This is a genomic window from Bacillus sp. T33-2 (assembly GCF_002860205.1).
Classification (GTDB): domain Bacteria; phylum Bacillota; class Bacilli; order Bacillales; family Cytobacillaceae; genus T33-2.
The window spans coordinates 115,343-173,013 of record NZ_PGVB01000010.1; the positions used below are offsets into that span (position 1 = coordinate 115,343).

The window sequence follows — 57,671 nt, forward strand, 5'->3', positions numbered from 1 at the left end:
TCAGTCTGCGTGATTTCGAATGTCTGGTCTGGCACATTTATGTTCCTGTTCATGTCCTGAATATAAATCTGGACTGTCTGGGGCAGGCCATTCTTCGTTGCGTCATATGGAATGCCAATATCCCTTGTGACTGTTTTTGGGTTGGCCTGCTTACCCTTAGATAACACTACGGAAACTGTACTGTTCTTTGCTACTTTTGTGCCAGGCTGAGGATCCTGGGTGAGTACATGTTCCTTGTCAATCGTATCATGGAATTTTTCCCCGACAACTTTAAGTTTAAGCCCGTTTGCTTTTACATATCCCTCTGCACTGATGTAATTAAAGCCGGTCAGGTTCTCCAACTCTACCATTTCCGGACCTTTGCTGACCGTGAATTCCATATCTGTCTCCCCGGGAACCACTTCTTCCCCGGCCTCTGGATCCTGTTCCAGAATTGTTCCTGCCTCGCTGTCATCAAACACTTCGTTGGCTGTAACGCTGTTAAAACCCTGCTCTTTCAGACGGCGCTCAACATCCTCAAAATTCCCGTCAACATAATTGGAGAGCGTTACCCTTTCTTTGCCGCTGCTGATATAAAGCTTGATTTCACTGCCTTCGTTGGCCATCCTGCCAGCGTTGGGACTGGTCCTGATGACATCGCCTTCCGGAATTTCTTCATGGCTTATTCTTTCTTTTTCCCCTATTTGAAAACCTGCAAGCGTCAGCTGCTCAACGGCGTCAGCGAGCTCTTCGCCGGCGACATCTGGAACCTTGATTTCCTTTGGACCCAACAGATCGGGACCAATAGTGACAAGGAGGGTCCCGAGTATAGCCATGAGCGCAAATACAAATACTAAAATAAATGGCCATTTTTTACGTTTCTTTTTCTTGTCCGGCTTTTTGTCATAGGGCTTGCCTGATGTCTGGCCGTTGTCTCTTCCGTGGATAAGTGTCTGGTCCAGGTTTTTGCTTGTCCTGTCGTCAGTGATGACCGGGATCGCCTTTGTCGCATCGTCATCTACAGGAATTGCAAACTTCGGTTCATCCAGCCTGTCGGGATCAAGGGCTGACCGTAAATCCTCCTCCATTTGATACACATCATCATATCTGTGGAATGGATCTTTTGCAGTTGCCTTAAGCACAATATTTTCGACGCTTTGCGGAATGTTTGGATTCCATCTTTTTATTGAAGGTGTTTCTGTCTGCAGATGCTTCAGCGCAATCGAAACTGCTGATTCCCCGGAAAACGGCAGCCTTCCTGTCAGCAGCTCGAACATCACGATCCCAAGTGAATAAATGTCAGATTTTTTGTTGGCCATGCCGCCCCTTGCCTGCTCAGGGGACAAATAGTGTACAGAGCCAAGGACTGAATTGGTCTGGGTAATGCTCGTTGCGCTCAACGCCATCGCGATGCCGAAATCTGTCACTTTGACAATTCCATTTCCATCAATCAAAATATTGTGCGGCTTGATGTCCCGATGGACAATATGGTTATGGTGTGCATGCGAAATCGCGGAGGTCAACTGATTCATTATGTCTATTGTCTCCTCGACGGACAGAGGAGCATTTTGGTGTATGTACTGTTTTAAAGTCTGGCCATCTACATATTCCATCACAATGTAATAGAGGCCATCTTCTTCACCAACATCATAAATGCTTACGATATTCGGATGGGTCAGGCTCGTCGCGGATTGCGCTTCCCTGTGGAACCTCCTGATGAATTCCTCGTCGTTCGCAAAGTCCAGGCGGAGCATTTTGACGGCCACATCCCGGTCAAGAATCATATCATGGGCCAGGTAAACATTGGCCATCCCGCCTCCGCCGATCATGTCGAGAATTTTGTAGCGGCCGCTGATTCTTTTTCCAATGATCATGTTTTTCACCTGCCCTCGCTGTCTAAATATCCGACGATGGCCAGGGTAATATTATCCTCGCCGCCGTATTCATTTGCCTGGTTGACTAGTTCGAATGCTTTTTCTTCCAGCTCTGAATTCCGGTTCAGGATTTCCTCCATCTCTGCGGGATTAACTTTATTGGATAAGCCGTCTGAGCACAATAAAAGCAAATCGCCCTCTTCAAATGTGATTGTTTTGATATCCATTTCAACCATTTCTTCTGTTCCAAGGGCCCTGAGCAGCACATTTTTGCGCGGATGGTGCTCTGCGTCCTCCCTTGAGATCTGGCCGGACCGGACAAGTTCGTTCACAAGCGAATGGTCCTCTGTCATCTGCTTAAACCCAGTTTCATTCAAAATATAGCAGCGGCTGTCCCCAATGTTGGCAACGGTTGCAAACAGCCTTGTACAAATGGCCGCCACAATCGTGGTACCCATCCCGTCACATTCCAAATTTTTCCTTGAATGCTCAAGGAGAAGCTTGTTCACTGTTAAAATTGAATTATTAAGCCATGCTGCTGCTGCTTCTGCTGTATGGATCTGTGATGACTCTTCCCAGAAACCCTTTAAATGACTGACCGTCATCTCGCTGGCTACATCACCGGCACGGTGGCCGCCCATGCCATCAGCTACGATGGCAAGGCGCAAACCGTCCTGGTTGATGAAAATTCCGCCATTGTCTTCATTATGCAGGCGGATTTTCCCCCTGTCTGTCATGAACACAGCATTCATTCATTTTCACCTCGTCTCTTCTTTCCTCTCCTTGGCCCGAAGCTGTCCACATGCTGCATCGATGTCATGACCTTGTTCGCGGCGGATCGTTACGTTCACCCCGCGGTTTTTTAATGCCTTTTCAAATTTGAAGATTTGTTCCCTTGGTGTCCTTACATAATCCCGCTCAGGCACATAATTGACAGGTATGAGGTTAATATGGCATTTTAAGCCTTTCACCAAATCCGCAAGTTCTTCAGCGTGTTCGACCTGGTCATTGACCCCGCCGAACAATCCGTATTCGAAGCTGATGCGCCTGCCTGTTTTGTTGACATAGTACTTGACAGCCTCCATCAAGTCGGGAAGCTTGTATGCACGGTTGATTGGCATGAGCCTGCTTCTTAGCTCCGAATTTGGGGCATGCAATGAAATCGCAAAATTGATCTGCATGTTTTCATCAGCGAATTTGTATATTTTCGGGATGATGCCGCTTGTCGATACGGTAATATGGCGCGCACCGATGTTCAAGCCTTTGTCATGGTTGACAATTTTTAAAAACTTCAGCATTTCGTCGTAATTGTCGAATGGTTCGCCAATACCCATTATGACGATGGAATTGACCCGCTCATCCGTTTCATCGAGGGCCTGTTGTACTTTTACGACCTGGGCCACGATTTCCCCTGCTTCCAGATTTCTTTTTAGCCCGCCGAGTGTCGATGCGCAGAACGTACAGCCGATCCGGCACCCTACCTGGGTCGTCACACAGACAGAATTTCCATATTCATGCCTCATCAGCACGGTCTCAATCGTCACGCCATCGTTCAGCTCAAACAAAAATTTGATTGTCCCGTCCGCTGAAGTCTGCTGTACGGCGGTGTTGAGCGTTGTCAGCGTAAAGCTTTCTTCAAGCCGGTCCCGAAATGACTTCGACAGGTTAGACATTTCCTCAAACGACGTAACCCTCTTACTATAAAGCCAGTCAAAAATCTGCTCGGCGCGAAAAGCTTTTTCGCCGTTTTCCTTCAGCCATTCCTTCATTTCATTGAGCTGAAGCGAATAAATCGAAGGCTTCCTGGTTTCTGCAGTTGTTTTCGTCTTCAAATTTGGTTGTACCAAGCTGTTACACCTTCTTTCTTAAACATGCAATGTAGAACCCGTCGGACCCAATGTCCTGGGGCAAAAGCTGAAAATCATATCCACGGATCAGGGAACGGACTGCCTCGGGCATCCTTGCCGCAAGGCCTTCATCCCCTTCAAAGCCTGGATTTTCTTGTAAAAACCGTTCAACCACTTCCTGGTTTTCCGAGCGGTCCACAGTACACGTACTATAGACAAGTGTTCCTCCCTTTTTCAGCAGGGGGGAAACAGATTCGATCAGGGTGAGCTGTATCGCCTGCAATTGCGATAAGTCTGATTCTTTTTTAGTATACTTCATGTCGGGCTTCCGCCGCATCACCCCGAGGCCTGAACATGGCGCGTCAAGCAGGATCCGGTCAAAAGTTTCTTTTTCAAAGTGTTCCGGTGCCTTCCTGCTGTCCATTTTCGTTGCTTCTATGTTGGAAAGGCCAAGGCGTTCCGCATTGTCGGCAATCAGCCTCACCTTATGCTCATGCAGGTCAAGCGAAATGACTTGTCCAGTACCCTCTAGCCGCTCTGCAATATGGGAAGACTTCCCGCCAGGGGCAGCGCAGGCATCCAGGATCCTTTCCTCGTTCTGCACATCAAGAGCATAGGCTGCCAGCATTGAGCTCTCATCCTGAATGGTGATCAATCCTCTTCTGAAGGCATCCGAGGAAGCAAGATTCCCCCGCAGGCATTTGATTGCTTCAGGGATAATTGGGCTAGCCTCAACCGAAAAGCCCTCTTCCTCAAGCAATGCCAGGCATTCGTCCCTCGTTGTTTTAGTTAAGTTGACACGCGCAGTCTGGAGAGGTGCTGTCAGATTGATTTCACACATCTCTTTCGTCCTGTCAAAACCAAACTGCTCCACCCAGCGTTTAACGATCCAAAGTGGATGGCTCGTTTCTGCCGCAATCCTTTCAGCCGGGTCTTTCAATGAATCAAATGAAGGGAGCCCTTCCCTTTGGATGCTGCGCAGGACGCCATTCACAACACTGGCAATTCCTTTGTGTCCGCGACGCTTCGCTATCTCGACTGCTTCAAAAATGGCAGCCCTGTCGGGGATCCTATCCAGGTAAACCATCTGATAGACGGTCAGCCTGAGCAGCTGCATAACCCACTTCTCAAGCTTCCTGTTGTTTTTGATGAACGGATCCAGATAGAAGTCGAGTGTCATCCTGCGCTGGAGGGTTCCATACGTCAGCTCGGTGAGCAGGCCGATGTCCTTCTTGCTGATCTCATTTTTTTCAATCGTGCTGTTCAGGAGCAAATTGCTGTACGCCTGGTTTTTTTCTACTGCTTCCAGCAGCTCCAGTGCAGCTTCCCTCACATTCTTTTTACCCTTCATGCTGCTCTCCTAACTTAATGCCGATTAATGCGGATGAATCTGTTCCACTGAGGAAATCGCGGGCCGCCATCCGTTTCTTTCCGGCAGGCTGCAATTCCGTTATTTTAAGGGCTGTGCCATTCCCGCTTGATACGATAAAACCATCAGTATGGATGCGAACGATTTTTCCTGGTTCAGCATTTTCACTGTGCTGCACTTTTTCAGCTGCCCATATTTTCATCACATCGCCATTAAACGTCGTATAAGCTATAGGCCATGGGTTCATACCGCGTACATGGTTGTAAATTTCCTCACCTGTCCTGGACCAGTCGATCCTTTCCTGCTCCCGTTTGATATTCCTGGCAAACGTTGCCTCGTCATCGTTTTGCTGGACAGGCACAATCTCGTCTTTTAAAAGGCGCGGGATTGTCTCGGAGAGGAGCTGTGCCCCGGCAGCGCTCAATTTCTCAAACATGGTGCCGACATTGTCGTTTTCAGAAATCGGCACCTCTGTCTGGGTCAAAATATCGCCGGCATCCAGTTTCTCAGCCATATACATGATCGTAATCCCTGTTTTCTCTTTCCCTTCCATGATCGCATAATGGACAGGGGCTCCGCCGCGCAGTTCCGGAAGCAGTGAGGCGTGCACGTTAATACAGCCGTATTTAGGCGCGTCCAGCAGCTCCTTGGGCAAAATCTGGCCAAATGCTGCCGTGACGATTAAATCGGGTGCAAGAGCCAGGATTTTGTCCAGTTCTTCCTTTTGGCGGATTTTTTCCGGCTGGTAAACCGGAATTCCCTGTTTTTCAGCTTCGACCTTCACTGGAGGAGGCGTCATTACCCGTTTTCGGCCGACCGGCCTGTCCGGCTGTGTGACAGCCGCAATTACATCGTAGCCGTCTTCTATAAGCTTTCTCAGGACAGGTACAGAAAAGTCGGGTGTACCCATAAACACTATTTTGATCATTCGCTGTACAGCTCCTCCAATTCTTCTTCTTCAATATACTTTGTCACTTTAGAAGTGAACAGGATGCCGTTCAGATGGTCGATTTCGTGCTGGACGGCCCGGGCGAGGAATTCCTCGGCTTCCAATTCAAATGTTTTCCCCTTCCGGTTTTTCGCCCTTATTTTCACCGAATACGGACGTGTCACCTCTCCATATAATCCCGGGAAGCTGAGGCATCCTTCTGCACCTGTCTGTTCTCCCGAGGATCCAATGATTTCAGGGTTTATCATTTCTATGGTCCCCTCTTCACCATCAATATCGACAACGGCAATCTGTTTATTTATCCCTATTTGCGGTGCTGCAAGACCAACTCCGTCATTTTCAACCATGGTGTCATACATATCATCCAGGAGCTTTCCCAGCTTTTTATCAAAAACAGTGACTGGTTCACATTTCTGCTCCAGGACATCTGCCGGATACATTACGATTTTACGAACTGCCAAATGCTATTTCCTCCATTTATGTCTATATAGTTGATTTTCCACCAAATAAAACACTCTCATACGTTTACATCAAAATATAAGGATTGACATCAACCGAGATTTGCAGGCGCCCTGACGCAGTCTCTTGCTGGTACCTGTCAAGCATGGTTTTGAGTGCAACGTCCAGCTCGGGTTCCCTCTTGTATTTTATCAGACATTGGTAACGATATCTATCGTTGATCCGAGGTATCGGCGAGGCCACCGGACCGAGGACGACCGCTTCAGCGGACAGGCGCGACGCAATGAACCTGGTGATTTTTTCAGTCACCGAGACTGCCTTCATGAGGTCTTCATGGCTGACTGTTATTAATGTGAGGTAATAAAATGGCGGATACTTATGGATTTTCCTTACCATCATTTCTTTTTGATAAAAACTGTCAAAATCCTGGGTGCCCGCCAGTTCGATGCTGTAATGTTCCGGTGTGTATGTCTGGATGGTGACCTCGCCGGGCAGATGATGCCTCCCCGCCCTTCCGCTGACCTGAGTTAACAGCTGGAATGTTTTTTCGGACGAACGGAAATCCGGAAGATGGAGCATCGTGTCAGCAGACAGGACACCGACCAGGGTGACATTCGGGAAATCAAGGCCCTTCGCTATCATCTGCGTACCAAGCAAAATATCTGCCTGCCCTTCCTGGAACGCTGTCAGCATCTTTTCATGGGCCCCCTTGCGTCCGGTCGTATCTACATCCATGCGGATCACCCGGGCATGCGGAAGAATTTTTGCGAGCTCTTCCTCAACCTTTTGCGTTCCCGTTCCAAAATAGCGGATATGCTCACTTGAACATTCCGGGCAATGACCGGGTACGAGCGCCTCATACCCGCAGTAATGGCATTTCATCCGTTCATTTGAACGGTGATACGTAAGGGTGATATCACAATGAGGGCAATTGACGACATAACCGCAATCGCGGCACATGACAAAAGAGGAATGTCCGCGTTTATTTAAAAACAGCACCGTCTGTTCCTTCTTTTCCAGGCGGTCTTCAAGCATCTGGAACAGCTTCCTGGAAAACATCGACCTGTTCCCGGCCCTCAGCTCCTCGCGCATATCGATGATTTCTACCGCAGGCAGCGGCTGGTCATTCATTCTTTTTGGCAAAGTGAGCAGAGTGTAGCGCCCTTTATGAGCCCTTGCGAACGATTCAAGTGAAGGGGTAGCACTGCCCAGGACAACAGGGCAATTATGAAAAATTCCCCTTTCAATGGCGATATCCCTGGCATGGTACCTTGGATTATCCTCCTGCTTATAACTCGTCTCATGCTCTTCATCAATAATGATAATTCCGAGATTTTCAAATGGGGCAAAAACAGCAGACCTTGCGCCAACGACGACTTTGACTTCCCTGCGCTGTATTTTGCGCCATTCGTCATATTTCTCCCCTGCTGACAGCCCGCTGTGCATGACGGCCACCAAATCCCCAAACCGTTCCTTAAACCTTTTCACCATCTGGGGTGTCAGCGAAATCTCGGGAACGAGCACAATCGCCTCCTGCCCCTTATCCAGCACCTGTTGAATGGATTGCAGATACACCTCGGTCTTGCCGCTGCCAGTCACGCCATAGAGCAAAAAAACTTCATGGCGGTTATCTTCCACGGCTGAAATGACAGGGCCAATCGCCTGTTCCTGCTCATACGTCAGCGTTAGTGGCGCAGTTTTTTCAAATTCCCGTGATAAAAATGGATCCCGGTAAACCTCCGTGTGTTTTTCCTTCAAAATGCCTTTATGGACCAATGCTTTCACAGATGCAGCGGAAATTCCCGGCTGGGAGTTGATGAACCTTAATTCTACCGGTTCAGGGTGAGCAATGAAAAAATCAAGTACGGCTCTCTGCCCCTTTGCCTGGGCCGTCAGCTTTTCCTTTTGCTCATTGAGCATTGCGGCTTCAACTGCGGGGTAAATATGTTTCAGGAGTTTTTTTCTGACCCGCTCCCTCACCTCATAAACAACTTCTATCATGCCTTTGACTGCTTCCTTTTGCAGCAGAGGCACAAGCCCTTTCTCTGCCGCAGCATCCCAGTTTACACTTTCACTGTTCTGAAAAAGCTCCTGGACCTGTTCCGGGAGTTCTGACACAATGGTGTTTTGAGAGAGTACTATTTTCTTTTCGTATTTTGCCTTTAAAGCAGCCGGAAGCATGGCCTGATACGCAGAAATCCGGTAGCAGAGGATTTTGGAAGACATCCAGTCCCCAAGTGCAAGGAGCTCATCCGTCAACACCGGAGTCAGATCCATTACATCTTTAATTTCCCTCAACTTATCGTAGGTGGATTCATTTTTTACTTCAGTGACGAAGCCCTGGATATTCCGGGGGCCGAACGGGACGATTACCCTGACACCCGGCCTGATGATTTCTTCCAGGTGCTCAGGGATTGTATAGTCGAATGTTTTATCTGTCTGTTTCGCGGGCACGTCTACGATCACACAAGCTATGCTCATTCACGGTCACCCTTTTGCAATAAAATCGCAATTTCAGAGAGCAGCCTTTTCGCCACCTCATGCTTTGGCATCAGCGGCAGATTGAGCGGCTCCCTGCCACGTGTAAATATCGATACAATATTGGTATCTGTGCCGAATCCTGCACCGGCTTTTTTGACATTATTCGCTACGATCATATCAGCATTTTTCCTGATCAGCTTTCCGCGGGCGTACTCTTCGACATTGTTCGTCTCGGCGGCAAAGCCGACCAGTACCTGGTTTGTTTTTATCTTGCCGAGCTCAAATAAAATATCCTTTGTCCGCTCCAATTGAAGCGACTGTTCCCCGTCCTGCTTCTTCACCTTTTCAGCGGAAACTGTTTTTGGCCGATAATCGGCAACAGCAGCCGTCTTGATGACAGCGTCTGCTTCATTGAAGCTGTCCATTACCGCTTCATACATTTCTTCCGCACTTTCAATATACTTGACTTCGATACCTGCCGGGGCTTCCAGGCTGACCGGACCGGAAATTAAAATGACTCTGGCGCCCTGCTTTGTTGCTTCTTCTGCGATGGCATATCCCATTTTTCCAGTTGAATGGTTGGAAATGAAACGGACCGGATCAATTTTTTCCCTTGTCGGGCCCGCTGTAACCACGATTGTTTTCCCGTCCAGCAGCCTTTGTCCCCCGGCAAAAAACTGTCCAATCAATTCAACAATTGTTTCTGGTTCCTCCATCCGTCCTTTTCCTACATATCCACAGGCGAGGTATCCTTCTCCCGGTTCGACAAATTGATACCCGAAGCTTTTTAAGGCCTCCATATTCTTGGTTACCGCTGGATGGGTGTACATGTGCACATTCATCGCCGGGGCAATCCACACTGGTGCTGTAGCGGCAAGTATGGTGGTGGTTATCATGTTATCGGCTATCCCGCTGGCAAGTTTTCCAATCGTGTTGGCAGTGGCCGGTGCCACGAGGATCAGGTCGGCCCAGTCGGCAATATCGATATGGGCGATCACTTCGGGATGATTTTCATCGAAAGTGTCTGTATAAACTTCACTGCGGGATAGGGCCTGAAACGTGAGTGGAGCAACGAATTTTGCGGCAGATTCAGTCAAGATGACTTTTACGGCAGCCCCTGCCTGCGTCAGCTTGCTCGTAATGGCTGCTGCTTTATAAACTGCGATCCCGCCAGACACGCACAATAAGATTTTTTTACCTTGCATCATATTTGAACCCCCAATTCCGCTCATTCAACATTCTTCTTCCATTATGCAAGAACTGTCGTTTTTTTTCATCTATTTGACACAGTAACAAAAAATAACAACCCATGTGCTGGGTTGTTATCGTGAATTACCTGACTGCGTTCAATTGATCCTGGTTCGCGGCCGTTTTAAAATGAAGCTTGTCAGCGTGAATTTCTTCAAGTGCTTTCCCAACATATTTATGGGAAACATATTTACCAAGCCTTGGATCAAAATTTATCTGCATGCTGCGGGCACGCTTGGCGGCCACAGATACGAGCGAGTATTTCGAGTCTATCTTTGTCAATAAGGAATCAATAGAAGGATCAAGCATGTTTAATCTACCTCCAGCATTTTTTTATAGCGGTGTTGGACTCTTTCCCTGCGGCAATGCTCAGCGACCACAATCGCCTTGATTCTTTCACAGGCGATCTCAACACGGTCATTTTCAACGACATAATCATACAGGTCCATCATTTCAATTTCTTCCCGCGCCGTCTTCATGCGATTATAAATGAGGTCCTCGGTTTCCGTCCCCCTGGTGACAATCCTGTTTTTTAATTCAGACAGGCTTGGCGGCGCAAGGAAAATAAACAGCCCTTCGGGAAATTTCTTACGGACCTGGATTGCACCCTGGACTTCGATCTCCAGGAATACATCCTTCCCGGCATCCAAGGTTTCTCTCACATAATCAACCGGAGTTCCGTAATAATTGCCGACATACTCAGCGTATTCGAGCAATTTGTCCTGCTGGATTAATTCTTCGAAATCAGCGCGGCTTTTAAAAAAGTAATCCACCCCTTGCACTTCGCCTTCCCTTGGCGGCCGTGTCGTTGCAGAAACGGAATATTCGAATTTCGTATCCGGATGTGAAAATATTTCTTTCCGGACCGTTCCTTTCCCAACTCCGGATGGACCGGATAGAACAATCAACAACCCTTTTTCCTGCATATTTAATGAATCCTACCCTTCATCGATAATTTCATCCCGGTCATTTAAGCGGTGGGCCACTGTCTCCGGCTGTACCGCGGACAAAATCACGTGGTCGCTGTCCATCATGATGACCGCCCTTGTCCTTCTGCCGTATGTAGCGTCTATTAATGAACCCCTCTCACGGGCCTCCTGAATCATCCTCTTTATCGGTGCCGATTCCGGACTTACAATCGAGATAATACGGTTGGCGGAAACAATATTTCCGTACCCGATATTAATCAGCTTTATAGACATGAGGCTCCCCCAATCATCAGTTATTTATTTTGGCCGTGCAGGGTCGTTTCTAAACAGCTATTCTATATTTTGAACCTGCTCCTTCACTTTTTCAAGGAGGCTTTTCATTTCAACTACCGCCCTCGCAATTTCAGCATCATTTGCTTTTGAACCGATCGTATTCACTTCACGGTTCATTTCCTGGACGAGAAAATCAAGCTTCCTGCCAACAGGATCTGTAAGGGTGAGTATTTTAAAGAACTGTGCGATATGGCTGTCTAGCCTTGTCAGTTCCTCGTTAATGTCAGCTTTGTCGGCAAAAACAGCTGCCTCTGTCAGGACTCTGGCCTCATCTACTATGCCGCCAACAAATTCATGAAGCTTTTTTGACAGCCTTTCACGATACTGTTCGATAACAGCGGGGGCATATTGCTTTATATGTAATACATGATCCCTTAGCAGGCCAATGTTGGCTGTGACATCTTTTTCAAGGGCGCTTCCTTCCTGCAGGCGCATTTGCATCAGCTCTTGTGCTGCCTCGTCTGCGGCCATTAATACAAGATGTTCAAGTTCATCATTGCCTGCCGCCTTTTCTTCAAAGACAATCAATTCTTCCCGGCTTACGAGATCCTGGATGGTAACTTCACCGGAAACCTTGTATTTTTCCTTTATGTCTGCTATATGTCGAACATATTCGTCCATGAGTTTCCAGTCGATATGTACACTGCGGTTTACTGTACCTTCGCCTTCAAGCATCACAAAGACTTCGACCCTTCCCCGATCGATGCGGCTGCCAAGGTTTTTCTTCAGCTTGTCCTCGATAGCGAGAAGCTGGCGGGGCATCCGGATATGGAACTCACAAAAGCGATGGTTGACTGTTTTGATTTCAACCGTTGCATTGAATTGACCTGATTCTTTTGTGCTCCGGCCGAACCCGGTCATACTGACGACCATTTAACACACATCCAATCGTTTGAGAAGTACGGTGTTATCTGCATAAGGTGCACTAATATAACCTCAGGCAAAAAGAAAGGCAATAGAGCCTTCTCTATTACCTTTTGGATTATATCATATTCTTCTTTGTTTTACTTGCGAAAAATGTTCCGGCCAGCAAAAAAGTAGGGACAGCTGATAAACCGGCAATCAAAAGCCAATCTGAAGGCAATATTGAAACAGTGTGGAAAATTGGCTGGAGTGAAGGAAGGTAAATCACTCCGATCACGAGAAGCAGTGATGAAATGACGGCCCAGACGAGATACTTATTGCCAAACGGGTTACGGGCCAGCACAGACCTTTCGCTCCTGCAATCAAATACATGGATCAGCTGTGCCATGACAAGCGTCGCAAAGGCTGTTGTCTGTGCATATGCAAGCTCATCAGGATTCCGGTAATAAACGGTCATGAAAGCAACAAGTGTGACAAGGCCGATCAAAAATCCCCTTGAAACGACTTTCCATCCGAGCCCCCTAGCGAACACTCCTTCTTTTGGGTTGCGTGGCGCCCGTTTCATTACATTGTCCTCCGGCTGATCGAGGCCGAGAGCCATTGCCGGCAATCCGTCTGTAACAAGATTCACCCACAGAATTTGGATCGGGACCAGCGGCAGTGGAAGCGCAAGTATCATCGCAAACAGCATAACCAGGATTTCGCCTACATTCGACGCAAGCAAATACCTGATAAACTTCCTGATGTTCTCATATATGTTTCTCCCCTCTTTAATGGCTGCCTTTATCGTGGCAAAATTATCGTCCAGTAAAACGAGTGACGAAGCTTCCTTCGCAACATCCGTCCCGGTAATTCCCATCGCCACCCCGATGTCCGCTGCTTTTATCGCGGGAGCATCATTAACGCCGTCGCCGGTCATGGCAACGACATGTCCCTTATTTTGCAAGGCTTTCACGATTTTCAGCTTATGCTCCGGGGAAACTCTGGCAAACACTGACACGTGATCTGCCACTTCCTCCAATTCTTCAACCGACATTTTTGATAAGGCGTTGCCGTCCATCACCTTGCTGTTTTTGGAGAGAATACCAAGCTGTGCGGCGATTGCCTTTGCGGTTGCGACATGATCCCCTGTTATCATCACGGTTTTTATGCCAGCGTCCCGGCACTCTTTCACCGCCTCTTTCACCTCGGGGCGCGGCGGGTCAATCATGCCCTGCAGGCCGATGAAAACAAGATCCTTTTCTGCTTCTTTTTCATCGAGGATGACGGTGCTGGCTTTCAACGGTTTAAAGGCGACCGCAATATTCCTGAGGGCATTGCCGGCCAGGCTGTCTATCGCATGCTGTACTTTCGCTTTCAATTCTTTTGACAGGGCCTGCTGTTTTTCATCCCAGAGGATGGAATTGCTCAGGCCAATCAAAATGTCAGGGGCGCCTTTTGTAACGACAAACTGTCGTCCGGACTGGTCTTTGATGATGATGCTCATCATTTTCCGCTGTGAATCAAAAGGAAATTCGTTCACGATTTCGAACTGCTGCAGGAGGGTTGAACGGTCGTAGCCTGCTTTCATTGCTGACACAAGCAAAGCGCCTTCTGTCGGGTCACCGTCAATCAGGAATTCCTTGTCCTTTTCAATGATGTTTGCATGGTTGCACATTAACCCAAACGACAGGAGCTGCTGCAGTGATTTTTCAGACGCCGGATCGACGCGGCGGCCTTCCCGGAAAAACTCGCCTTTAGGTGCATAGCCAACCCCGTCCAACGTCCACATTTTCCCGCCGCTCCAAAGATGGGTCACTGTCATTTTATTCTGGGTCATCGTGCCTGTTTTATCAGAGCAAATAACAGAAGCACAGCCAAGGGTTTCAACAGCAGGAAGCTTGCGGACGATCGCATTCTTTTTTATCATCCGCTGTACGCCAAGTGAAAGGGCAACGGTAACAATTGCAGGCAGCCCTTCGGGGATCGCCGCAACTGCCAGTGACACGCCGGCAAGAAACATCGTGTAGAGATCCTGTCCTTGCAGAACCCCGATGCCAACGACTAAAACGGTAAGCAGCAAAGCTGCTGTAATGAGTATTTTTCCAAGCTGTTCAAGCCTGCGCTGCAGCGGTGTCTCCATCGTTTCGGCCTTCTGCAGCAAATCTGCAATCTGGCCCATGGCCGTATTCATGCCGGTGGCTACGGCAACGCCTATGCCGCTCCCCCTCGTTACCATCGTCCCCATAAAAGCCATATTTTCCATATCGCCGATGCCGGGATTTGGAATGCGCAACGGATCCGTGAATTTCGGCACGGGAACGGATTCACCTGTCAAGGCAGATTCCTCGATTTCCAGGCTTTTGCTTTCTATTAATCTTACATCAGCCCCAATCCTGTCCCCACTTCCAAATTTGATTACATCACCGGGCACCACATCTTTTGATGGCACTTTTACCCAGATTCCTTCCCTTAGCAGCACGACCTGTGGTGCGGACAGCTCTTTTAAGGCATCCAGTGATTTTTCTGCTTTTCTTTCCTGGAAAAAACCTAGAAATCCGTTTACAATTACAATTGAAATGATGGCCACAGCATCGATCATTTCGCCAAGAAGACCGGAGATTAATGTGGCCGCCAGCAAAACGAGGACCATAAAATCTTTAAATTGACTAAAAAATAAGAGCAAAGCCGATTGCTTTTCTCCTTCATCAAGAGCATTATAGCCATATTGCTTTATCCTGGCTGCCGCTTCCTTCTGCGATAAACCGTCAGAGAAGTCAGCCCTCAAGGCACTGGCTATTTCAGTTTCGTTCATCTCATGGAACTTCATCCGGCCATCTCACTTCCTCCTTTAGTATGAACAAGAGTTGTCCTCACTCTAAAGAAAGCATATTCAGCCCTGTCCCAAAAAATGCTTTAATATTTACAAAGCCGGGGCCCACACTCATAATGGAACATACTGCGGCATAATGGCCATTTATATAGAAGACAGATAGGAAAAGGGTGTCACTACTATGTCATTCGACGGACTATTTACAAGAGCGATCACAGCTGAATTGTCCCGCGAACTTGCGGGCGGGCGCATAAATAAAATACACCAGCCATTCAAAAACGAAATTCTCATGGTCGTCAGGGCCAACGGAACAAACCACAGGGTGCTTCTTTCAGCGCACCCCAGCTACGGGCGGGTTCAAATTACTGAAGAGCAGTTCGAAAACCCATCCGAGCCGCCGATGTTTTGCATGCTTCTCAGGAAGCATCTTGAAGGCTTTATAATAGAAAAAATTCAGCAATCAGGCCTTGATAGAATGATTATTTTTGATGTTAAAGGCAGAAACGAAATCGGTGATGTTTCCTATAAACAGCTGATTGTGGAGATCATGGGGCGGCACAGCAACATCATCCTTGTTGATAAGGAACGGAATTTGATTTTGGACAGCATCAAGCATGTGTCATTTGCGGTGAACACCCACCGGGCCATCCTGCCGGGGCAAGAATACATCCTCCCTCCCCGCCAGGAAAAAAAGGACCCGTTCGAGGCAGATGAACAGGAAATTTTGAAAAGGCTTGATTTTAATGCAGGAAACCTTGACAGGCAGCTTGTAGAGCAGTTTGCCGGCCTTTCGCCCCTCGCAGCGAAAGAGATTGTGTTCAGGGCAGGGCTAGCCAACAGGGTCACTTTGCCGAAAGCCTTTTTGGAAGTCATAGGGAGTCTGAAGGCCCACATTTACAACCCTTCGATTACTTCCGCTAACGGAAAGGATAATTTTTACCTATTTCCGCTTGAACATATCAAAGGGGATTCGAAACCTTTTGCCAGGCTCAGCCAAATGCTTGACCGCTTCTATTTCGGAAAAGCAGAACGCGACCGGGTAAAGCAGCAGGCCAATGACCTTGAAAGGTTCATTTCAAATGAAAAAGAAAAAAATGAGAAAAAGATCAAAAAACTTCAATCGACTCTAAAGGAAGCGAAAAATGCCGAACAGTTCCAGCTGTATGGGGAATTGCTGACGGCAAATTTATATGCTGCCCAAAAAGGGATGAAAGAGATTGAAGTGCTGAATTATTACGATGAGGATGAAGGGACCATCACAATCCCGCTCGATCCGATGAAATCACCATCTGAAAATGCCCAGAAATATTTCACGAAATATCAAAAAGCAAAGAACGCGTTAACGATAGTACAGGAACAAATCGAGAATGCACAAGAGGAATCAGCATATTTTGAGGCGCTTGCACAGCAGGTAGAAGCTGCATCACCAAAAGACATTGAAGAGATCAGGGAAGAATTGATTGAAGGCGGTTATATAAGGCAGAGGCAGAAACGGCAGAATAAAAAGGCTGCGAATTCCAAACCTGCTCTTGACCGGTTTGTATCCTCCGACGGCACCGAAATATATGTAGGCAAGAACAATAAGCAAAACGATTATTTAACAAATAAATTCGCTGCACGGGATGAAATCTGGCTGCATACGAAAGACATCCCCGGCTCACACGTTGTCATCAGAAGCAAGGAACCACAGGAACAGACGATCCTTGAAGCCGCCCAGTTGGCAGCCTACTTCAGCAAGGCCCGAAACTCAAGCTCAGTGCCAGTTGATTTTACAAAAGTGCGCAATGTAAAAAAACCAAGCGGGGCAAAGCCGGGTTTTGTTATATACGAGCAGCAGCAAACAGTCTATGTGACTCCGGATGAAGAAAAAATCCTTCAGTTAAAACAAAGTTAAAAGGGAAGCAGCCGACTGCTGCTTCCTTTTTTGTGTTGCAGGATGAGAAAATCCCGGCCGAATTTTGGTTTTCGCGAGATTTTTTTTTTTTGCGAGATTGTAAAGTGTTTGCGCGAAATTTTGATGGATTTTCGCGAGAATGTAGCTAGCTTCCGCGAGAATCCCTTTGTTTTTCCGGAGATGCACCAGATGGGCCGAGGCAGCTTCTCGTTACGGTCGCCTATCACGCTCAATCGGCTACTCTCCATTTTCAGGCTTTACCCCATGACTCTGGATCTTTCCTCCATGATGAGAGCTTTTCTAAATCGGTGTCCCGGATGGATCCTTCCTCTTTTGCGACTTCGGTCAATGTCGAAAAATCGGTCAGGGAGAATAGAGCCAGTCCCGCTTCTGCGAGGAGCTGTGTTCCTTTTTCAAGCTCATATGTAAAAATCGAAACGGCCCCCAGCACCTCACAGCCAGCCTCTTTCAGGGCAGCGGCTGCATTGATCACACTGCCTCCAGTAGAAATCAGATCCTCAACAATGACTGTTTTTTGCCCGGGTTTCGCAAGCCCTTCGATTTGGTTCCCCTTCCCATGCCCTTTCGCTTTTGAACGGACATAACACATCGGCATGCCAAGAAGCTCGCTTACCCAAGCCGCGTGGGGAATGCCTGCGGTGGCCGTTCCTGCTATAAGTTCACACTCGGAAAAATGGGTGGTGATCAACTCCTTCAGCCCTTCCGCTATTTCCCTGCGGATGGCTGGATATGAAAGGGTAAGGCGATTATCACAATAAATTGGCGAAAGGATCCCTGAAGACCATGTGAATGGGTCATCAGGCCTTAAAAACACCGCTTCAATTTCCAGAAGTCTTGCAGCTATCTGTTTTTTCATTGTTGAACACCTGCCCATTCCTGCTTGATTTTTTCATAGCTTTCAAGTGGATTTTCTGCTGAGGTAATCGGCCTGCCAACGACAATGGCGGATACACCATGGCTTCTTGCGCCTTTAGGTGTCGCCACTCGTTTTTGGTCATGCATATCATCATTAGCCAGCCTGATTCCGGGTGTTACAGTTAAAAAGGCTCCACCCAGTTCAGCGCGCACCAGCTTCGCCTCATGCACAGCACAGACAACGCCATCCAGGCCGGACATGTGCGCCAGCTTCGAATAATGGAGCACAGACTCCGACAAAGGTACATGAACAAGCTGCTCATTTTTCATCTGCTGCTCAGATGTACTTGTAAGCTGGGTGACAGCTATGCAAAGGGGGCGTGTCCTCCCGCTTTGTGTCCCCGCATCGAGCCCTTCAACCGCTGCTTCCATCATATCCATGCCCCCTGCGGCATGCACATTGACAAGGTCGCAGCCGAGCCCGGCGAGGCTCTTCATCGCATTCCTTACAGTATTTGGGATGTCATGAAGCTTTAAATCAAGGAAGATATTATGATTCATTTCTTTTAACCTATGAATAATGGCGGGGCCTTCCCAATAAAACAATTCCATACCGACCTTCAAAAAAAGCCGTTCATTTTCAAACCGTTCAAGAAAGTCCAATACCTGTTTTTGTTCGGGAAAATCAAGGGCGATAATTACTGAGTTGTCCATGCTGTTTCCAGCTCCTCCCCGTGCATTCTGAAATATGGTCAAACCCGAGCCGGTCCAACAATCCTGGCAGTTCTTCGATAATTTTTGGACATGCGAACGGGTCGACAAAGTTCTGTGTTCCCACTGCCACCGCACTCGCCCCGGCATAGAAAAATTCGATGACATCTTCTGCTGACTGGATTCCGCCCATCCCGATAATCGGAACGGACACATGCTGGCTCACCTCATATATCATCCTGATTGCAACCGGCTTAATGCCTGGGCCGGAAAGGCCGCCCGTTTTATTTGCAAGGATGGGTTTGGCGGTTTTTATATCAAGCCGCATACCAAGCAGGGTATTGATCATCGTCAGCCCGTCTGCACCGCCGTCAACGACTGCTCTGGCAATCTCGACGATATTGGTGACATTCGGCGACAGCTTGACATACACCGGTACATATGAAACACTCTTTACTTTTTTCGTCAATTCCTTCGCCATGTCGGGAACAGTGCCAAACGCAATCCCCCCTGTTTTGACATTCGGGCAGGAAATATTCAGTTCAAGGGCGTGGACGTTCGGTGCGGTCGATATTTCCCCTGCAACTTTCACATAATCTTCTTCCCTAGAACCCGCGACATTCGCGATGATTGGAACGTCGAACTGTTCAAGCCATGGCAGCTCTTCGGCCATGACTTTCTCAAGCCCGGGATTTTGCAGGCCGATTGCATTAAGCATGCCGCCCGGTGTCTCCGCTACTCTTGGCGTCGGGTTCCCAAACCGCGGTTCGGGTGTGGTCGCTTTAACCATGATTGCTCCAAGGCTGTTTAAGTCATAGAGCCGGCCGTATTCTTTGCCGAACCCGAAGCAGCCCGAAGCGGGCATCACCGGGTTCCTCAGCTTCAAACCAGGCAATTCGGTGTACAAGGAACTCATATGACCACCTCCCCTGCTTTGAAGACCGGACCGTCACTGCATACTTTTTTGTAGGAATGTCCGCCAGGATCTTCTTTTGTATGGCACACACAGGCAAAGCATGCCCCTATGCCGCAGCCCATCCGCTGCTCAAGTGAGAAATAGCTTTTATCACACAGGCAGGCTGCTTCAAGTGCCTTCAGCATAGGAGTGGGCCCGCAGGCGTACAGGATATCAGGTTTGGCAACGGTGTTTTCGAGAAGCGTTGTCACATAACCTTTTGTTCCATATGTTCCATCGGCAGTTGCAATATACGTATCTCCTAAATTGGCAAACTGCTCTTCATAAAAAACTGCTTCCTTCGTCTGAAAACCGAGCAGACTTTTGACTGTCACGCCATTTGCTTTAAGCTGCCTGGCAAGCTCGTATAAAGGCGGAACCCCGATGCCGCCTCCAATCAGAAGCGCAGTTTCTCCACTTTTGGCTTCGTCCACAGGAAACCCGTTGCCGAGCGGCCCAAGCACATCGACCGTTTCACCTGTCCTTTTTTCGGACAGCAGTGTGGTGCCTCTCCCTTCCTTTCTGTAAATCATCGTGAATTGCTGTTTTTCTTTATCGATGCTGGAAATGCTGATTGGCCTTCTTAACAATGGGTCCAATCCGTTTGACACCTTTAAATGCACGAATTGGCCGGGAGCATGCATTTCAAGGGAAATCCTGCCTTCCAGTATAAGCTCGTAAATCGAAGCAGCGATACGGTTATGAGTGATCACACTACAAAGCTCATTTTTAATCAAGAAAGGATCCGCTCCTTTCTGGCGGTCGGCTTACCAAGAGGCTCTGCTGAAAAAGTCGTAGACTCTAACACTCTTAAAATTGCTTCTGCGGTATCGAGAGACGTCAGGCATGGAATTCCGTTTTCGACAGATTCACGTCTAATCCTGAACCCATCTCTTTCAGGCTGCTTTCCTTTTGTTAGCGTATTGATTACAACCTGGGCTTCTCCGTTGCGGATGACATCGATTATATTCGGGCCATCTGAACCAATCTTTCCGACTACTTTTACCCTGATTCCCTCTGATTGCAAAAACCGTGCTGTGCCGCTCGTTGCCATCAGTTGGTACCCTATTGCGGCAAACCTTTTTGCAATGGCCAGTCCTTCTTGCTTGTCTTTATCCGATATTGTAAGCAGCACTGTCCCAAATTCCCTGATTTTCATCCCGGCTGCAATCAAGCCTTTATAAAGGGCTTTTTCAAGTGTTGCGTCCTTGCCCATCACTTCACCCGTAGATTTCATCTCAGGCCCAAGCGTGATATCGACGCGCCGGAGCTTTTCAAACGAAAACACCGGCACTTTTACGAACACGCCTTCTTTTTCTCGTACAAGGCCTGATACATAACCTTGTTCACGAAGCGATTGGCCGAGAATCACTTTAGTTGCGACCTTTGCCATCGGTACACCGGTAATCTTGCTTAAGAACGGAACAGTCCGGCTTGAACGGGGATTTACTTCCAGCACAAACACTTTACCTTTTGAGATGACATACTGGATATTCAGCAGTCCAATGATATTCAAGCCCATGGCCAGCTCCTGTGTATACTGGACCAGCTTTTCCTTTACGGTTGGGCTCAAGGATTGCGGGGGATATACGGCAATCGAATCCCCGGAATGGACGCCGGCCCTTTCTATATGCTCCATGATGCCGGGAATCACAACCGTTTCACCGTCTGAAATGGCGTCAACCTCGATTTCCTTTCCCGTTAAATAACGGTCAATCAACACAGGATGCTCGGGACTGACTTTCACGGCATTCTCCATGTAGTGGAGCAGCTCCTGCTCCTGGTAGACGATTTCCATTGCCCTTCCGCCAAGGACGTACGATGGGCGGACAAGGACAGGATAGCCGATTTTAGCGGCAATTTCTGCTGCCTCATCCGGTGCCATTGCAGTGCTTCCTTTCGGCTGCGGGATGTCCAGCTCCATCAGGGCTCGCTCGAATTTGTCCCGGTTTTCGGCGCGGTCCATGTCGGCAAGTGAAGTGCCCAGAATGCGCACACCCCGTTCAGCAAGCCCGGAAGCCAGGTTGATTGCTGTCTGCCCGCCAAATTGGACAACCGCCCCGATTGGTGTCTCATGGTCAATGATGCTCATGACATCTTCAATTGTCAGTGGCTCAAAATACAGCTTATCGGAAATGCTGAAATCGGTGGAGACGGTCTCCGGGTTGTTATTGATGATGATCGCTTCATACCCGGCCTCTTTTATCGCCTTGACACAATGGACTGTCGCATAGTCAAACTCGATCCCCTGCCCGATCCGGATCGGTCCTGAACCGAGCACGAGCACGCTTTGCCTGTCCGATATATGCGATTCATTTTCTTCCTCATACGTACCATAGAAATATGGCGTTTCCGATTCAAACTCGGCTGCACATGTGTCGACCATTTTATAAACAGGGATTAGGCCGGTCCGGACTCGCCAGTCATATACGTCCTTTTCGGTCGAGCTCCAGAGACGGGCAATGACCTTGTCAGCGAACCCTTTTTGTTTTGCTTTTCGCCCGATTTCTTCGTTAAACGGGTTATTACTCAGCTCAGCTTCAAACAAGATGATTTTTTCAAGTTTATGCAGGAAAAATAAATCGATATTGCTCCAGTCATGGATGTCGGAGATACTGATTCCCCTCCTGATCGCTTCGCCAATATAAAAGAGCCTTTCGTCCCCGGCCTTTTTAATCCTTTTTTCCAACAGGGATCCATCAATGTCCACGCCGCCAGCCAACTCCAGATGGCAGACATTTGCTTCAAGTGAGCGGACAGCTTTTAACAGGGATTCTTCGAAATTGCGGCCGATCGCCATAACTTCGCCGGTTGCTTTCATCTGTGTTCCCAGCGTCCGGTTTGCTGATTCAAACTTGTCAAATGGCCAGCGCGGAATCTTTGTGACTACATAATCAAGGGCAGGCTCAAAGCAGGCATATGTTTTCCCAGTGACAGGATTCATCATTTCATCCAGCGTGAGGCCGACGGCGATTTTCGCGGCCAGCTTGGCAATCGGGTAGCCGGTTGCCTTTGAGGCAAGCGCAGATGAGCGGCTAACCCTTGGATTCACTTCAATGACAAAATAATTGAAGCTGCCCGGGTCAAGAGCCAGCTGGACATTGCAGCCCCCTTCAATTTGAAGTGCCCTGATGATTTTCAGTGAAGCGTTGCGGAGCAGCTGATACTCACAGTCGCTCAGTGTCTGGCTTGGTGCGACAACAATCGAATCGCCGGTATGTATGCCGACAGGATCAAAATTTTCCATGTTGCATACGACGATGGCATTGTCATTGGCATCACGCATCACCTCATATTCTATTTCCTTGAAACCTGCGATGCTTTTCTCAAGCAGGCATTGTGTTACAGGGCTGTGTTTCAGGCCGCTTGACACAATATCCTCAAGCTCTTTCTCATCATGGCAAATCCCGCCGCCAGTGCCGCCAAGTGTGTAGGCCGGACGCACTATGACTGGGTAGCCGGCGAGAGATGCGAAACGTTTTGCCTCGCCGAGATCATGGACAATCTCACTGTCAGGCACCGGCTGGCCGAGTTCATTCATCAGGCTCCTGAATAACTCCCTGTCCTCTGCCCGTTCAATCGCTTCAAGCTTTGTCCCGAGTATTTCTACGTTGCATTCTTTCAAAACACCGGAGCGGGAAAGCTCCACGGCCAGATTGAGGCCTGTCTGTCCCCCTAGCGTTGGAAGAATTGCGTCCGGACGTTCCTTGCGAATAATCCGGCTGACAAATTCCAGTGTCAGCGGTTCTATGTACACTGCATCGGCGATTTCGGTATCGGTCATGATCGTAGCCGGATTGGAGTTCACCAGGATAACCTTGTAGCCCTCTTCGCGAAGTGCGATACAGGCCTGGGTGCCCGCGTAGTCAAATTCTGCTGCCTGCCCGATTACAATCGGTCCAGAGCCAATCACTAATATGCTTTTTACATCGGTCCGTTTTGGCATGCTACTGTAACCTCCCGTTTCTGTGATTCAACCATTCGCAAAAACTGCTCAAACAAGTTATTGGCGTCTTCTGGCCCGGGAGATGCTTCCGGGTGATACTGCACTGTGAAGGCCGGCAGATGTTTATGCCTTAATCCCTCGATTGTGCCATCATTCAGGGCAACATGGGTCACCTCGAGGTGAGTGTCGATAATCGAGCGTTCCTCAACTGTGAATCCGTGGTTTTGTGAAGTCAGTGCAATTTTTCCCGTTCCCAGGTCTTTTACAGGGTGGTTTGAACCACGGTGCCCGTATTTCATTTTCACTGTGTTTGCACCACATGCAAGGGCAAACAGTTGATGCCCCAGGCAAATTCCAAACATTGGGATCCTGCCAAGAATGCCTTCAATCATTTTGATCGCCTCCGGAACATCCTTTGGGTCGCCTGGTCCGTTCGACAGCATCACACCGTCCGGGTTCAGAGCCAAAACCTCGTTCGCGGTCGTATTGTAAGGTACGACAATGACATCACAATCCCGCTTGTTGAGCTCTCTTAAAATTCCATGTTTCATGCCAAAGTCAACGAGAATGATCCTGCTCCCTCTCCCGGGGCTTGGGTAAGGACTCTTAGTTGAAACTTGTTTCACCTGGTCTTTCATCAGGTCTTGGCCCCTCAGTTTCTCAATCACTTCTGCCTCATTTTCATTGATGCCGCAAATGGTTCCCTTCAACGTTCCATAGCGGCGGATGATTTTTGTCAGTTTCCTTGTGTCAATTCCGGATATACCTGGGATGTTTTTCATTTTAAAATACTCATGAATGGACATTACGCTCCGCCAATTTGAAGGCAGGTCCGCTGCTTCTTTTACAATAAAACCATGGATTGCAGGCAATATCGATTCGAAGTCATCCCGGTTGATTCCATAGTTTCCGATAAGGGGATAAGTCAAGGCCACAATCTGGCCGCAATAGGATGGGTCGGAAAGGATTTCCTGATACCCAGTCATTCCTGTGTTAAATACGACTTCCCCGGCAGTATCAGCCAGGCTTCCAAAGCCTTCGCCGATAAAAACAGTGCCATCTTCAAGTATCAGCTTCCTTTTCATGATGTTACACTTCCTTTGCTCCAGACTATTTTTCCGCTGACAATTGTCATTGCCGGCCAGCCCTTGCACTTCCAGCCTGCAAACGGGGTATTTTTTCCTTTCGACACGAAGCTTGATGGGTCAATTGTTTGCTCGTGTTCTAGATCCAGCAGTACAATGTCTGCCACAGCACCAGGTTCAAGCTTTCCAAAGGGAAGGCCGAACGCTTCGGCAGGCTTTTTTGTCAAAAAATCGATCAGTTGGGACAAGGTAATGACTCCTTTTTGGACTAGGTGGGTGTACAGCAGCGCAAACGCGGTTTCGAGCCCGACAATCCCAAAAGGCGCCAGCAGGAGCCCTTCACTCTTTTCCTCAATTGTGTGCGGCGCATGGTCGGTCGCAATGAAATCGATCGTTCCGTCGAGCAGCCCCTCGATCAGTGCCTCCTGGTCAGCCTTTCCCCTTAATGGGGGATTCATTTTATAGTTTGCGTCAGGTCCCGGTATGTCCCCTTCATTTAACAACAGATGATGGGGCGTTACTTCAGCGGTCACATTAATTCCGTACCGTTTTGCGTCCCGTACGGCCCTTACTGATTCCTTTGTGCTGATATGGCAGACGTGGTAGTGGCAGCCAGCCGCTTCTGCAAGCAGGATGTCACGGGCAATATGCACCGCTTCACATACTGAAGGAATCCCGCTTATTCCGAGTTCCTGTGAAAATTTCCCTTCATGGACAGAACCTTTATTGATAAGCGAGTTGTCCTCACAGTGTGCGACGACCGCCATTCCCAATGCCGCTGCCTGTTTCATCGCTTCCAGCATCATGCCTGCCGACTGGATGCCCACTCCGTCATCAGTAAAAGCAAATGCACCGGCTTGTTTTAATGCGCTGAAATCTGTCAATTCCTTTCCGAGCTCCCTCACTGTGATTGAAGCATATGGAAGCACCCTTACTGCGGCGGATTCACCGATCCTTTGATTCAGCCATTCCAGCTGCTCGAATGTATCAGGAACAGGCCGTGTATTCGGCATGGCGGCTATAGTTGTAAAACCGCCCTTTGCGGCTGCCAGCGTCCCTGTAGCGATGGTTTCCTTTTTCTCTCCCCCCGGCTCCCGCAAATGTACATGGAGGTCAATTAAGCCAGGCGCAATCAACATTCCTTCCGCATCAACTATCGCGGCAGCCTCCCTGGAAATTCCCGTTCCGATTTCGGCAATCAATCCGTTTTTGATTAAAACATCAGTCTCCTTTAATTTTCCGTCCTCAGTAAGCAAGCGGCCATTTTTTATCAGCAATGACATATCCGTTTCCTCCCCGCACCTGTTCTAGTGATCTTTTTAATATCGCCATCCGGACGTAAACACCATTTTCCATCTGTTTAAATATTCTTGACCGCCCGCATTCAACCAGTTCATCAGCAATTTCCACGCCGCGGTTGACGGGGGCCGGATGCATGATAATGCTTCGCGGCTTCATGCGCTTCTCCCTTTCCACTGTCAATCCAAAATGCTTATGGTACGCGTAAGCAGCTTGTTCCGTTTTGCCGTGGCGTTCATGCTGGATCCTGAGAAGCATGACTACATCTGCGCTTTCAACAGCCTCATCTATGTCCACGAATCTGCACCCTTGCGGAACAGCGTTGTTGTCAAACCATTCTTCGGGTCCTGAAAACATGACCTCTCCCCCGAGGCGTACAAGCGCGTCCGCATTTGACCGGGCTACCCTGCTATGGCGGATATCTCCAATAATCGCCGTCCTTAATCCACGGAAGCGGCGAAACTCCTGCTGGATCGTAAGTAAATCCAATAGTGACTGGGTCGGATGATGTCCGCAGCCATCACCGGCATTGATGATTGGAATCGATACTTTGTCAACCAGGCTTTCGAAATAATTATTCTCACTGTGCCTGATGACAACGGCGTCCACTCCTACAGCTTCCAGTGTCCGGACAGTATCATACAAGGACTCCCCCTTGGTCACGCTTGAGGTCCCGGCCTCAAAAGGAATGACTTCCAATCCCATTTTCCGTTGGGCCACTTCAAAGCTGCATTTCGTCCTTGTGCTCGGTTCGAAAAACAGATTCGCAACAAATGTCCGGCCGGCCGGATTCCACATGGTTCCCTCGGCAAATAAGGTTGCGTCATCAAGTATTTCCTGGATGTCACGGTCTGTTAATTCGGAAGTAGTCAGCAGATGCTTCATTATTAGCCCTCCATCAAAATAAAATTGGCCATCCCCAGTAAAAAAGCACCCCGGCCGAAGTCAGGGTGCTGAAAAATGAGCCTGGCAGGCAGCAGGATGCTCTCCTGCTGATGCCGGCTGGCTCTTACACCCTTTCAAGCCTCACGGGGCAAATTTAAAAGGCGGTCTATGCTATTTCTTCGTTTTTTTCGTTTTCCACTGCAAGACTGTTTTCTGCAAAATCCTCCCGTCCAGGCAGGATGAGATTTAAAACAATGCCAATGATGGCAGCAAGCGCCATGCCCTGAAGCTGGAATTGATCGGATACCTTGATGAACGCACCCCCGATGCCGATTACGAGGATTACCGATGATATCACAAGGTTGCGTTTGTCTCCAAAATCGATTTTGCTGTCAACTAGCATTCTCAGCCCCGATGAAGCGATGATTCCAAACAACAGGATGGAAACTCCGCCCATCACAGGAGTAGGTATGGAGCTGATCAGCGCGGTGATTTTACCGATGAAACCGAACACGATTGCAATCACTGCAGCTCCGAAAAGGACGTAAACACTGTAAACCCGGGTGATTGCAAGCACCCCGATGTTTTCACCGTAAGTCGTTTTTGGCGGGCCGCCAATCAGCGCGGAAATCATCGTCGCTGCACCGTCACCAAGGATGGACCTGTGCAAGCCCGGTTGTTTAATCAAGTCTTGGCCAACAACTTTGCTAAGGACTAGCTGGTGCCCGATATGCTCAGAAAGCGTAACTACCGCAACCGGGACCATGAGCAGGATGATATCCAGTGTGAGTTTCACTTCATAATTGACGAACGGAATGATGAATTCAGGAAACTCGAACCAACCGGCTTTTTTCACCGGGGCGAAGTCGACTACGCCAACCGCCAGTGCGTACAAATATCCAATCACGATCCCTGCAAGGATCGGAATCAGACTGAGCGTACCTTTTGCGTAAATGGAGAAAATGATTGTTGCTGCCAATGTCACGAGTGCTACAGAAAAGTGGATCAGGCTGTACTCTCCGTCAGGATTGTTCATTGCCATATTGACAGCGGTACCCGCCAGTGCAAGGCCGATGACGATAATGACGGGCCCGACCACGATTGGCGGGAGCAGTTGCATGATCCAGCGGTAACCGGCTTTTTTGATGACCAGGGCAACGATGCCGTAAACAAGCCCGGCCAAAAAGCTGCCGATCATGGCTGCTGCAGGCCCGCCGCTTGTTTTGGCCGCAATGACCGGCGCGATAAACGCAAAGGATGAACCGAGGTATGCCGGTACCTGCCACTTGGTTATGATCAGGAACGCAATTGTCCCGAGGCCGCTGGAAATCAGAGCGATGGCCGGGCTCAGGCCGACCAGGTACGGCACAAGGATTGTTGCGCCAAACATGGCGAATAAGTGCTGAAGGCTTAGTGTGAACCATTGCAATGGTGATGGTACGTCTTTTACGTCTAATACTGGTTTGCTCATAGTGGTTTTCCCCTCCATAATTTTTCAAAAAAAACCCTCTTTGTGAAAGGCACAAAGAGGGTTTTTGGCATGCAAAACAATATCGCTTTGCTTTTCCCCGCTTTTTCAGCCTCTCTGGACTATTTTAAAAGGGTTTTATTTTATTTTTCGTAAATGCTGACCCGGTCTTCCCCATCCACTTCGGCCAGTTCAACCACAATCTTTTCGGTGCTTGAGGTAGGGATGTTTTTGCCGACGTAGTCAGACCGGATTGGCAGCTCCCTGTGGCCCCTGTCTACGAGCACGGCAAGCTGGATCGCACCGGGACGGCCAATATCAACAAGGGCATCCATCGCTGCCCGGACGGTCCGGCCGGTATAAAGCACATCGTCGACCAGGATCACTTTTTTATTCGTGATCTCAACCGGGATGTCGGAACCTCTCACTTCCGGTTCCTGGTCAGCTGTTTTTTTGGTCAGATCGTCACGGTAGAGGGTGATGTCAAGATCCCCTACATCAACCGCTGTTCCCTCAATCTGCTGGATTTTTTCTGCAAGCCGTTTGGCTAGAAAAATTCCCCGTGTACGGATCCCTACCAGGACACAGCCTTCAATTCCCTTATTTTTTTCGATAATCTCGTGGGCTATTCTTGTCAGAGCCCTGCGGATTGCCTGTTCATCAAGGACCATTGCTTTCTCGCCCATCATGATCTCTCCTAACTATATAAAGCGGAAGTGCCTGAGTTGAGGCTAAGCGCGGGCACGTCCTCCTAAAAGCTCCGCTTTCAGTCGTGCGATGTTTCGCTGCTGAAGCTTTCCTTGTCCTGTGCCCAACGCCTCAACCCTTTACGTCCTGTAAGACCCCGACAGGCATAAGACGGCTCCTGCAGGGAATCGTGATTACAAAAAACCCTCTCGCCGTTATGGTGAGAGGGTGCACGAATCCTGATTGGCACAGGCACTGCCTTAATAAGGCAATCTGTGCGCGTTCCGTTTCCTTCTCAGCCTCCCGGGACTGTATTAAAGGGTCATATTCAACTATTGCAATCTTAAGCGATGTGTAGAAATTTGTCAACGGTTATGTCTTAAGTTTGCCAAGAGTTCTTGAAATTCTGGCGGCAATGGCGCCTCGAACTCAAGGTACTCTCCAGACCTGGGATGTATAAATCCCAGTATCCCTGCATGAAGGGCCTGACCGTCTATATCAAGCGTTTTTTTCGGGCCATACTTTGGATCACCAGCAAGCGGGTAACCGATATACTTCATATGCACACGTATCTGATGTGTTCGTCCTGTTTCAAGCTGGCATTCTACGTACGTAAAGTCATCGAATCTTTCAAGCACATTAAAATGGGTGACGGCATGCTTTCCCTTATCGACAACTGCCATGCTCTGGCGGTCCTTTGGATCGCGTGCAAGCGGCGCATCGACGGTGCCAAAATCATGGGGAATCACGCCATGGACAATCGCCTTATATTTTCTTGTAACCGATTTTTCCACCAGCTGGTTGACGAGGCTTTCATGGGCCAGGTCATTTTTGGCAACCATCAAAAGCCCGGATGTATCCTTGTCAATTCTGTGCACAATTCCCGGGCGCAGCACCCCATTGATGCCTGACAAATCTTTGCAGTGGGCCATCAGGCCATTCACAAGGGTGCCTGACATATGTCCTGGTGCTGGGTGGACCACCATCCCTTTAGGTTTATTGACCACCAGCACATCGGCATCCTCATAATAAATGTCCAGATTCATTTCTTCCGGGATGACATCAAGCGCTTCCGGTTCAGGAATGCTTATTTCCACAAAGTCGTTCAGGCTGCATTTATAATTTGTTTTTACAGGCTTGTCGTTCACGATGACGTTTCCATCTTTTATCCACTGCTGGACCTGGCTTCGTGACCAATCTCCGTGCAATGCCGCCACCACTTTATCGATCCTGTCTCCAGCCTGTTCTTCAAGAATGATGTGTTCCATTTTCTCCATAGGATTTCTTTTTTGCCTCTCTCTCTTCTCGCAGCATTTGCAGCATCATTAACGCGACACCAACCACTAAAGCTGAATCAGCGATATTGAAAATCGGAAAATCATAGCCAAAAATATAGGTGTTAATAAAATCGACCACTTCCTTCCTAAAAACGCGGTCGATAAAGTTCCCAATGGCCCCGCCAAGCATGAGGCCTAAGGATACGCCGAGCAGCATTTTCCCTTTAGCTGCTTTTTGGATGTAATAAACAATTCCGACGACCACGATAATCGTGATGATATAGAAAAACCACATTTGTCCTTGAAGTATTCCCCATGCGGCCCCGCGGTTCCGGTGCGAGGTGATATAGAGAAAATCTTCTATCACCTTTATGCTTTCGCCAAGCTCGAGATTTTTAACGATCATCCATTTTGTTAGCTGGTCAAGCAAGATGACACACAACGCGATTATGTAATAAAACACAAAGGTAACCTCCATATCAACAGTCAATGATTACCTTTGCATTTTAGCATAAACGATTGAAAAACGACAGCTATTCTGCCGGCTGTCCACGGCGGGAGTCAAGAATACAGCGGTTTCCGATAAAATTTTTGCAACTTTTCGAGGTCTCTGTTCGACTTTACTGTAGGAAGAATAAAAAGAAATTCTGCTGGAAGCAGCTCACCTGAAATTTCACACTTACCGAATTCACCTTTTTCGATCTTGCTCAATGTGGACTCAATATCAACCAGTTCTTCCTTGATGAAAGTTAAAATCGGACTCGATTGCTGGCAGGTCATCAATTTTTCGAGCAGTTCTTCATGTGATTTACGGAGTTGATCTTGGATTTGTTCCAGGTATTCCTTCAAATGCTTCCCTCCGATCCTGTTTACAACTATTCTTTCCATTCCCGGAGGACTGACTCAGTTAAACTTTTTACAAGCTGTACAACAATTGTCGCAACAGGAAAATTTTAAAATCTGTCTCGACAGGACGGCTGAAGGTTTCGCTTAAATCCGTTTGGTTTTCGCTTAATTCTTTGATTTTTCGCTTAATATATGCTGTATTCGCCTAAATAAGCCAATATTTCGCTTAAATCACTGGATTTTCCGCTTAATTTAAAAATCCCCGGAACAGCTTCCGGGGATTTTATCAATTTCAGTATGAACACGCTTGGCCCAGCCGATTATTCGACATAATTTTCTTTCACCACGGTCGCGCATCTAGGGCATAGGGTCGGATATTCTTCGACTTTGCCAACCTCAGGGGTCACAACCCAGCAACGCTCGCATGTTTCACCTTCAGCTTTTGATACAACAATGGCTGCATGCTCAAGCTTTACAGCATTTTCGGGAGCCTCATCATATGAACCGGCAACCTCGAAGCCGGAAACAATGAAAAGCTGTCCAAGGTTTTCGCTGATGGAGGCAAGAAGGTCTCGCGTCCTGTCATTGACATAAAGTGAAACCTTGGCCGTCAACGATTTACCGATCAATTTTTCATTACGCGCTTCTTCAAGTGCTTTTAGGACATCATCCCTAAGCTTCATGAACGAGTTCCATTTGGATTCGAGTTCTTTCGCATTAGCGAATTCTTTATACTCAGGCATTAATGTCAGCTGCACGCTTTCCTCTTTCACGGAAGGGATGAACGACCATACTTCATCGGCTGTGTGGGACAGAATCGGAGCAGTAAGCTTCACAAGCGTCATGAGGCTCTCATGAAGTACTGTCTGGATTGCCCTCCGTTCCACATTGTCTGCTGCCTCAATGTAAAGCACGTCCTTGGCAAAATCCAAATAAAACGCACTCAGGTCGAGCGTACAGAAATTATTGACTGCATGGTAAACGCCTGCAAACTCGTAAGAGTCGTATGCTTCACGCACTTGCTTGACAAGTTTGTTCAGCTTCACAAGCATAAATTGGTCAACCTCACGCAATTCATCAAACGCAACCGCATCCGTTTCCGGGTTGAAATCGGCAAGATTGCCGAGAAGGAAGCGGAAAGTATTACGGATCTTCCGGTAAACCTCAGCCACCTGTTTCAGGATTGCGTCCGAAACGCGCACATCTGACTGGTAGTCCACAGAAGCTACCCACAGGCGCAAAATGTCTGCTCCAAGCTGGTTCATGACTTTCGATGGAACAACTACGTTCCCGATCGACTTGCTCATCTTCCTGCCTTCACCGTCAAGGGCAAATCCATGGCTTAGTACGCCTTTGTAAGGTGCTTTTCCTGTCACTGCGACGGCAGTGGACAAAGAAGAGTTAAACCAGCCACGGTATTGGTCCGAACCTTCAAGATAAAGATCAGCCGGACGCTGAAGGTCGGCTCTTTCTTCAAGCACTGCCTGGTGGGACGAACCGGAGTCAAACCAGACGTCCATGATGTCAGTTTCCTTCGTGAACTTCCCATTCGGGCTTCCTGGATGGGTGAAACCTTCTGGCAGCAAATCTTTTGCTTCTCGTTCAAACCAGACATTTGAACCGTGCTCCCGGAATAAGCCTGAAACATGATCGATCGTTTCATCTGTAATCACAGGTTCGCCATTTTCAGCATAGAAAACAGGGATTGGCACTCCCCAGGCACGCTGGCGGGAAATGCACCAGTCGCCACGGTCGCGAACCATGTTATAGAGCCTTGTTTCACCCCAGGCCGGTACCCATTTCGTTTCCTCCACTGCCTGAAGAAGGTCATTGCGGAAATCTTTAATGGAAGCAAACCACTGCGCTGTTGCCCGGAAAATGACAGGCTTTTTCGTTCTCCAGTCATGCGGGTAGGAGTGAGTGATGAATGACAGCTTCAGCAGTGCTCCTGCTTCATCCAGCTTTTCGGTAATCGGCTTGTTCGCTTCATCATAAAACAGTCCCTCAAAGCCAGGGGCTTCCGCTGTCATAACACCTTTGTCATCAACAGGGTTAAGGACACCAATTCCGTACTTCTGGCCAACATAGAAGTCGTCTTCCCCGTGGCCTGGCGCAGTGTGTACGCATCCTGTTCCTGCATCGGTCGTAACATGTTCACCGAGCATGACGAGGGAATCACGGCCATAAAGCGGGTGCGTTGCAACAATATGTTCCAAATCCTTACCAGCCACTTGCTTGACAACGTATGGATTTTCCCAGCCGATTTCATTCGTTACGCTTTCAAGCAGGTCCTGGGCAACTACATATTTCTTGCCGTTTGTTTCGACAACTGCGTACGTAAGATCCGGATGGACGGAGATGCCAAGGTTTGCCGGAATCGTCCAGGGAGTCGTCGTCCAGATGACGATTTCAGTCCCTTCCTCAAGAACACCTTTCCCGTCGGCAACCTTGAAGCCAACGTAGATGGACGCCGACCGTTTGTCTTTATATTCAATTTCCGCTTCAGCGAGCGCTGATTCACTGGAAGGAGACCAGTAAACTGGTTTAAGGCCCTTGTAAATGTAACCCTTTTTAGCCATCTCGCCGAACACTTTAATTTGCTGTGCCTCATATTCCGGCTTCAATGTGATATAAGGGTTTTCCCAGTCGCCACGGACCCCAAGGCGTTTGAACTGCGAACGCTGGTTGTCAATTTGTTCGTAGGCATATTGTTCACACAGCTTACGGAACTCGGCAACCGTCATTTCTTTCCGTTTTACCCCTTTATTTGTCAGGGCCTGCTCGATTGGAAGCCCGTGTGTGTCCCATCCTGGCACATAGGGCGCATTAAAACCGCTCATTGATTTAAAACGGACGATAAAATCCTTTAATATTTTATTAAGCGCATGCCCCATGTGAATGTCACCATTCGCGTATGGAGGGCCGTCATGCAGAATGAATAGGGGCCTGCCCTCTGTGTGCTTCTGTACTTTTTCATAGATATTCATTGCATCCCATTGCGCCTGGATTTCTGGTTCTCGCTTTGGCAGATTGCCGCGCATTGGGAACTCAGTCTTAGGCATTAACAGCGTATCTTTGTAATCCATTGCATTTTCCTCCCATTCGCTTTCAAAAAACAGTAAAATTTTCCATAAAAATCAATATAAAAAACCTTCTCATCCCGGAAAGGGACGAGAAGGTTTTTTCCCGTGGTACCACCCTAATTGGACATTCCTGGCAATGCAAGTAATGTCCGCTCAACATTCTTAACGTGAATGACCCGCCTGCACTTACTGGTTGGGATAACGTTCAGCTCGGAACTACAGGGGGATCTTCCAATTTTTCCGCCTATGGCCGGGCTCCCACCATCCCCGGTTCGCTAAAATAAGCATATATGAAAACTGTACTGTCCCTGTCATTGTTTCAATCAAATATTGCCTTTTTATTATGGTATTATATACGATTTATAGCCGCCGAGTCAAGCGAGCGAGTCTTCTTCTTCCCTCGCGGCCGATTTCAATTCAGTTGAATCGAGTTCATACTCAAGCAGATGGTCCCAGTCATCATTATTGAGCATGTCAAGCTGGGCTTCAATCAGCATTTTGAAGCGTGTCCTGAAAACTTTGGACTGCTTCTTCAGCTCTTCAATCTCAAGCGCTATTTTTCGCGCTTTTGACAGCGACTCATTGATGATCCGGTCGGCATTTTTCTCTGCTTCCTTGACGATCAGCTTCGCTTCTTTTTGGGCGTTGCGCTTTACTTCCTCACCGGCTTCCTGAGCGATGACAATCGATTTATTCAAAGTTTCTTCAATATTGGTAAAATGGCCGAGCCTGGCATTTAATTCATTCAGCTTTTCTTCAAGCTCTTTCTTTTCCCTGATGATCAGTTCATAATCCTTGATGACCTGGTCAAGAAATTCATTTACTTCGTCCTCGTCATAACCCCTGAATCCTTTACTGAACTCTTTGTTGTGTATATCTAACGGCGTTAACGGCATGACGCCACCTCCCATTAAGTATCTGCTTTTATGTACTTTGCATCTATTCGACAAGAAACCAAATAATCCTGCTATTTTTAATATATATTTATTTTTGCCGTCCGGCAATAACCCGCCATTTATCTTTTTTTGTTTTTCCATCAATCGACACGATTTTTGCCCGGCCATGGCCCCGGACTGAGATAATGTCCCCCTCACCGCATTCAAACGAGGGGTTTTCAATAGCGGTCCAATTAACTTTTGCGGCCCCATGCTGTACAAGAAGCTGCGACTTTTGGCGTGAGAGGTTATAAAGGGACGAAATCATTGTGTCAAGTCGAAGCGAAGAGGATGTGACATTCATTTCCTGCCATACTTCTCCCGAATCGAGCGCCTCCCCCAGCGGGCGTTCCACCAGGCTTATCGCAGCCTTGCCTATTGCGCTTAGCTGCATTGAAACATAATCTGATATCTCCGACGCTGCTAAGAACTGGATTTCATCACCCTTTTTCACTATATCGCCGAATTTGCCCCTTTTTAAACCAAGTGACATCAGGCTGCCCAGGACCTGCCGATGCTCCAGGCTGATAAATTTTTTTGCGTAGTCAATCTCGAACAGCGTGATGTGAAAATCAGCATCTACCACTTCATAATAATCGGGGTGCAGTAACGCCCTCTGCCGCTCAGCCTTTTCGGTCCCGCCAAACAGCTTATATTTGACATCAGTATGGTTTCCAATAATCATTTTTAAAATCTGCTGTTCACGGGGATCCAAAAAATCTGTCAATTTGGGCGCATAGGTTTCTTCCACGTATTCCTTCCACTTGACGACCTGATCGATATATTCCCGTTCTTCGGGACGAAAATGCTGGTAAATATTCATATGACCGCCCCCAAAACAACTTTAAAAACAAAAAGGGCTATTAAGCCCTGAACGATAGTTTTATGCAATCCAGCGGACTACTTCACTTAAACCAGTAGCCGCGAAACGCAGCACAAAAATCGCGACAATCGGTGAAATATCGATCATGCCGACCGAAGGAATGATCCGCCGGAACGGCTCAAGGAACGGCTCACAAATCCGCGCCAAAAACTGTCCGATAGCTGTTTCCCTTGCATTGGGAAACCAGGACATCAATATGTAAATAATTAACGCCCACTGGTAAATCTCGATCAACTGTTGTAACAAGCCTACTACTATTTCCATTTAACTCTACCACCTCGACTCTTGAAAATCACGCTCCTGCATCAGTTCAGAAATATTTCCTGAGACCTCCACATTATCAGGCGTGCATAAGAAAATATTCGCGCCAATCCGCTGAATGTCACCTGTGATCGCATAAACCGTACCGCTTAAAAAATCAACGATTCTTTTCGCCTGGTCGTGCTCAATCCTTTGGAGGTTCACCACGACAGCCCTCCGGTTTTTCAAATGATCGGCAATTTCCTGGGCTTCAGCATATACCCTTGGTTCCATCAGTATCACTTTTGAAGATTTTTGCACACTTTGAAGGCTGACGACATTCTGTTTCTGGACGGTCTGGCGGCTTTGCCTCACAGGTTCAATCTCTTCTTCAACAAGTTGTTCTTCCTCATTATAGTCATATTCATCGTCAAGGAAAAAAAATGTTTTTATTTTTGTCTTAAGGCTCATTTTTTCTGCCCCTCCTATTCATCGCCTACTAATGCTGTGCCGATTCGGATCATCGTGGCACCTTCTTCTATTGCTATTGCAAAATCATTTGACATTCCCATTGAAAGCTCATTGCAAGGAGCATACGCCAGCCCCAGGCTCTGTACTGATGCCTGCAGGGTTTTAAGCGTGCGGAAGCATTGCCTGAGGACATTTTCATCATTTGTATTCGGCGCCATTGTCATCAGCCCGGCCACATTGATTTTCTTGAACCCGCCGAGCTCCCTGATAAAACCCGGAACCGCATCAGGGGCCAATCCATGCTTGGATTCTTCGCCTGATACGTTCACCTGGACGAAACAATTGATTTTTTCCGCAGCACGTTTATCAATTTCTTTTGCAAGGGACAGCCTGTCAACAGAATGGAGATAATCAATTTTGTCTATTACATTTTTAACCTTCCTTGTCTGCAATGTCCCAATGAAATGCCAGACGGGCTTGTCCTTCAGTACACCCTGCTTTTCCAGCAAGCCTTCCTCCCGGTTTTCACCTATATGGACAATGCCTGCCTGTACGGCTTCCGCTGCCCGCTCTGCACTGACATATTTTGTTACAGCAACAATTTTGACCTCATCAGGATTTCGGCCCGCTTTTTGACAGGCCGATTTTATCTGTTCATTAATTTTTTGCAGATTTTCCGAAACTTTCATCTACGGAAGATAATCCTCCTTCCAGCCAATAAAAGCAATCATTCTTCCAGCCGCCCCCCTGTCCCTTCGATGGGAATAGAAATGCTCATTATGGCAGCTGGTACATAAACCGGTCACTTTGATATTTTCCTCTCTTACACCGGCATTCAGCAGAAGTTGTTTATTCAGCTCTCTCAAATCAAGATGATACTGATTTTCTTTAATTTGATTATATGGTTTTTTTTCGACACCTTCTAGTATATTTTGTACCAAAGAAATAACTTTGTTATCAACAATATAACACTTTTCGCAAATGGATGGGCCGATTACTGCTAAAATTCGGCCGGGGGAAACCCCATTTGCTGCAAATTTGGCTGCCATCCGTTTACCGATCCCATGAACCGTCCCCTTCCAGCCGGCATGGGCAAGGCCAACGTGGCCGGTCTCAGGGCTTAAAAAAAAGAGCGGAACGCAGTCGGCGAAGCAAAGGGTCAGGAGAATCCCTTTTTCATCAGCAAAAAAACCATCGGTAGCTGTATATGAGGTTCCATAGTCTGCTGCGCCTTTGCCCCGGTCCGATTTCGTTGCTTTTTTTATGTTGACTTCATGTGTCTGTTCCGCACCAACCCAGCTTTTTAGCGGGAATGCGATCTTTTCAGACAAAATCATGCGGTTTTGGCATACTGCTTCCCTGCTATCACCAACGTGGAAGCCCAAATTGAGGGTGGAAAATTCCTCCCCGCTAACCCCGCCGTTTTTTGTAGAAAATCCGGCAACAAGCCCAGGGTTGTTTTCCATCCACTCCTGAATGAAAAAAGCCTCTTCGGGCCCAAGGATGAATGGTTCCATATCATTACCTCTTCTTTTTTCTACAGTTTACCACAAAAATCCAAGCCGGTCACACAGCTTGCCCCTGGTGCTAGTCTCCGTCCTGTTCCTTTAGATCTCCGCTGTCTTTATAACGGACAAGGATCACATCCTGGCCGATCTTCAAAATATTTTTCCATGGTATGACAACTTCGTCATCACGTCCGAAAAAACCAAGTACTTTTCCTGAACCGCCGATTACAACTGCTTCGATTTTGCCTGTATTTAAGTTAATTTCTATATCTTCTATATTCCCGAGTTTTTTTCCATCCGAAACATTCACAACATCCTTGACTTGAAATTCTGACACTTTAAACATCCCGCGTTCCCCCCGACTTTTGTTTATATGAAAATATATGTAAGGACACCGGCAACAATGATTCAAAATAAAAAGCTGCCCACCGGCAGCTTTAACTTTGAATATTTTTGTTCATTTGTTTGATTGCGGCCTTTTCAAGCCGGGATACCTGAGCCTGGGAAATTCCGATTTCTTCGGCGACCTCCATCTGTGTCTTGCCCTGGAAGAAGCGCTTTCTCAATATGAGTTTCTCCCGCTCATTCAGGCGCCTCATGCCTTCCTTGAGGGCTATTTCTTCGATCCAGTGTGAATCCTTGTTTCGTTCATCGCTCAATTGATCCATCACATAGATCGGGTCCCCGCCATCATTATAGATTGGCTCGAACAGTGACACCGGGTCCTGGATGGCATCAAGCGCAAACACTATTTCTTCGTGGGGAACTTCAAGTACCCTTGCGATTTCTTCAGCTGTTGGTTCCCTCGATACTTCACTCATCAGCCTTTCCCTGACCTGCAAAGCTTTATATGCAATATCCCTTAATGACCGGGACACCCTGATCGGATTGTTGTCCCTTAAGTACCGGCGTATTTCTCCGATAATCATCGGCACTGCATACGTTGAAAATTTCACATTCTGGCTTAAATCAAAATTATCAATCGATTTCATCAGGCCAATACAGCCAACCTGGAACAGGTCATCAACAAACTCGCCCCGGTTGTTAAACCGCTGTATGACGCTTAAAACAAGCCGCAGGTTTCCATTCACAAGCTTTTCTCTGGCGGTAATGTCACCGTTTTGCATCTGTTTGAAAAGCTCGCGCATTTCTTCATTCTTCAAAACCGGCAGCTTTGATGTATCCACCCCGCAAATTTCCACTTTGTTTCGAGTCAATCTCTTTCCCTCCTCACAGGAGTTGCTGTTCAAAAAACAGTATCTCCGTGGGAAGGAAAAATATGCAGTTCTCAATTGGAAGCAAAACGGCATCCGAGGAACAAAAAGCCAAAAAAAACAAATGAAATTCAGAGGTTTTTCATTAAAAAATATTTTTTTACCTGAGAAATAGGCGTAATATTCAAACATTTAATTATTAATGCATTCCTAAACTAATTTTCACATAAAAAATGCGCGGTATTCTAAACCATTTTATTAAATTCCTTCCGCAGCCTTTTAATGATCCGTTTTTCCAGCCGGGAAATATATGACTGGGAGATTCCAAGCATATCCGCGACATCCTTCTGGGTTTTCTCTTCCCCACTGCCAAGCCCAAAGCGCAGTTCCATGATTTGCTTTTCACGGTCTGTCAGCTGCTGCAGTGCCTTGATCAGCAATTTTTTGTCAACATTGGATTCCAGGTCCTTTGTGATGATGTCATCATCTGTTCCGAGCACATCGGAAAGAAGAAGCTCATTTCCATCCCAGTCGATGTTGAGCGGTTCATCAAAAGAAACCTCAGAACGTATTTTATTGTTTCTGCGCAAATACATCAGTATTTCATTTTCAATGCATCTTGAGGCGTATGTAGCAAGCTTTATCTTTTTTTCCGGGTTAAACGTATTCACCGCCTTAATCAATCCGATCGTGCCGATGCTGATCAGGTCCTCAATATTGATGCCGGTATTTTCAAATTTCCGGGCAATGTACACGACAAGCCTCAAGTTCCTCTCGATCAGGATCGACCTGGCTGCTTTGTCGCCATTGGGTAGCTTTTGCAGCAGCATCTCCTCTTCTTCTTTATTTAACGGCGGAGGCAATGCTTCGCTTCCGCCTATATAATATATTTCATCTGTTTTCAAGCCTAATTTCATTAACAATTTATACCAGTAATAAGAAATGCGAAGCCGTATATTTTTCATGGATTGTCCTCCTTCTAAACTATGTATTTTTGAGTATAGTTATATTAGCTTACCTTCACAGTAAAGGCAGTCAGCATTTTAGGATGAACAATACAGTGAAAACTGCCATCCGCGGAAAGCTCCTGCATCGTGAACGACACGAGCGACTTCTCAACCTGGACTGTTTCATCATCTTTTTCGATGATAACAGAATCGGGTTTTACTGCTATTACAAGCTGCTGGGCACGGCCCACGACACTAAACGGGATGATTCTCATCCTGCTCTCAAGCTCCTCTGGAAACGATTCCTCTCCTGTAAAAACAGCTTCCGGATCGCCTGCAAGCATACGCAGGACTTCAGGCATGCCATCAGGAAGATTATTAACTGAAACGAACATGACCGGCGTTTTGGAAATTGGGTCATACAGCTGGTTGCCGCTGTCAATGAGCCCCGTCAGAGCCAGTTCCAGCCCTGGCATGCTAATCTTGACCCCTACCAATTGTTCGTAATGGATTTTTGCCATTTCAGCCTGTTCGATATTCTTTTTTGAAAAGTGCCAGGCAAGCGGAAATCCGAGCAGGACGAACAGCCAGCTGATTGGGTCGCCAAATCCTTTAATATTTGCCAAGGCGGCTGCGGAGGACAGATCCATATCGAAATGAATGAAATAATGTACACCTGTTAATGTTCCACCTGCCAAGAAGGTGGTGAAATACAGGGCCATCAATCCTTTTATAAAATAGCTTAACCGCCGGTAACCAAAGGCACACAGCACCATTAGTACTGAAAACAACAGTTTTACCGCGGGAACGCCTGCAATAGCATGCAGTGGTGTAATGGACAATAAAATGAGAATGGACCCTGTCAACGCTCCTAGAAACAGGCGGCTCAAGCGGATTTTCCTTTTCAGGATCACCGCTGTCAAATAGATGAGCAAGGCGTCAAATAAAAGATTTAAAGCCCATATCACATCAAGGTATACTGTCAAACCACAACCCCCTTTGCGAGCTGTACCCTCTATGAAGCCGGGCATCGGCTTTAATCTGATCCGGCCTCCTATAAATCCGTTACGACAAAGTATAACGTACCTTGCATCTAAAAATGTGTCACTTCCTGTATCCAAAACAGAAGAATATTTTCACCTTTCCCTACGGATTTTGTCACTTTTTTCTATTAAGGGGAATGCAATGAAAAAGCACACCCCAAATATAAGAGGTGTGCTGCTTTTTGCTTTTATGTTAGACAGTATTTAACGACGCCTGTTCCTGTTGCGCAGGAAAGTCGGAATATCAAGCGTATCTTCAGGCTGCTGGGATATTGTAGTTCCCCTTGTCTGCTCCTGCTGGACTTCCTCACGTTTCTGTTCGCGCTTGACAGTGCCGAGGCCCGGATTTGGATTCGGATTCAGTTTTGCCTGGCCGAATGCCGGCCTCGTATTTTTGGGCTGGATCGCTTCTTCATTGAAGCCGGTGGCAATGACGGTTACGACGATCTCATCTTTCAGGTTGTCATTGATGACAGAACCGAAAATCATGTTCACATCCTGATCAGATGCAGAAGCTACGATATCGGCCGCTTCCTGCACTTCATACAGGCTGAGGTTGGACCCGCCGGTAATGTTCATCAGGACACCCTGTGCACCATCGATGGAGGTTTCCAGCAGAGGCGAGGAAACCGCCTTTTTCGCAGCCTCGGCTGCCCGGTTTTCACCTGTGGCAATGCCGATTCCCATCAATGCAGAGCCCTGGTTGGACATGATGGTCTTAACATCGGCAAAATCCAGGTTGATCAATCCAGGGGTTGCAATCAGGTCAGAAATCCCCTGGACACCCTGGCGCAGTACATTATCAGCCTCGCGGAACGCTTCAAGCATTGGCGTGCTTTTGTCCACCATTTCCAGAAGGCGGTCATTCGGGATGACAATCAGTGTATCTACCCCTTCTTTCAGGGCTGCAATCCCGCCGGCTGCCTGGGTTGCCCGTTTGCGGCCTTCGAATGTAAATGGCCGTGTCACAACACCGACTGTAAGCGCACCTAGGTCCCTCGCGATTTGGGCAATGACAGGTGCAGCGCCTGTACCAGTGCCGCCGCCCATCCCGGCAGTAACGAATACCATGTCCGCGCCTCTTAAAGCTTCTTCAATTTGCTCTTTGCTTTCTTCGGCTGCTTTTTTGCCCACTTCAGGATTGGCGCCCGCACCAAGTCCCCGCGTCAATTTACCGCCTATTTGCATCTTGATCTCGGCTTTGGAAAGATTTAAAGCCTGGGCATCTGTATTTACGGCGATGAACTCCACGCCCTGCACACCCTGCTCGATCATTCGGTTAACCGCATTGTTTCCGCCGCCGCCAACACCGATTACTTTTATAGAAGCAAGTGAATCTAAATTCGTATCAAACTCCAACATGACAAATCCTCCTAATTCGTCCATTTTCCTGTTAGCAAGGTTTACTCAAAAAAGTAGCCTAAAAACTTTTTCACTCGTGATGATACTTTTTCTTCCGGCTGTTTTTCCGGCTTCGATTTTGGTTGCGGCTGTTTTTGAGGTCGTTTCTCTTTAAAATCCTGCTCGACAAAAGCATTCTCCATCGTTCTTCCCTGAAGCCTGGCGTTTTTGTATGCAAATTTGATCAGGCCAACTGCAGTCGTAAACTGTGATTCACGGACACCAATGTAATCAGGTATCGCAATCCTGACACGGTTCTGTAAAATTGCCTGGGCCAATTCAGGGACACCCTGCATATTGGCAACGCCGCCTGCGATTACATACCCTCCCGGCAGGTCCCTGGCGCCCATCGTTTTTAACTCGTGTTGCACCAACTGGAATATTTCTTCCATTCGCGCTTCCACTATATCGGCAATTTCCAGCTGGTTGAATTGCTGATGCTGGTCACTGCCGATGATAGGGACACTGAACACTTCCTCCTCGGAAGCGTGGTCGTAATAGGCATGTCCATGTTTTATCTTGATTGCTTCCGCATCCTCAGTAGCGGTCCTCATACCGATTGACAGGTCTTTGGTGATATTGTCACCGCCAACTGGGATTACAGAGGCCCCTTTTAAATGGCCGTTCTCAAAAACCGCTACCGTAGTGGAGCCGCCGCCAATATCAATCAGCGCTACACCCATGTTTTTCTCATCTTTTGACAGTGCGAATGCTCCGGCCGCCAGCGGCTGAAGGACTATGTCGATAATTTCCAGTCCTGCCCGTTCTACACAGCGCAGGGTATTATGTAAAATAGTTTTCGATCCGGTAATAATTGTTCCTTCCATTTCAAGGCGGACACCGATCATGCCGCGCGGGTCCGTGATTTCATCAAGCCCGTCAACGATGAATTGCTTCGGGATGACGTCAATGATTTCTCTTTCAGGAGGGATGGAAACAACCTGGGCTGCATCAATGACCCTGGCAACATCCTCATTTGTGATCTCCCGGTTGTCGCTGGAGACCGCAACCACACCATGGCAGGGCTGCAGTGTCACATGGTTGCCGGTAACGCCGACAATAACCTGGTTAATCTGCATTCCTATCATTCTCTCGGCCTGCTCGACCGCTTTTTTAATAGAATGAACTGTTTCATCTATATCAACAATTGAGCCCTTCCTTAAACCTTCGGACTTCACATTGCCAACACCTATAATATTTAAAGAGTCATTGACCATTTCGCCGATGATTACTTTCACACTGGATGTACCGATGTCTAGACTCACATATATATCATTGCTGTTCATTCTTTGGCACCTCCTTTAACATTTGCTAATTGCCCGGACAGCAACTTATTGCTTGCTTTTTCTCGTTTTTACCATATTCGTCACAATTAAATGATTCCCTTTAAAAATATCATTTTTTTTTCTATTTTTCACCGTTTGTTGACCATTTTGTTAACAGAATTCTCCTGATCACGGCGATATTCTGGAACAGCCTTACGCCAAAAGCGAAAACAGCTGCTAAATACAAGTCTACACCAAGATGAACACCTAGAAAAGCTAAACTTGCAGCAAGCAATATATTAAAAAAGAATCCTGATACAAATACCTTTTCGTCGTAAATATGCTGAAGGTTTGCCCGAATGCCCCCGAATAACGTATCAAGTGCTGCAAGGATGGCAATTGACAGATAGTTAGAGTATTCATCCGGGATCCTGATATCGGTCAACAGCCCGATAATCACGCCAATAACCAATCCCATAACGGGGAGCCACATGATCAACTGCCTCCTTTTTCTTCCTTGACAGGCTCCATAAACCGAATCCTGATTGTATCCTGGTACGCTGGAATAATAATATCCTTTTCTGGTCTTTTTATTTTTACCGAGAGGTTATCTATAAAGAACTCCTCTGCCGCTGATGAAACCTGCATTCGGTTGTAAAGCTTCCCGGCCGCTGCCGGGCTTTCGGTGATCACTTTTATCTCAAAAGGGAGACGGTTGAGTGAATGGCCGTTTATTTTCGTTTCCCTGTTGATTTCACGGATGACTGTCGTATTGATGACCCTTTCTCCATCAATGGAAATATGGAGCGCCCCGTACATATTTAATTCATTTAACAGTCTTTTAAGCAAGTCGGGCGGGACGGAAGAAGCAGCTTTGCCTGCTATGCCCACATCGGCAGGTTCAACGGACAGCACTATTCCCGGTCCGGAAACCTCCGTAAGTCCGGCTTCAGTTTTCAGTTCATCCAATGTCTCCCGGAGAACCTGTTCCTTGCTTTGCTCAATTTCAGTTTCATAGCTTGCAAGCTTTTCATCATTGGATCGGATTTCAAGAAGCAATCTGGATTGAAGCTCTTTTTCTTTCATTAAATCCTGCCGCAGCTCCCAAGTATCCCTCGTGTCCCTCACCACCGGCTTGCTGACAGTCTGAAACTGGATGGCAACCATGAAGCCGATGATGGCAGCGACGATTACAAACCCGAATTGCTTACTGTCCGGCATCATGTTCACTCCTTAATCAAAATGCATTGTACCTTTCCCGCGCTCCTCGGATTTTCCACTCCGGAATTTAGCTGCCAAGAATCGGATCCATGACAATTTCCTGTTTTTCTTCAAGTGAGAATACAATCTGGTCGTTGACAAGCTGGTCGCGGACTCCGCCGGTAATATTTAATGCGGATGATAGTACTTCAGAGTCTCCAATCGCAGCAATTTTAAACGGGGCAGGATGCTGCTTGCCATCAACTGTAATGACAGGCCCGTCGCAAAGAATATAGGAATTATGGGACAGCCGCTGGCCATTGATGGATATGGCAGTCGCCCCTGCAATGTATAATTCATTGACTACTTTGAAAACATGGTGCTCATGGACAAGGTAACTATTGATATTTTCCTCAGCAGGATCATATTCGCCGTCGCTGAGAGTCACCTGGACGCCACTGCCTTTTACCTTTACTTTTCCAAGAAACATCCTGTATTTTTCCGTATCCTCGGCAAGGTTAAAAAAAACCTGGGCCTCTTTCGCAAGGTTTTCTTCTATTTTCCTGATTTTCCCCTGTTTTTTCTTCAACTCGCCCTGGAGCTCGCGGTTTTTTTCGCCTTGTTCGATCAATTCATTCCGAAGGCTTAAATTTTGTTCCCACTGTCTGTCCGTAATTTGTTCGTCATTATTTTCGCTTTGTGTCACCCTGTAGGAAAATGCGATCATAAACCCAAGCACAAGGCAAACAAGCGCAAGGATGACCCGATTACTGTTCAGTTTCTTTTTCAATTTCAACTTTTTCAGCTTCCTCTGCTTCATAAGCTTTAAAATAAGAGCCTACTTCAAGGTCGATGACACCTTGTTTCCCTGGTTCAAGCTGGGTGACAATCGACGGATAATGCACCATTTTTTCAGCAAAGCTTCTCAGTGATGCATTTACCTCATAACCGTCATTCATGAAAAGGGTTATTCTGTATGCATCCGTTTTTGAAGGTTTATATTGAATTTCTGAAATGGAATTAACGACCTCATCCGGGATGGTCTTAAGGGCTGCAATCATTTCATCAAGCGGTTCGCCTTCATTGAATCCCACCAGCAACGGGGCATTCACCGGAAGTTCAGCCATTTGCCGTTTTTCCAGTACCGCGCCGCTTTCCAAAACTGGATAAAAATTTGTTCCCTTTGATACGTAAGCGATCCGGCCATGCTCTTCTATATGAATGACAATGGTGTTTGGGAACTTCACCTTTATCCGGGCAGTTTTAATTTCAGGAAGCTGTTTCAGCTTCTTCGCCACTTTGTTTTCATTCAATTTCCAAATATTTGATTTCGGAGCAATTCCGCTATGTGCCACAATTTCCGGCTGAGAGTAGGACTCATTCCCTGTTACGGTAATCATTTTTACCCTGCTTAATGGAGATTGGAAATAAATAATAACAGCAATTAACGAGAAAAATAAGATTAATAGCGTAATCAGCCTTCTGTTCGCTTTTTTCCGCCGCTGTTGCTTTAATTTAGGGATTCTGTCCTCTATGGAGACGATTTTCCCCTTTTCCATATCCAAACACCTCTCATCCAGCGGATTCCTTGTTCAATCGGAGGGAGCTCACTCAGGAAGGAGCAAATCAAAATTTCTATGATCATTTCACCGGAGGAAAATGCCCCAAAACTGAAAACAACGGCACTAATAATTAGGCCGTTATTTACTCCCTGTAAACAACTCATGCTGACTAATCTAATGAAATATTATATCACAGAAATTGACAGCTTAAAGAGGATTTATGATTATTTCCGCCCTATTATTTCAACTTCCGTTTCTATGTTGATGCCATATTTGTCAAAGACTGTGTCCTTCACATGCTGAATAAGCGCAAGTACATCATCGGCTGTGGCATTGCCGGCATTCACAATGAAATTGCCATGCATTTCAGAGATTTTTGCACCGCCGATCGAGTGCCCTTTCAAGCCGGCATTTTCAATCAATTTACCTGCATAATCAGGCAGGGGGTTCCTAAAAATGCTGCCTGCACACGGATAATTCCACGGCTGTGTCTCTTTCCGGTAATCCTTGTTTTTCTGGATTTCGGCAACAATGCTTTCCCTGTCTCCCTCATTCAGCTGGAAAACCGCTTCGAGCACAATGCCAGGCCGTTTCTTTTGGAGGATTGATGTCCTGTAGGAAAATTCCATATCTTCATTTGCCAGCCATTCGATCGTTCCATCTTCAAACAGGATGTGTGCCTTCTCCAAAATCCGGGAAATATCGGAGCCATGGGCACCGGCATTCATGTACACAGCCCCGCCCACGGAACCAGGAATCCCGCCGGCAAACTCAAGTCCGGACAGTCCTTTCCTGCTGATCGTCATTGCAAGGCTTACAACTGAATAGCCTCCGCCCGCTGTGACCTTCGCACCATCTATCTCCATATGTGCGAGGCCAGGCCCCAGCTTTATCACAACACCTTCTATTCCTTTATCAGAAACAAGCAGATTTGAGCCCCGGCCAATCGCGGTCCATTTCACCTTCGCCTCGCGAATAAGCTCCATCGCTTTTTTGAGATTGTCAATGGAGGATGGCTCTATATATATATCGGCGGGTCCGCCGATTTTTATTGTCGTATGGTTGGCCAGTGGTTCATTTTCTTTTACAGTTCCAATATTAAGGTCTGTCAATCGTTTTGAAAGTTCCTTCATAAAAACCGTCCTTTCATTTGAGAGGTTAGATGTTGGACTTTGGGCGCACATCGGAAAGCCCTTTACCATGCTTCGAAATGTTGCTCCACTCCAACCTTCAACTTCCCGCTTCTAATTTCTAGTATTGTATGCCTGAAGCAATTACCGGGCTACTTTCACAATATCCTTCATCAGCTTGTAAAGCCTCTTGGCCGCATCCGGAATCCCGAGCTGTCTGGCGCCATTTTTCATCTCCGCGAGCTTTAAGCTGTCAGTCAGGATCTGGTCGATATGTTCAATCAGCCTCGGCCCGGTGAGATCCTTTTCAAGGAGAAGTTCTGCCGCGCCGTAATCGCTTAGTGCACGTGCATTTTTCTCCTGGTGGTTATTCGTGACATACGGGCTTGGAATCAAAATGCTCGGTATGCCGAGCGATGTCAGTTCGGCAAGGGTGGTCGCCCCTGCCCGTGCGACCACCAGGTCGATCCCTGCCAGCACTTCAGGCATATTATGAATAAAAGGCTTGATGATCACGTTTTCCGGGTTTCCGACCAGTTCGACTTCCTTCCGGATTTCTTCGTAGTGGACATCCCCTGTTACATATAACACTTGATAAGGCTTAGACCCTAGCTCTGTAAGAGACTTAAGTACCGCTTCATTTATCGGCTTGGCCCCTCGGCTCCCGCCAAAAATCAAAACAGCCGGCATTTTCATTTTCAAGCCTGCTGACAGCCTGCCGCGAATCCCGTCCTGGCCAATCACTTCAGACGCTCTCGGGTTGCCTGTCAGCACCGTTTTTTCTGCTGGAAAAAACTCCTTCGCTTCTTCAAAACACACGGCGATCCGGTCGGCATAACGGCTTAAAAATTTATTGGTCAGCCCGGGGACGCTGTTCTGTTCGTGGATGACGGAAGGAATCCCAAGACGTGATGCCGCATATACCACGGGTCCGCATACATAACCGCCTGTGCCTATCACAACATCCGGCTTGAATTCCTTAAGGAGCCGTTTACTATCCCGCACCCCTTTTAAGAACCTGAGCACAGTCTTCACATTTTCAAATGACAGCTTTCTTTTAAAACCTGTAATATGTATTGATTTAAACGGTATGTTCTCAATCGGGACCAGTTTGCTCTCTAGCCCTTTTTCAGTGCCAATATAAAGAAACTCAACATCTTGTTCTTTTTTTTGGATTTCTCTTATAAGAGCGAGTGCCGGATAGATATGCCCTCCGGTTCCACCGCCGCTTACAGCTATTCTCATTTTCCCACCTCATTAAGAGAGTAATTTTTCTCTATGTTTAATTTTATTCGTTTTTGTTATGTATTGAAAAATGCACTCCCCGGCTTTACCCTATTCTACTATATACTAAACTTCATCATATATTTAGTGGGCGATGTAAATAAAATGTAACATAACAATTTCAGGTGTTGCAGGACAGGATTAACAACGCGAACGAAAAGAAACCCTGCGTGGCAGGGTTTCTATTTAATATCTTGAGTAGCGGCTGATATTTAATAACACTCCCACCGCCACAAGCATAAGCGTTAGGGATGACCCACCGTAGCTAAGGAAAGGCAGGGTGATTCCGGTTACAGGCATCAGGCCTGTAACAACCCCTATGTTGATCATTACCTGTATTGCAATCATTGCAATGATCCCGACTGCGAGCAAGCTGCCGTATAGATCAGGGGCGCCAAGCGCAATTCTGATCCCCCTCCACAAAAGCAAAGAGAAGAGCAGCAGGATAAATGAACCCCCGATAAATCCCAACTCCTCAGCAAGAATCGCAAAGATGAAATCAGTTTGAGGTTCCGGCAGGTAAAAGAATTTTTGCCTGCTCTGTCCGAGCCCGAGTCCGAACAATCCGCCCGGCCCGATCGCAAACAGGGACTGGATCATTTGAAAGCCGCTTCCCTGTGGGTCCTGCCATGGGTCCAAAAACGAAGTGATCCGTTTTATCCTGTAGGGTGCTGAAGCAACCAGTCCGATAAAGCCGGCAACCCCGAGAAGGCCCAGTCCAAGAAAATGGCTGATGCGTGCCCCGGCAATAAAGATCATCACCACACATGTACCCACCATGACCGTGCCGGTTCCAAGGTCCGGCTGGAGCATAATCATCCCAAACGCTGTAAATACGAGAGCCAGGGAAGGAAACAGCCCATTTTTAAACGATGTGATCTGTTTCTGACGCTCAGACAGGAATTTTGCAAGAAAAGCAATCATTGCCAGCTTCATAAATTCTGACGGCTGGATGGAAAATGCGCCTACCCCAATCCAGCTTCGCGAACCATTGCGGACATTTCCAATCCCGGGAATGAGGACCATGACAAGCAAAACAAAACAGACAATGAGAATAAGCTTTGCCCATGTTCGCCACGTCCAGTAATCAACATTCATGATAAAAAACATGGCGGCAACCCCGACACCGGCAAACAACATTTGCCGCTTGGCGAAGAAAAAGGAGTCTTCGAACTTATAGTCAGCCAAAACAGCACTGGCGCTGTAGACCATGATCAGCCCCATCGCCAGCAATGTAAACGTAATGATCAACAGAATAAAGTCGGGAGTCGTTTTTTTCGTTGGCAACGGTACACACCTCTGCTTTTGTTTAGGGCGTCCCCAGTTTCAAAAGTGGTTCCCATCTGAGACAAGCCCTTACTTAAGCTTATGCACCGCTTCGATAAACATGTCTCCCCTGACTTCAAAAGTTTTATACTGGTCCCAGCTCGCACATGCAGGGGACAGGAGGATGACATCGCCTGGTTCAGAATGTTTGTAAGCCTCAGGAACGGCCTTTTCAACATTATCGACACGCAATATCGTATTTATTCCTGCCTGTTTGCCTGCTTGTCCTATTTTATCTGCCGTCTCCCCAAAGGTGATCAGCACCTTTACGCCTTTCAATGACGGGATCAATTCGTCAAACCCGTTTCCCCTGTCAAGGCCCCCGGCAAGCAGGATCACCGGAGAATTAAACGCTGCCAGGGAGTTCTGGGCAGCGAGGATATTAGTCGCTTTTGAGTCATTAAAAAACTTGCGGCCCTTAATTTCCGCCACATATTGCAGCCGGTGTTTAACACCAGTAAAAGTTTTAAGAACACTTACAATGGCTGCTGTGTCCACTCCTGACAGAATGGAAGCGGCAATGGCCGACAAAACGTTTTCAAGATGGATGTTCTGGGCGATTTCGGACGTCCGGACAATCTGCTGCCCGTTAAAACAGACCCACCCATCCTTGAGACAGGCACCGCTTTCCAGCACTTTTTTTGTGGAAAAAGGGATGATCCTGGCCCGTGATGACCTTGCAATCGCCATGACTTCCTCCTGGTCGGCATTAACGATCAAGTAGTCTTCCCCGTCCTGGTTTTTGGCAATATTCGCTTTTGCCATGATATATTCATCTTTTGTACCGTGATAGTCCAAATGGGCATCATACAGGTTCGTGATGATGGCGATTTTAGGTTTAAAGGATGATATTCCCATCAGCTGAAATGATGATAACTCGATCACTATAGTGTTGCTGTCATCTGCTTCCTGTGCAACACCTGAAGCAACCGTGCCGATGTTTCCAGCGATGAGAGGTTTTTTATTTCCTTCATCAAGCATTTCGAATACGAGGGTGGTGGTAGTTGTTTTCCCATTGGTACCGGTAATCCCGATGAACGGTGCCTCAGAAATTTGATAGGCTAGCTCAACTTCAGTAATGATGGGGATGTCGTTTTCCAATGCCTTGACGATCATCGGGTTATGATATGGGATTCCCGGATTTTTCACGATCAGTTCAAATCCATCATCGAGCAGCTCAACCGGATGGCTGCCGCACACTACTTTGATGCCCTGTTCCAAAAGGCCCTGGGCTTCAGGGTTTTCAGAAAGGGGTCTCATATCATTAACCGTAACAAACGCTCCAAGCTTATGTAACAGTGAGGCCGCGCTGACCCCGCTTTTCGCAAGGCCAAGGACCAATATCTTTTTATGCTGATAGCTCTTTATCTGTTTCACTTAAATCCACACCTCAATATAAATTCCAAGAATCGCGAATAACAGTCCGACCGTCCAGAATGTTACAACGACCCGCCACTCTGACCAGCCTGCCAGCTCATAATGGTGATGGAGCGGACTCATCCTGAAAATTCTTTTTCCCGTTGTCTTAAATGATATCACTTGAAGGATCACAGACAAAGTTTCAATAACGAATACTCCGCCAATAATGACCAGCAGGATTTCGAGCTTTGTTAAAATTGCGATTGTGGCGATCGCGCCTCCAAGAGCAAGCGAACCAGTATCGCCCATGAATACCTTGGCAGGGTGGGCGTTGAAGACAAGGAACCCGAGCACCGCCCCGACAACAGCAACAGAAAAAATGGACAATTCATATTGAGACTGGTTCCATGCCAGAACGGCGAAGGCTCCAAAAGCAATCGCCGCCGTTCCGGATACAAGGCCGTCGAGGCCGTCAGTAAGATTGACAGCGTTAGAAAAGCCTACCATCCAAAAAATGATCAGCAAAACATAAGCCCAGCCGAGGTCAAAAGAATAATCGGTCAACGGGATGCTAATTTCCGTAGAAAAATTGCTTTGTTTAAATATTAAATAAAAAATGACCGATATAATAATTTGTCCGAGTAATTTTTGCCTTGAAGTCAACCCGAGGTTCCGTTTCATCACAACTTTGATAAAATCGTCCAGGAACCCGAGAAAGCCGAATCCGATCGTCACCAACAGGAGAAGATATGTCCGTACAGTCGGCTCGGAGAATTTGCCAGTCATCACCAAGGTGGTAACGGTAATCGACAATAGGATCATGATGCCGCCCATTGTCGGTGTCCCTGACTTTTTTTGGTGGGACTGCGGCCCTTCTTCACGGATGCTTTGCCCAAACTTCAGCCTTCTCAGAAAAGGAATAAAAACTGGAGACAAAAGCACAGTTATCAAGAAGCCTACCAGTATTGTGAAAAAGATAACTTGCTCCAGCATATTACCCCCTCCCTTCTTTGCCGTTTAAGCCGTCTGTTCCGTTGATCGTTTCAGCCATTACAGCAATAGCATATGTTTTTTCTGTTTTATTCAGACGTTCTTTGTCTAAAAACAGGAATTTCGTTCTTGATTGAGCAGAGTTGATATTCAATGATTTTAAGTATTGTTCCATAATTATCTTTAAGCCTTTCAACAAGTCGTCTGTAAAAAAAACCGGAAAATGGTTCGGGGTATATTGAGGCAGAGGTGTCCCTTCCTGCCACAGGGCGGCGACCGCACCGTTTGCGATGGCCTCCTGCAGGCTGCCTGAATGAGCAAATACAGGGATGAACAAGCCTCTTGGCTGAGGCCTGTCAGCAAAGCAGCTAACTGTATGAAATTGAAGGCTGCTGTCTTCGATACCCCTTGAATTAGGAAACAGGCCAGCTATTTCTTTGTATAAAAGCATACTATTTCTCCTCAATCGCCTCCCGGGCTACTTTCCGGTCGTCGAAATCAAATATTTTATCACCGATCTGCTGGTACGTTTCATGTCCTTTACCAGCTATTAAAATTACATCACCTTTTTTTGCTTTCCTGACTGCGTATTGGATTGCTTCTTTTCGGTCAACGATTTTCACATATCGTTCACCGGCAGCACCCTCCTCCATATCAGCGAGAATTTGGACAGGGTCCTCACTTCTTGGATTATCGGATGTGAAAATCGGGACTGTTGCGTATTCACAGGCGATTTTCGCCATCATTGGCCGCTTTGTGCGGTCTCTGTCGCCGCCGCATCCAACCACAGCGAACACATCATTCCTGGCAAATTGCTTTATTGTTTTCAGCACATTTTCAAGGCTGTCAGGAGTATGGGCATAGTCAATAATCACCGAAAAGTCCTGGCCGGCGTCAACCAGCTCAAACCGGCCTGCAACTCCTTTGACCGATTCAATCGATGCGATGGTTTGATCAAGCGGTATGCCCAAAACCATGGCTGTCCCAATACTGGCAAGTACATTATATACGCTGAATTTCCCAATTAGCTGTAATGTTATGCGCCTGCTGCCAAACGGGCTAATTAAATCAAATGTTGTACCGCTGGCCGACATTTGGATGTTCACAGCACGGAGGTCGGCATGGTTGTCGATTCCGTAGGTCAAAATATGGGCTGAAGTGCTTTGCTGATATTCCTCACTTGCAGGATCGTCCGCATTCAGAACTGCAAATTTCGGCCTGTCATGTGAAAATGCATTGCCAAGCTGGGAAAATAACAGACCCTTCGCCCTGCGGTACTCATCCATAGTCTTGTGGTAGTCAAGGTGATCCTGTGTCAAGTTCGTAAAAACGGCCACATCATAATCCGTCCCGTGTACCCGCCCATGGACAAGCGCATGCGATGAAACCTCCATTACGGCGGTTTGCACCCCTTCATCGACCATTTGCCTGAATGTTTTTTGCAGGGTCAGGCTTTCAGGTGTCGTATTTTTCACTTCATACAGCTGGCTGCCGATTTTTGTGTACATCGTTCCAATCAGCCCGGTGTTCTGTCCGGCGTCTGAAAATATTTTATCGATCAAATGACTGGTCGTTGTCTTGCCATTCGTTCCGGTTATTCCGATAACGTTCAGCTTATGGCTTGGCTGCCCGTAAAACGCATCTGCAAGGACAGCCATCGCCCTGATCGTGTTCCGTACGACAATTACTGGCACATTCAGCGAAAGCTCCCTTTCGGCAAGCACAGCAACAGAACCATTCTTCACGGCCGACTCGGCGAAATCATGGCCATCTACTGTATAGCCTTTGATGCAGATGAATAAACTGCCCGGAGTGGCTTTTCTGTTATCGTTTTCGATTGAAGTGATCTCAGGATTTTCTCCCTTATAATCAACGAAAGGATGCAGGTATCCAAGCAATTCATGTAAATTCACAATTATCAATTCCTCTCACTTAAACAAACATGGCGATATATATTTTACATGATTGAGGTCAATTTAGCCATTGTTGTGAGAGAAAAGTAGAATGGTGTTTCATTTTCACTCTTATTATATACATCGAAATGCAAAAAGGGTGGCGGTTGAATGGATCCTGGCGCCGCCCTTTCTCTTAATCTTTGTTATACATATACACTTTCACTGTTGAGCCTTCCTTGACCTTCACTCCCGGAGACGGAGCCTGCTTCACAACGGTATCTCCGTTCCCGTCTATTTCAAGCTTTAAGTTTACCATCTGTTGCCGAAGTTCGTTCTTTGTCATGCCGACCAGATCGGGAATCTCTATCTTTGGGGACTCATATAAAGCCAGTTCTTTTTCAATTTGATTTTTCCTTGGTTTCACACCAAGAGCGTGCAGGCTGTCCTCCATGATGTTGCCGACGATCGGGGCGGCGACCACACCCCCGAATTGGATTGTGCCCTTCGGATTATCAACAGCAACATAGACAACAAGCTGTGGGTCATCAGCGGGGGCAAAGCCTATGAATGAAACGATATGATTGTTTTCCAAGTAACGGCCATCCTTGGCTTTCTGGGCTGTCCCAGTTTTTCCACCAACCCTGTATGACTCAACAAAAGCGTTTTTCCCCGTTCCCTGGGCAACTACACTTTCAAGGGCATGCCTGATTTGTTCGGACGTTTCTTCAGAAATGACCCGCCTTTTCGCAACAGGCGATTTTTTCATGACTACTTCACCGGTCTTTGGATCAATCAGTTCCTTCGCAATATAAGGTGTGTAAAGAATGCCCCCATTTACAGCGGCAGCAACCGCTGTTACTTGCTGGATCGGAGTGACTGATACACCTTGCCCGAAGGCAGTCGTTGCATGCTCAACAGGCCCGACCCGGTTCATGTTGAACATGATGCCTCTCCCCTCGCCCTGAAGGTCGATTCCTGTTTTTTGTCCAAATCCGAAATCGGAAATATATTTAAAAAGCTTTTCTTTTCCAAGCCGCTGTCCAAGCTCGACAAACCCCGGGTTACATGAGTTCTGGACGACTTCCAGAAAGGACTGGCTGCCGTGGCCGCCCCGTTTCCAGCAGCGCAGCCTTGCCCCGCCCACCTTAACGTGGCCGGAATCATGAAAATGGTCATGCTCAAGGTCTACTTTCCCTTCCTCAAGTGCAGCGGCCAACGTGATAATTTTAAAGGTGGAACCAGGTTCATATGTGCTCCATACCGGAAGATTCCGGTTATATACTTCCTGCGGGACATTCCTGAAATTATCCGGTTCGAAAGTCGGGCGGCTTGACATCGCCAAAATTTCACCGGTATTTGGATCCATTGCAATGGCAATGATGCCATCTGGATTATATTTTGCTTCAGCGATATCCAATTCCCGTTCAACGATCGTCTGGACTTTATTATCAATGGTTAGCTTAAGATCAAGACCGTCGACAGGGGGCTCATAGTCATCAGCCATGTCTTCCATCCTCTGGCCTTTTGCGTTCGCATAAAATTCTACCGACCCCTTTGTGCCCTTTAATTCCTTGTCATAGTAAAGTTCAAGGCCCATCAAGCCCTGGTTGTCGATACCCGTGAATCCGAGCACATGGGACAAGTAGCTGCCGAACGGATAATGGCGCTTCGAATCTTCGCCGATGTAAATGCCCTTCAAGTTAAGAGCCCTGATTTCTTTTGCTTTACTGTGCGAGATCTTCCTTCCCTCAGGAATTCTCTCAATCACAGCTGACTTGGTAATGTGCTTTAGTGCCTTGTCCTTTGACATATTCAAAGCAGCTGCCAGTTTTTCCGCGGTTGCATCTGCATCGACAATTTGTCGGGGGACAGCATAAACGGTGGGCGAACTGATATTTGTCGCCAGCGCCACCCCATTCCGGTCAACGATTTCACCGCGCTGTGCCTCAAAAGGTACTTTCCGGCTCCACGAATCCATCGCCTTGTCTGTCAGCCCGCCCCCGAGCAGGAATTGAACGTATCCAAGCCGGATATCAATGATTAAAAATATCAAAATCCCAACCATTAAAACTAGCGCAACCCGCTTTCGCACAGTAACATTAGAAACCCGCATATATTGAAAGTGCCTCCCTTTCCAATCAGGGGAACCTCACAAAAACTGTCCACCCTGATTTTATTTAATGAACGCCGTGGCGTGGACTGGTTCGTTCAAATATATGCTTGTACTACAGTGAAAATAACAGTTAAAAAAAACAGAGGATCAGCCGCCGGCTGTTTCCTCTGTTCCATCTGCTGCATCTTCTGCTGCAGGCTTTTGTGTGGCTTTGATAAACTGCTGCTCAGGCGTTTCCAGATCAACAATCAAGAAGTCGCCGGCTTTAACCGGGGCACCGGGATTAAGGCTTTGCTTCACGACATAGCCGCTGCCAGATTTGTTCAACTTAAGGCCAGCGGACTGGGCCAGCTTCATGACATCCCTCAGTGACCATCCATTCATGTCAGGCACAGCCAGGTCGCCGTTCGTCTTCAAAATGACTTTTTCCCCTTCAAGGGCCAATGAACCGGCTTTCGGGACTTGTTTTTCTATATTGGCGCCTGAACCGAAAATGACGGGATTAAAGCCTTTCGACTCCAGTACTCCGCCCGCCTCCTCGACTGTCATGCCTGATATATCCGGCACATGATCCGCAGAGGCTTTTTCCTGCGCTGCAGGCTGGATATTTAAATACTGGAGGCTGCTTTTCATTACCTTATTGAATATCATCGAAACCGGGACAGAGCCATTCGTGTCCTCCTGGATTTCAGGCTGCTGGACTGCTACATAGATGACAAGTTTCGGATCGTCTTTTGGTGCCATTCCCA

General features: G+C 47.4%; 53 protein-coding genes and 1 other annotated feature (2 of these 54 running past the window's edge). Of the genes, 1 reads left to right on the plus strand and 52 read right to left on the minus strand.

Features of this window, described 5'->3' with window-relative positions; genetic code table 11:
- From pknB to CVD19_RS07560, 13 genes are all read right to left on the minus strand, one after another.
- On the minus strand, positions 1 to 1,853 hold the 5' portion of the coding sequence (gene pknB / locus CVD19_RS07500; RefSeq protein WP_101581233.1) for a Stk1 family PASTA domain-containing Ser/Thr kinase. It extends 109 nt beyond the left edge of the window; the window shows 1,853 of its 1,962 coding nt (coding positions 1–1,853); the start codon lies at positions 1,851 to 1,853; its stop codon lies off the left edge, out of view.
- Positions 1,854 to 1,858: 5 nt separating this feature from the next.
- Positions 1,859 to 2,605, minus strand: a complete 747-nt coding sequence (locus tag CVD19_RS07505; protein ID WP_101581234.1) for a Stp1/IreP family PP2C-type Ser/Thr phosphatase — start codon at positions 2,603 to 2,605, stop codon at positions 1,859 to 1,861.
- 6 nt (positions 2,606 to 2,611) lie between these two features.
- Positions 2,612 to 3,700, minus strand: a complete 1,089-nt coding sequence (gene rlmN, locus CVD19_RS07510) for a 23S rRNA (adenine(2503)-C(2))-methyltransferase RlmN (protein WP_101581235.1) — start codon at positions 3,698 to 3,700, stop codon at positions 2,612 to 2,614.
- Between the two features lie 4 nt (positions 3,701 to 3,704).
- On the minus strand, positions 3,705 to 5,051 hold the full coding sequence (gene rsmB, locus CVD19_RS07515) for a 16S rRNA (cytosine(967)-C(5))-methyltransferase RsmB (protein ID WP_101581236.1): 1,347 nt from the start codon (positions 5,049 to 5,051) through the stop codon (positions 3,705 to 3,707).
- Positions 5,041 to 5,997: a methionyl-tRNA formyltransferase gene (fmt, locus tag CVD19_RS07520; protein WP_101581237.1), complete on the minus strand. Its 957-nt coding sequence runs from the start codon at positions 5,995 to 5,997 to the stop codon at positions 5,041 to 5,043. Before fmt ends, rsmB begins: the two co-directional genes overlap by 11 nt.
- Positions 5,994 to 6,479, minus strand: coding sequence for a peptide deformylase (gene def / locus CVD19_RS07525; RefSeq protein WP_101581238.1), 486 nt, complete (start codon positions 6,477 to 6,479; stop codon positions 5,994 to 5,996). The genes fmt and def overlap by 4 nt, the downstream gene beginning before the upstream one ends.
- Positions 6,480 to 6,543: 64 nt before the next feature.
- Complete coding sequence (gene priA, locus CVD19_RS07530; RefSeq protein ID WP_101581239.1) at positions 6,544 to 8,958, minus strand: primosomal protein N'; 2,415 nt, start codon at positions 8,956 to 8,958, stop codon at positions 6,544 to 6,546.
- Positions 8,955 to 10,166, minus strand: coding sequence for a bifunctional phosphopantothenoylcysteine decarboxylase/phosphopantothenate--cysteine ligase CoaBC (gene coaBC / locus CVD19_RS07535; RefSeq protein ID WP_101581240.1), 1,212 nt, complete (start codon positions 10,164 to 10,166; stop codon positions 8,955 to 8,957). Before coaBC ends, priA begins: the two co-directional genes overlap by 4 nt.
- A 124-nt stretch (positions 10,167 to 10,290) precedes the next feature.
- On the minus strand, positions 10,291 to 10,515 hold the full coding sequence (gene rpoZ / locus CVD19_RS07540) for a DNA-directed RNA polymerase subunit omega (protein WP_101581241.1): 225 nt from the start codon (positions 10,513 to 10,515) through the stop codon (positions 10,291 to 10,293).
- Between the two features lie 2 nt (positions 10,516 to 10,517).
- Positions 10,518 to 11,132, minus strand: a complete 615-nt coding sequence (gene gmk, locus CVD19_RS07545) for a guanylate kinase (RefSeq protein ID WP_101581242.1) — start codon at positions 11,130 to 11,132, stop codon at positions 10,518 to 10,520.
- Positions 11,133 to 11,144: 12 nt separating this feature from the next.
- A complete protein-coding gene (gene remA, locus CVD19_RS07550) occupies positions 11,145 to 11,408 on the minus strand; it encodes an extracellular matrix/biofilm regulator RemA (RefSeq protein ID WP_101581243.1) in 264 nt (87 codons plus the stop codon).
- A 57-nt stretch (positions 11,409 to 11,465) separates the two neighbouring features.
- Entirely contained in the window at positions 11,466 to 12,341 is an 876-nt protein-coding gene (locus CVD19_RS07555; protein WP_101581244.1) for a YicC/YloC family endoribonuclease, read from the minus strand.
- Positions 12,342 to 12,450: 109 nt separating this feature from the next.
- Positions 12,451 to 15,141, minus strand: a complete 2,691-nt coding sequence (locus tag CVD19_RS07560) for a cation-translocating P-type ATPase (RefSeq protein ID WP_101581245.1) — start codon at positions 15,139 to 15,141, stop codon at positions 12,451 to 12,453.
- Between the two features lie 184 nt (positions 15,142 to 15,325).
- On the opposite strand from CVD19_RS07560, the gene CVD19_RS07565 reads away from it, so the two are divergent.
- Positions 15,326 to 17,038, plus strand: coding sequence for an Rqc2 family fibronectin-binding protein (locus tag CVD19_RS07565; protein ID WP_101581246.1), 1,713 nt, complete (start codon positions 15,326 to 15,328; stop codon positions 17,036 to 17,038).
- Positions 17,039 to 17,288: 250 nt separating this feature from the next.
- Here the strand turns inward: CVD19_RS07565 and pyrE are convergent, their stop codons facing one another.
- The 39 genes from pyrE to CVD19_RS07770 all read right to left on the minus strand — a co-directional run.
- Complete coding sequence (pyrE, locus tag CVD19_RS07575; RefSeq protein WP_101581248.1) at positions 17,289 to 17,915, minus strand: orotate phosphoribosyltransferase; 627 nt, start codon at positions 17,913 to 17,915, stop codon at positions 17,289 to 17,291.
- On the minus strand, positions 17,912 to 18,628 hold the full coding sequence (pyrF, locus tag CVD19_RS07580) for an orotidine-5'-phosphate decarboxylase (RefSeq protein WP_101581249.1): 717 nt from the start codon (positions 18,626 to 18,628) through the stop codon (positions 17,912 to 17,914). The genes pyrE and pyrF overlap by 4 nt, the downstream gene beginning before the upstream one ends.
- Complete coding sequence (locus CVD19_RS07585; RefSeq protein WP_101581250.1) at positions 18,600 to 19,541, minus strand: dihydroorotate dehydrogenase; 942 nt, start codon at positions 19,539 to 19,541, stop codon at positions 18,600 to 18,602. The genes pyrF and CVD19_RS07585 overlap by 29 nt, the downstream gene beginning before the upstream one ends.
- Positions 19,538 to 20,314 (minus strand): dihydroorotate dehydrogenase electron transfer subunit, encoded by a 777-nt coding sequence (locus tag CVD19_RS07590; protein ID WP_374702876.1) that lies wholly within the window; start codon positions 20,312 to 20,314, stop codon positions 19,538 to 19,540. The genes CVD19_RS07585 and CVD19_RS07590 overlap by 4 nt, the downstream gene beginning before the upstream one ends.
- Positions 20,314 to 23,526 (minus strand): carbamoyl-phosphate synthase large subunit, encoded by a 3,213-nt coding sequence (gene carB / locus CVD19_RS07595; RefSeq protein ID WP_101581252.1) that lies wholly within the window; start codon positions 23,524 to 23,526, stop codon positions 20,314 to 20,316. The genes CVD19_RS07590 and carB overlap by 1 nt, the downstream gene beginning before the upstream one ends.
- Entirely contained in the window at positions 23,505 to 24,611 is a 1,107-nt protein-coding gene (locus tag CVD19_RS07600) for a carbamoyl phosphate synthase small subunit (protein ID WP_101581253.1), read from the minus strand. The genes carB and CVD19_RS07600 overlap by 22 nt, the downstream gene beginning before the upstream one ends.
- A complete protein-coding gene (locus CVD19_RS07605) occupies positions 24,608 to 25,894 on the minus strand; it encodes a dihydroorotase (protein ID WP_101581254.1) in 1,287 nt (428 codons plus the stop codon). The genes CVD19_RS07600 and CVD19_RS07605 overlap by 4 nt, the downstream gene beginning before the upstream one ends.
- Positions 25,857 to 26,795 carry an aspartate carbamoyltransferase catalytic subunit gene (locus tag CVD19_RS07610; RefSeq protein WP_101581255.1) on the minus strand — a complete coding sequence of 313 codons (939 nt, stop codon included), beginning with the start codon at positions 26,793 to 26,795 and terminating at the stop codon, positions 25,857 to 25,859. Before CVD19_RS07610 ends, CVD19_RS07605 begins: the two co-directional genes overlap by 38 nt.
- Before the next feature lie 166 nt (positions 26,796 to 26,961).
- Positions 26,962 to 28,266, minus strand: coding sequence for a solute carrier family 23 protein (locus CVD19_RS07615; protein ID WP_101581256.1), 1,305 nt, complete (start codon positions 28,264 to 28,266; stop codon positions 26,962 to 26,964).
- 140 nt (positions 28,267 to 28,406) lie between these two features.
- The gene (gene pyrR / locus CVD19_RS07620; RefSeq protein WP_142383512.1) at positions 28,407 to 28,949 is read right to left on the minus strand and encodes a bifunctional pyr operon transcriptional regulator/uracil phosphoribosyltransferase PyrR; all 543 of its coding nucleotides are present in this window, start codon (positions 28,947 to 28,949) and stop codon (positions 28,407 to 28,409) included.
- 366 nt (positions 28,950 to 29,315) lie between these two features.
- On the minus strand, positions 29,316 to 30,227 hold the full coding sequence (locus CVD19_RS07625; protein ID WP_101581258.1) for an RluA family pseudouridine synthase: 912 nt from the start codon (positions 30,225 to 30,227) through the stop codon (positions 29,316 to 29,318).
- Complete coding sequence (gene lspA / locus CVD19_RS07630) at positions 30,199 to 30,690, minus strand: signal peptidase II (protein ID WP_101581259.1); 492 nt, start codon at positions 30,688 to 30,690, stop codon at positions 30,199 to 30,201. Before lspA ends, CVD19_RS07625 begins: the two co-directional genes overlap by 29 nt.
- 98 nt (positions 30,691 to 30,788) lie before the next feature.
- Positions 30,789 to 31,076, minus strand: a complete 288-nt coding sequence (locus CVD19_RS07635; protein ID WP_101581260.1) for a hypothetical protein — start codon at positions 31,074 to 31,076, stop codon at positions 30,789 to 30,791.
- Positions 31,077 to 31,393: 317 nt separating this feature from the next.
- Entirely contained in the window at positions 31,394 to 34,159 is a 2,766-nt protein-coding gene (gene ileS, locus CVD19_RS07640; RefSeq protein ID WP_101581261.1) for an isoleucine--tRNA ligase, read from the minus strand.
- Between the two features lie 77 nt (positions 34,160 to 34,236).
- Positions 34,237 to 34,480: a binding site (T-box leader), on the minus strand.
- Positions 34,481 to 34,530: 50 nt separating this feature from the next.
- Positions 34,531 to 35,052: a DivIVA domain-containing protein gene (locus CVD19_RS07645; protein WP_101581262.1), complete on the minus strand. Its 522-nt coding sequence runs from the start codon at positions 35,050 to 35,052 to the stop codon at positions 34,531 to 34,533.
- A gap of 88 nt (positions 35,053 to 35,140) precedes the next feature.
- On the minus strand, positions 35,141 to 35,914 hold the full coding sequence (locus CVD19_RS07650; protein WP_101581263.1) for a YlmH family RNA-binding protein: 774 nt from the start codon (positions 35,912 to 35,914) through the stop codon (positions 35,141 to 35,143).
- 60 nt (positions 35,915 to 35,974) lie between these two features.
- Entirely contained in the window at positions 35,975 to 36,238 is a 264-nt protein-coding gene (locus CVD19_RS07655; RefSeq protein WP_101581264.1) for a YggT family protein, read from the minus strand.
- Between the two features lie 6 nt (positions 36,239 to 36,244).
- Complete coding sequence (locus tag CVD19_RS07660; protein ID WP_101581265.1) at positions 36,245 to 36,685, minus strand: cell division protein SepF; 441 nt, start codon at positions 36,683 to 36,685, stop codon at positions 36,245 to 36,247.
- 14 nt (positions 36,686 to 36,699) lie between these two features.
- A complete protein-coding gene (locus CVD19_RS07665; protein WP_101581266.1) occupies positions 36,700 to 37,374 on the minus strand; it encodes a YggS family pyridoxal phosphate-dependent enzyme in 675 nt (224 codons plus the stop codon).
- Complete coding sequence (pgeF, locus tag CVD19_RS07670) at positions 37,375 to 38,202, minus strand: peptidoglycan editing factor PgeF (RefSeq protein WP_101581267.1); 828 nt, start codon at positions 38,200 to 38,202, stop codon at positions 37,375 to 37,377.
- Between the two features lie 70 nt (positions 38,203 to 38,272).
- Positions 38,273 to 38,539, minus strand: a complete 267-nt coding sequence (locus tag CVD19_RS07675) for a YlmC/YmxH family sporulation protein (protein WP_101581268.1) — start codon at positions 38,537 to 38,539, stop codon at positions 38,273 to 38,275.
- A 91-nt stretch (positions 38,540 to 38,630) separates the two neighbouring features.
- On the minus strand, positions 38,631 to 39,410 hold the full coding sequence (gene sigG, locus CVD19_RS07680) for an RNA polymerase sporulation sigma factor SigG (RefSeq protein ID WP_101581269.1): 780 nt from the start codon (positions 39,408 to 39,410) through the stop codon (positions 38,631 to 38,633).
- Between the two features lie 242 nt (positions 39,411 to 39,652).
- Positions 39,653 to 40,372 carry an RNA polymerase sporulation sigma factor SigE gene (gene sigE / locus CVD19_RS07685; RefSeq protein ID WP_101581270.1) on the minus strand — a complete coding sequence of 240 codons (720 nt, stop codon included), beginning with the start codon at positions 40,370 to 40,372 and terminating at the stop codon, positions 39,653 to 39,655.
- A 44-nt stretch (positions 40,373 to 40,416) separates the two neighbouring features.
- Positions 40,417 to 41,340 carry a sigma-E processing peptidase SpoIIGA gene (spoIIGA, locus tag CVD19_RS07690; protein WP_101581271.1) on the minus strand — a complete coding sequence of 308 codons (924 nt, stop codon included), beginning with the start codon at positions 41,338 to 41,340 and terminating at the stop codon, positions 40,417 to 40,419.
- A gap of 261 nt (positions 41,341 to 41,601) precedes the next feature.
- A complete protein-coding gene (gene ftsZ, locus CVD19_RS07700) occupies positions 41,602 to 42,759 on the minus strand; it encodes a cell division protein FtsZ (protein ID WP_101581273.1) in 1,158 nt (385 codons plus the stop codon).
- A 41-nt stretch (positions 42,760 to 42,800) separates the two neighbouring features.
- On the minus strand, positions 42,801 to 44,084 hold the full coding sequence (gene ftsA / locus CVD19_RS07705; RefSeq protein WP_101581274.1) for a cell division protein FtsA: 1,284 nt from the start codon (positions 44,082 to 44,084) through the stop codon (positions 42,801 to 42,803).
- A gap of 121 nt (positions 44,085 to 44,205) precedes the next feature.
- A complete protein-coding gene (locus CVD19_RS07710) occupies positions 44,206 to 44,556 on the minus strand; it encodes a small basic family protein (RefSeq protein ID WP_101581275.1) in 351 nt (116 codons plus the stop codon).
- Between the two features lie 2 nt (positions 44,557 to 44,558).
- Complete coding sequence (locus CVD19_RS07715; protein WP_101581276.1) at positions 44,559 to 45,284, minus strand: DUF881 domain-containing protein; 726 nt, start codon at positions 45,282 to 45,284, stop codon at positions 44,559 to 44,561.
- 67 nt (positions 45,285 to 45,351) lie between these two features.
- Entirely contained in the window at positions 45,352 to 46,083 is a 732-nt protein-coding gene (locus tag CVD19_RS07720) for a DUF881 domain-containing protein (protein WP_101581277.1), read from the minus strand.
- Positions 46,031 to 46,822, minus strand: a complete 792-nt coding sequence (locus tag CVD19_RS07725) for a cell division protein FtsQ/DivIB (protein WP_101581278.1) — start codon at positions 46,820 to 46,822, stop codon at positions 46,031 to 46,033. The genes CVD19_RS07720 and CVD19_RS07725 overlap by 53 nt, the downstream gene beginning before the upstream one ends.
- Before the next feature lie 227 nt (positions 46,823 to 47,049).
- Positions 47,050 to 47,958, minus strand: coding sequence for a UDP-N-acetylmuramate dehydrogenase (gene murB, locus CVD19_RS07730; RefSeq protein ID WP_101581279.1), 909 nt, complete (start codon positions 47,956 to 47,958; stop codon positions 47,050 to 47,052).
- A 141-nt stretch (positions 47,959 to 48,099) separates the two neighbouring features.
- Positions 48,100 to 49,200: an undecaprenyldiphospho-muramoylpentapeptide beta-N-acetylglucosaminyltransferase gene (murG, locus tag CVD19_RS07735; RefSeq protein ID WP_101581280.1), complete on the minus strand. Its 1,101-nt coding sequence runs from the start codon at positions 49,198 to 49,200 to the stop codon at positions 48,100 to 48,102.
- 225 nt (positions 49,201 to 49,425) lie between these two features.
- Positions 49,426 to 50,526 (minus strand): stage V sporulation protein E, encoded by a 1,101-nt coding sequence (gene spoVE / locus CVD19_RS07740; RefSeq protein WP_101581281.1) that lies wholly within the window; start codon positions 50,524 to 50,526, stop codon positions 49,426 to 49,428.
- A 69-nt stretch (positions 50,527 to 50,595) separates the two neighbouring features.
- A complete protein-coding gene (gene murD / locus CVD19_RS07745) occupies positions 50,596 to 51,942 on the minus strand; it encodes a UDP-N-acetylmuramoyl-L-alanine--D-glutamate ligase (RefSeq protein ID WP_101581282.1) in 1,347 nt (448 codons plus the stop codon).
- Positions 51,943 to 52,917 (minus strand): phospho-N-acetylmuramoyl-pentapeptide-transferase, encoded by a 975-nt coding sequence (mraY, locus tag CVD19_RS07750; RefSeq protein ID WP_101581283.1) that lies wholly within the window; start codon positions 52,915 to 52,917, stop codon positions 51,943 to 51,945.
- A gap of 1 nt (position 52,918) precedes the next feature.
- Positions 52,919 to 53,365, minus strand: a complete 447-nt coding sequence (locus tag CVD19_RS07755) for a hypothetical protein (protein WP_101581284.1) — start codon at positions 53,363 to 53,365, stop codon at positions 52,919 to 52,921.
- 1 nt (position 53,366) lies between these two features.
- On the minus strand, positions 53,367 to 54,827 hold the full coding sequence (locus tag CVD19_RS07760) for a UDP-N-acetylmuramoyl-L-alanyl-D-glutamate--2,6-diaminopimelate ligase (protein ID WP_101581285.1): 1,461 nt from the start codon (positions 54,825 to 54,827) through the stop codon (positions 53,367 to 53,369).
- A gap of 175 nt (positions 54,828 to 55,002) precedes the next feature.
- Positions 55,003 to 56,922, minus strand: a complete 1,920-nt coding sequence (locus CVD19_RS07765; RefSeq protein ID WP_101581286.1) for a stage V sporulation protein D — start codon at positions 56,920 to 56,922, stop codon at positions 55,003 to 55,005.
- Between the two features lie 147 nt (positions 56,923 to 57,069).
- Positions 57,070 to 57,671: the 3' portion of a penicillin-binding protein gene (locus CVD19_RS07770; protein WP_101581287.1), read on the minus strand. 1,636 nt of this gene lie beyond the right edge of the window; the window shows 602 of its 2,238 coding nt (coding positions 1,637–2,238); its start codon lies off the right edge, out of view; it ends in the stop codon at positions 57,070 to 57,072.

Bases quoted from the DNA above. Each gene is read 5' to 3' on its own strand.
- CVD19_RS07505 (WP_101581234.1), bottom strand. From the start codon at position 2,605: ATGAATGCTGTGTTCATGACAGACAGGGGGAAAATCCGCCTGCATAAT.
- rsmB (WP_101581236.1), bottom strand. From the start codon at position 5,051: ATGAAGGGTAAAAAGAATGTGAGGGAAGCTGCACTGGAGCTGCTGGAA.
- fmt (WP_101581237.1), bottom strand. From the start codon at position 5,997: ATGATCAAAATAGTGTTTATGGGTACACCCGACTTTTCTGTACCTGTC.
- priA (WP_101581239.1), bottom strand. From the start codon at position 8,958: ATGAGCATAGCTTGTGTGATCGTAGACGTGCCCGCGAAACAGACAGAT.
- coaBC (WP_101581240.1), bottom strand. From the start codon at position 10,166: ATGATGCAAGGTAAAAAAATCTTATTGTGCGTGTCTGGCGGGATCGCA.
- rpoZ (WP_101581241.1), bottom strand. From the start codon at position 10,515: ATGCTTGATCCTTCTATTGATTCCTTATTGACAAAGATAGACTCGAAA.
- gmk (WP_101581242.1), bottom strand. From the start codon at position 11,132: ATGCAGGAAAAAGGGTTGTTGATTGTTCTATCCGGTCCATCCGGAGTT.
- remA (WP_101581243.1), bottom strand. From the start codon at position 11,408: ATGTCTATAAAGCTGATTAATATCGGGTACGGAAATATTGTTTCCGCC.
- CVD19_RS07555 (WP_101581244.1), bottom strand. From the start codon at position 12,341: ATGGTCGTCAGTATGACCGGGTTCGGCCGGAGCACAAAAGAATCAGGT.
- CVD19_RS07560 (WP_101581245.1), bottom strand. From the start codon at position 15,141: ATGAAGTTCCATGAGATGAACGAAACTGAAATAGCCAGTGCCTTGAGG.
- CVD19_RS07565 (WP_101581246.1), top strand. From the start codon at position 15,326: ATGTCATTCGACGGACTATTTACAAGAGCGATCACAGCTGAATTGTCC.
- pyrE (WP_101581248.1), bottom strand. From the start codon at position 17,915: ATGAAAAAACAGATAGCTGCAAGACTTCTGGAAATTGAAGCGGTGTTT.
- pyrF (WP_101581249.1), bottom strand. From the start codon at position 18,628: ATGGACAACTCAGTAATTATCGCCCTTGATTTTCCCGAACAAAAACAG.
- CVD19_RS07585 (WP_101581250.1), bottom strand. From the start codon at position 19,541: ATGAGTTCCTTGTACACCGAATTGCCTGGTTTGAAGCTGAGGAACCCG.
- carB (WP_101581252.1), bottom strand. From the start codon at position 23,526: ATGCCAAAACGGACCGATGTAAAAAGCATATTAGTGATTGGCTCTGGA.
- CVD19_RS07600 (WP_101581253.1), bottom strand. From the start codon at position 24,611: ATGAAAAGGAAGCTGATACTTGAAGATGGCACTGTTTTTATCGGCGAA.
- CVD19_RS07605 (WP_101581254.1), bottom strand. From the start codon at position 25,894: ATGTCATTGCTGATAAAAAATGGCCGCTTGCTTACTGAGGACGGAAAA.
- CVD19_RS07610 (WP_101581255.1), bottom strand. From the start codon at position 26,795: ATGAAGCATCTGCTGACTACTTCCGAATTAACAGACCGTGACATCCAG.
- CVD19_RS07615 (WP_101581256.1), bottom strand. From the start codon at position 28,266: ATGAGCAAACCAGTATTAGACGTAAAAGACGTACCATCACCATTGCAA.
- pyrR (WP_142383512.1), bottom strand. From the start codon at position 28,949: ATGGGCGAGAAAGCAATGGTCCTTGATGAACAGGCAATCCGCAGGGCT.
- CVD19_RS07625 (WP_101581258.1), bottom strand. From the start codon at position 30,227: ATGGAGAAAATGGAACACATCATTCTTGAAGAACAGGCTGGAGACAGG.
- ileS (WP_101581261.1), bottom strand. From the start codon at position 34,159: ATGGATTACAAAGATACGCTGTTAATGCCTAAGACTGAGTTCCCAATG.
- CVD19_RS07645 (WP_101581262.1), bottom strand. From the start codon at position 35,052: ATGCCGTTAACGCCGTTAGATATACACAACAAAGAGTTCAGTAAAGGA.
- CVD19_RS07650 (WP_101581263.1), bottom strand. From the start codon at position 35,914: ATGAATATTTACCAGCATTTTCGTCCCGAAGAACGGGAATATATCGAT.
- CVD19_RS07655 (WP_101581264.1), bottom strand. From the start codon at position 36,238: ATGGAAATAGTAGTAGGCTTGTTACAACAGTTGATCGAGATTTACCAG.
- CVD19_RS07660 (WP_101581265.1), bottom strand. From the start codon at position 36,685: ATGAGCCTTAAGACAAAAATAAAAACATTTTTTTTCCTTGACGATGAA.
- CVD19_RS07665 (WP_101581266.1), bottom strand. From the start codon at position 37,374: ATGAAAGTTTCGGAAAATCTGCAAAAAATTAATGAACAGATAAAATCG.
- pgeF (WP_101581267.1), bottom strand. From the start codon at position 38,202: ATGGAACCATTCATCCTTGGGCCCGAAGAGGCTTTTTTCATTCAGGAG.
- CVD19_RS07675 (WP_101581268.1), bottom strand. From the start codon at position 38,539: ATGTTTAAAGTGTCAGAATTTCAAGTCAAGGATGTTGTGAATGTTTCG.
- sigE (WP_101581270.1), bottom strand. From the start codon at position 40,372: ATGAAAAATATACGGCTTCGCATTTCTTATTACTGGTATAAATTGTTA.
- ftsZ (WP_101581273.1), bottom strand. From the start codon at position 42,759: ATGTTGGAGTTTGATACGAATTTAGATTCACTTGCTTCTATAAAAGTA.
- ftsA (WP_101581274.1), bottom strand. From the start codon at position 44,084: ATGAACAGCAATGATATATATGTGAGTCTAGACATCGGTACATCCAGT.
- CVD19_RS07710 (WP_101581275.1), bottom strand. From the start codon at position 44,556: ATGTGGCTCCCCGTTATGGGATTGGTTATTGGCGTGATTATCGGGCTG.
- CVD19_RS07715 (WP_101581276.1), bottom strand. From the start codon at position 45,284: ATGCCGGACAGTAAGCAATTCGGGTTTGTAATCGTCGCTGCCATCATC.
- CVD19_RS07720 (WP_101581277.1), bottom strand. From the start codon at position 46,083: ATGAAGCAGAGGAAGCTGAAAAAGTTGAAATTGAAAAAGAAACTGAAC.
- CVD19_RS07725 (WP_101581278.1), bottom strand. From the start codon at position 46,822: ATGGAAAAGGGGAAAATCGTCTCCATAGAGGACAGAATCCCTAAATTA.
- murB (WP_101581279.1), bottom strand. From the start codon at position 47,958: ATGAAGGAACTTTCAAAACGATTGACAGACCTTAATATTGGAACTGTA.
- murG (WP_101581280.1), bottom strand. From the start codon at position 49,200: ATGAGAATAGCTGTAAGCGGCGGTGGAACCGGAGGGCATATCTATCCG.
- mraY (WP_101581283.1), bottom strand. From the start codon at position 52,917: ATGCTGGAGCAAGTTATCTTTTTCACAATACTGGTAGGCTTCTTGATA.
- CVD19_RS07755 (WP_101581284.1), bottom strand. From the start codon at position 53,365: ATGCTTTTATACAAAGAAATAGCTGGCCTGTTTCCTAATTCAAGGGGT.
- CVD19_RS07765 (WP_101581286.1), bottom strand. From the start codon at position 56,922: ATGCGGGTTTCTAATGTTACTGTGCGAAAGCGGGTTGCGCTAGTTTTA.